Raw genomic sequence first — 57,671 nt, 5'->3', positions numbered from 1 at the left:
TCAAGGGCTGCCCGGGACCGTCATCGTCGAGGGTGATGCCGTTCTTGAACCTCCCCTCCTCGATGAGCCAGCCCTTCTTGCCATCGGGGGACAGCCAGACCTCACGCAGGTGCGGCTTCTCCACACGCGACTTCGTCTTACTCGAATCGGCGTTGATCTCCTGGCTGAGGTAGGACACCCGGCTCTTGATGTAGACGTACTGGCCCGGCTTCGGCTCGGGAACCCGCTGCTTGGCGGCCGCTGTGGAGATCAGGTTCAGGGTGGTCGCCACCTTCCCCGTGCTGTCGTCGTCCAGCCGCACGACCGGTGCCTTGGCCTTGTCGGATCCGCTCCCGTCATCGGTGATCGCGCCCACCACGAGTGCGGTGGTCACGGCGAGCGCGGTGACGGGAACGCCGATGAACAGCGCGCGCCGCACCGGTCGTACCGGCTTGGGCTCGGGGGTCTGCTGGATCTCACGCATCAGATGCTCCTCAAGGAGTCGGCGACGGTCGCGTGAAAGATCCGGATCACCGGGCGCGGGCAGCAGCCCGGCCAGTTCCGCATGGTCGAGCGGTTCCTGCGTCCGCCGCCAGAGGGTGCGGGTCATCGGTTCTTCTCCTCATTCGACCGGGCCGCGTCCGTGCGGCCACCCCGTACTTGTCCGTAGCCGGGGGTGGGTTCCAAAGAACGCCGCGATTCCCTTGGTTCCTGACGTCCTTGCCGTTCCCGCGCGGGGGATTCGCGCAGCTCCTGTTCGGCAAGAGCGCGCAGGCGCGTGCGGGCTCGGGAGAGACGGGAGCGGACCGTGCCCACGGGCACGCCGAGGGCCTCGGCGGCCTCCGCGTACTCCAGCCCGGACCAGACGCAGAGCGTGAAGACCTCTCTGTCGCCCCGGCGCAGCTTCTTCAGCGCTCGCTGCGCGGCCGCCAGCTGGGCGGCATCGGTGAGCCGTCCGACAAGTTCGTCCGCGAAGTCGGGCACGGTGTCCCGGACCACCAGCCGGCCCAGCGCCGCACGGTGTCGGCGGGCGGTACGCGTGGTGTTGCGCAGGACGTTGACGGTGATTCCCATCAACCACGGCCGGGGGCTCTCCCCCTCGTCTCTGAGCTTGTGCCGCAGCCGCCACGCTTCCAGGAACGTGAGGGAGACAACGTCCTCGGCGAGCGCCCAGTCACCGGTCGTCCGTACGGCATGGCGGTACACCAAGGGCGCATGGGCGTCGAACAACTCCCTGAACGCCTCCGGGTCACCGTCGCGTATCCGGCCGTGCATCGCGTAGTCCACGTCATCAGTTGTCCGCTCGGCACCCGGAGTTCCGGTGATTCAGCTCACACGAGCGCTGTCCCGGCATCCGCCGCCACGAGCCCGGCCCTGGCAGGGCACACCGTTCACGATCCCATACAGGCCGTTCAGTGGACGATGCTGTAACTCCGCCAGGGGGGCGCGTCCGGAGCGACCACATCGGACGTCCCGGTCGCCACATAGATCGACATGGAACCGGAGCAGTCGGTGGTGGGGTACATGATGATGTCGACCAGCGTCCCGTTGGTGACCGAGACGGCGCCTGTGGATGTGAGCCGATGGCAACCCGTGACCACGGGGCTCTTCACCACCACATGCCCGGCCCCCTTGGTGTCGTAGGAGACGGGCCCCACAGCCGTACGTCCCAGACCGGAGCACCCGGCGAGTGAGGCGGTCAGGAACGCTGCCCCTGCGGCGCCTGCGAGCCGCCGGTATCGGGTCACGGCCATGGCCAGTCCTTGTCTGCGCGAAGGTCCGGGGGAGATCATCGCGCGGGAAGGTGTCCGGGTGGGAGGATCCTGCTCAAGGCCACCCTGCCGCCTCCCTCGGGGAACGGCATCCCGCGCTGGGCTGCCCGGGTACATCGCCCACGGTGCAGCCGGCCGTGCCCGTCGTGATCGGGCCACCCCGCGTGCCCGGCGCGATCCCGCATCCGGGCTGCGCGCCGCACCGGCCGGCATCCCGGGGGCCGGAATCGGGCCCGCAGTTCGACGGGCGGTCGGCACAGTGCCGGGGCATCGACGCCAGGAGGCTCTCTGAAACATGCGTTTCCGCAGTTCAGAGAGCCTCTCACGATGTGGAGCCTAGGGGAGTCGAACCCCTGACATCTGCCATGCAAAGACAGCGCTCTACCAACTGAGCTAAGGCCCCGAGTGGATGGGTGTGGTCCGGTGGACGCGCTTGGCGCCCACCGCCCGCACCAGAATACCGGGTGCGCCCGGTGATCCTGCAAAAGGATAGGACTCCCGATGAACGACCACTCTCCGTAAGATGCACGACGTGGTTCGCAGCAGCGAAGCCCGCCTTGGGGAAGCGATGGGGAGACGCACATGGACGCCGCTCAGCAGGAGACGACCGCCAGAGCCAGGGAGCTGCAGCGCAGCTGGTACGGGGAGCCGCTGGGGGCGCTCTTCCGCAGGCTCATAGATGACCTCGGGCTGAACCAGGCCCGTCTCGCGGCCGTGCTCGGGCTGTCGGCTCCGATGCTGTCGCAGCTGATGAGCGGACAGCGGGCCAAGATCGGGAACCCCGCCGTGGTTCAGCGAGTGCAGGCACTCCAGGAGTTGGCGAGCCAGGTCGCGGACGGCAGCGTCAGCGCTGTCGAGGCCACCGGGCGCATGGAGGAGATCAAGAAGTCCCAGGGGGGATCCGTACTGACCGGCACCAGCCAGACCACCAGCAGCTCGGGCGCCCCGACGGTGCGCCGGGTCGTGCGCGAGATCCAGTCACTGCTGCGTTCCGTGGCCGCGGCCGGGGACATCATCGACGCGGCGGACTCCCTCGCCTCCACCCACCCGGAGCTGGCAGAGTTCCTCCGGGTGTACGGAGCGGGGCGAACCGCGGACGCCGTCGCGCACTACGAGTCGCACCAGAGCTGAAACCGCGACAACAGGGCCGGACAGGGCCGACCGCCGGGCAGCGAGGCGGAACCACCGCCTCACGAGGGAACGGGGAGCGGACGCAGCGCCATGGGTGAGGTCTTCGCGGCTCGGTACGAGCTGATCGACCCGATCGGGCGCGGTGGTGCCGGTGCCGTCTGGCGCGCCTGGGACCACCGCCGCCGCCGCTATGTAGCGGCCAAGGTGCTCCAGCAGAGCGACGCGCACACGCTGCTGCGCTTCGTCCGCGAACAGGCCCTGCGGATCGATCACCCCCATGTCCTCGCCCCGGCCAGTTGGGCCGCGGACGACGACAAGGTGCTGTTCACCATGGATCTGGTGGGCGGCGGGTCGCTGGCGCATGTGATCGGCGACTACGGCCCGCTGCCGCCGCGCTATGTGTGCACCCTGCTCGATCAGTTGCTGTCCGGACTCGCCGCGGTGCACGCGGAAGGCGTGGTCCACCGCGACATCAAACCGGCGAACATCCTGCTGGAAGCCACCGGGACCGGACGGCCGCACCTGCGGCTGTCCGACTTCGGCATCGCCATGCGCAAGGGCGAGCCGCGGCTGACCGAGACCAACTATGTGGTGGGCACGCCCGGTTACTTCGCGCCCGAGCAGATGACGGGCTCGGAGCCGGACTTTCCGGCCGATCTCTTCGCTGTCGGCCTGGTCGGGCTCTACCTGCTCCAGGGCCAGAAGCCGGACGCGGTGGCCCTGGTCGAGCACTTCACCGGCCACGGCACCCCGGGAGCCCCTCTGGGCATCCCTGAGCCCCTGTGGCAGGTCCTCGCCGGTCTGCTCCAGCCCGACCCCGAAGACCGCTTCCGCACCGCCGCAGGGGCCCGCAAGGCCCTGCTGACGGCCGTCGAGGCGCTCCCGGAGAACGCCGCCGACGACGAACCGGTCGAGATCTTCGATCAACTGGAGCCGCTGCCATCCGGCTTCGGCCCGGCGGGCCCCGAGGGGCCTCCCGCGCCCGGCACCCAGGCCGCACGGGCGGCCGCGGCGTCCGGCACCGGACAGACGGCCGCGCAGTCCCCCGTGCACCCCGTGCTCCCTGCGCTCGTGCCGGGGACGGGGACGGGTGGCGTCCTGGTGCCCCCACCGCCGCAGCAGCCGCCCACACCGCCACCGCATCCGGTCCAGCCGGCCACTCCTCCCCCCACGTCCGCTCCTGTGCCCGCGGCACCGGAACGGACGCCACCACCGGCTGCGGCGCCCGCCCCCGATCCCGTACCCGCGCACAGCGCCCACCCCCTTTACGCCCAGGCGCCCGAGCAGCACCTCTCGCAGCCGCAGGCGGCTCCCACGGCCCCGCTGCCGTACGAACCCCCTCCTACTCGTGCATACACCGCCCGGACCCCCCAGGTTCCGCTCTCCCGCGCTGAGATCCGCCGGGCCGCCCGCAGAAAGCGGCGCAGGATCCCCACGCCGAAGGTCGTGATCCCGGTGCTGCTTCTCGCGCTGATCTGCTTCGGCGTGGGTTTCTGGGCGCTGTCCCAGTCCTGAGCCGCTTCCCATCACGACGTGAGCCGCGGGAAGCACCCCCAGCCCCCGGAGCTTTTGCTTAAGCAACCAGAATATTCACTCAAGTAAACAATCGGGCGGCGGGCAGCAGTAAGCCCCGGCCGCATTGCGCGACCAGGGCTTCAGTCCAGAATTCTGCTGCGTCTCACACACCCGAACCTGCGGGCACGGAGTCGGTCGCCTCCGTCCACAGATCCTGCTCGGCGCGATCCGCCTGGATCTGGCGGTACACGAGGAGCCCGCCGATGGCGGCCAGTGCGACCAGGAGAAGCTTCTTCACCGCGCGACCTCGTCTTTCCTTGACGTATGAGGACTTCTGGCGCCCGACTATACACACCGACCGATACCGATCGGTGACCTGCGTACCTCTTGCCCTTGCTCCAACTACTGTTCCGGACGACCCGTTCGCCCCGCATAAAGGCCTTCCGTACGGGATGAAGGGCGCCAAATCGGACCACGGCGAGTGAACTCCTGGCCTGGCCTGCCCCGGGCCCGCTCCACCGGTGACCTCGGCCCCGGCCAGGGGATCCCCACCGAGCGCCGCAGGAGACGGGCGGGGCCGACGGGCCAGAGCGCAGGGCCGCGGCGTTTCGGCCCGGCGGCGGGGCAGAGGTGATCTCACGCACCGGCCGGACGGTCCCCGGCACACCGCCGGCCGCGTTGCCCCGGGGCGGCAGGTGGCACGCCCGTCATGGGCATGATCGGCCGCACCGCGGCCCGTGTCTGTGAAAGGCGCTTGACTCTCCATCTGCTGGAGGGAGGAGAGTTGCCCTCGTGAGCGACCACACCGGGATGCTGACCATCGGAGAGCTCGCCCGGCGCACCGGGCTTTCGGTGCGCACGATCCGTTTCTGGTCCGACAGCGGCGTCGTTGCGCCGACCTGCCGTACGGCGGGCGGCTTCCGGCTCTACGACGCCGATGCCGCCGCCCGCGTCGACCTGGTCTGCACCCTGCGCGAGCTGGGACTGGACCTGCAAACGGTACGCCGGGTGCTGAACCGGCAGGCGACGGTGCCCGACGTGGCCCGGACGCACGTGCGGGCGCTGGATGCGGAGATCCGCACGCTGCGGGTGCGGCGCGCGGTGCTGGACCGGGTCGCTCGACGCGGCGGTACGGCGGAGGAGATGAGAGTGATGCATGAGCTGGCCCGGATGTCCGCCCACCAGAGGCAGCGGATCATCGACGACTTCGTCCGCGAGACCTTCGACGGTGTCGACCCCGAAGCGCCCGGCGCCCACCTCGCCCGGGCCATGCGCACCATGCCGGCGCACCAGGTCGCCGGCCCGACTCCTGAGCAGGTGGATGCCTGGGTGGAGCTGGCCGAGTTGGTCGGCGACGGGTCGTTCCGCACAAGGGTCCGCGAGATGGCCCTGGCCGGGGCCCGGGGAGAGCAGCAGCCGGAGGGGTCCGACCCGGCGAAGGTCGCGGAGTACGCCGGCCGGGCGGTGCGAGAACACATCGCCCCCGAATCGGCCGCCGGCAAGGAGATCCTTCACCGGATCATGGACCCCGGCCTACCCGCGGCAAAACGAGCCCGGCTCGCCGCATGGCTGGCCACCTTCACCGACAGCAGGGTCGAACGGTACTGGCAACTGCTCGGCGTACTCAACGGGTGGCCGCCCACCCCCTCACAGGTACCGGCGGTCGAATGGCTGATCACCGCGCTGCGAGCAGACGTCCGGTGACACGGCTCTGAACCCCCCGGTTGCGAGCCCACACCCAGTCGGCCCGCATCGCACGGCCATCACCCGAACCCGCGGGGGCGCCCCGCCCTGCCGATGCGGGCACGGCCGGTCACCCCTCCGACGGGCCCGCCTCGCCGGACCGGTTGTCACACGGGGGCGCCGTCGTTCCGGCGGGAAGCCTCACGGCAGACCCACCGGGCTTGTCGAGGGGCAAGGGCGTCAGACGGGTGGTCGAGTTCACGCCCGCCTCCCCGCCGATCACTCCCCCCCAGCGACCGTGCATCTACAGCCTGTGGACGGTGATACAGAAAGGCCGCACGACGTTTTCGGGTTGGCGTGCAAGTTACGGACTAGTACCGGACTCTCAAGATCAACCCATGCAACCCATGCAGAAGCCCTGTAGATCCAATAGACCTACAGGGCTTCTGACCTGCTGTTTGCTTCTGTGGGGCTAACAGGATTTGAACCTGTGGCCTCATCCTTATCAGGGATGCGCTCTAACCAACTGAGCTATAGCCCCGCCGCGCTGCGCGCTGACCACTGAAGATTAGCGCACGTCCGGCGTAGCTCCCAAATCCGTTAACGGAAGCCCCCGGCCGGCCGGCCCCGGCCCCCGTGACCAGGGCCGACCGGGTCCGGGCAGACGGCTACTCGTCCTCGGCCAGCGTCAGCTCCACGCCGCCCACGAACCCGGCGGAGAGGTTGTAGATGAACGCTCCCAGCGTCGCCAGCGCCGTCGCCAGCACCACGTCGATCACCGCGATCACCGAGGTGAAGATGAGCACTCGCGGCAGCGACAGAAACGCCTGGAGATCAAAGCCGTTGCTCTCGTTCGAGCCGGTGGCCTCGCTGATCGTCCCGCCGACCGTGGAGAAGACACCCATCGCGTCCATGACCATCCACAGCACCGCCGACGCGACGACGGTGCAGATGCCCAGGGCGATCGAGAGCAGGAAGCTGACCTTCATCACCGACCACGGATCGGCCTTGGCCACCCGCAGCCGCGCCTTGCGCGTACGAGGTGTCGTACGGGCCCCGGTGCGCGGAAGACGCACCCCGCCGCCCTGGGTCCCTTCGCCGCCCTGAGGCGACGGATACGCCTGCGGCGGGTGGTACGGCCCCGCCGCCTGCTGCGGCGCGGGCTGCTCGCCGCCGAACATCTCGAAGGGGGACTGGCCCCCGCGGGTCTCTGTCACGGCAACCCCCTGGGAGTCCGCGGCGGAGCCACGGGCACCGTTCCCTCCACCAGCAGCTCCGGCAGCGGCCGGACCGGCGCCCGTGGCTCCACTCACGCTTTACTCCTCGTGCTCCCCGGCCGAAGGCGCGGTGCCCTCGGCTGCCGCCTCGGCCGTACCACCGCCGGCCTCACCGGTCATCCCTACGACCTCTTCAGAGGTCTCGGCGACCTCTTCGGTTCCGTCACCGTCGACTTCGGTCCCGTCGACTTCCTCGGCCTCACGACCGGCCTCGGCATTGCGAGCGATACCCACCACGGCATCGCGCTTGCCCAGGTTGATCAGTTGGACACCCATGGTGTCACGGCCCGTCTCCCTGACCTCATTGACTCGCGTACGAATCACACCACCGCCGAGGGTGATGGCCAGAATCTCGTCGGACTCCTCGACCACCAGAGCGCCCACGAGCGAGCCGCGGTCCTCCACGATCTTGGCGGCCTTGATGCCGAGGCCGCCGCGCCCCTGGACGCGGTACTCGTCGACGCCGGTCCGCTTCGCGTATCCGCCGTCGGTAGCGGTGAAGACGAACGTACCGGGCCGGACCACATTCATCGACAGCAGTTCGTCTCCTTCGCGGAAACTCATCCCCTTGACACCCGAGGTGGCACGCCCCATCGGGCGAAGCGCCTCGTCCGTCGCGGTGAACCGGATCGACTGGGCCTTCTTGCTGATGAGCAGCAGATCGTCCTCGGCCGACACCAGTTCGGCGCCGATCAGCTCGTCGGCGATGCCGTCGCCCTCGGCGTCGGTCTCCCGGAGGTTGATCGCGATGACACCACCCGATCGGGGCGAGTCGTAATCCTTCAGCGATGTCTTCTTGACCAGGCCGCCCTTGGTGGCGAGCACCAGATACGGCGCGGCCTCGTAGTCGCGGATCGCGAGAATCTCGGCGATCTGCTCGTCCGGCTGGAAGGCGAGAAGATTGGCGACATGCTGACCACGGGCGTCCCGGCCCGCGTCCGGCAGCTCGTACGCCTTGGCGCGGTACACCCGGCCCTTGTTGGTGAAGAACAGCAGCCAGTGGTGGGTCGTGGAGACGAAGAAGTGGTCGACGATGTCGTCTTCCTTGAGCTTCGTGCCCCGCACACCCTTGCCGCCGCGCTTCTGCGAGCGGTAGTCGTCCGTCTTTGTACGCTTCACATAGCCGCCACGCGTGATGGTGACGACGATGTCCTCCTCGGCGATCAGGTCCTCCATGGACATGTCGCCGTCGAAGGGCACCAGCATGGAGCGCCGGTCGTCGCCGAACTTCTCGACGATCACGGCCAGCTCTTCGCTGACGATCTGGCGCTGCTTCTCGGGGGAGCCGAGGATCGCGTTGTACTCGTTGATCTTCGACTGGAGCTCGTCGTGCTCCGCGACGATCTTCTGGCGCTCCAGGGCGGCCAGCCGGCGCAGCTGCATCTCCAGGATGGCGTTCGCCTGGATCTCGTCGATCTCCAGGAGGTCCATCAGGCCGCCGCGCGCGATCTCGACGGTGTCGCTGCGCCGGATCAGTGCGATGACCTCGTCGATGGCGTCCAGCGCCTTGAGCAGACCGCGCAGGATGTGGGCCCGCTCCTCCGCCTTGCGGAGCCGGAACTTCGTCCGCCGGACGATGACCTCGATCTGGTGGTGCACCCAGTGGCGGATAAAGGCGTCCAGCGACAGCGTGCGCGGCACCCCATCGACCAGCGCCAGCATGTTCGCGCCGAAGTTCGTCTGGAGGTCGGTGTGCTTGTACAGATTGTTCAGTACGACCTTGGCGACGGCGTCGCGCTTGAGCACGATGACCAGCCGCTGGCCGGTCCGGGACGAGGTCTCGTCGCGGACGTCGGCGATCCCGCCGATCTTGCCGTCCTTCACCAGGTCGGCGATCTTCTGCGCGAGATTGTCCGGGTTGACCTGGTACGGAAGCTCCGTGACCACCAGGCACTGGCGGTTCTGGATCTCCTCGACCTCGACGACCGCGCGCATCGTGATGGAGCCGCGGCCGGTGCGGTACGCCTCCTCGATACCCTTGCGGCCCACCACCAGGGCACCGGTCGGGAAGTCGGGGCCCTTGATCCGCTCGATCAGCGCGTCGAGCAGTTCCTCGTGCGTGGCCTCAGGGTGCTCCAGGGCCCACTGGGCGCCGGCCGCGACCTCGCGCAGATTGTGCGGCGGAATGTTGGTCGCCATTCCGACCGCGATCCCCGCCGAGCCGTTGACCAGCAGGTTCGGGAAGCGCGCCGGGAGGACCGTCGGCTCCTGGTTGCGGCCGTCGTAGTTGTCCTGGAAGTCGACGGTCTCCTCGTCGATGTCCCGGAGCATCTCCATGGACAGCGGCGCCATCTTGCACTCGGTGTAGCGCATGGCGGCGGCCGGGTCATTGCCCGGGGAGCCGAAGTTTCCGTTGGAGTCGACCAGCGGCATCCGCATCGACCAGGGCTGGGCCAGCCGCACCAGGGCGTCGTAGATCGAGGTGTCGCCGTGCGGGTGGTAGGTGCCCATGACGTCGCCGACGACGCGGGCGCACTTGTAGAAGCCCTTCTCGGGGCGGTAGCCGCCGTCGTACATCGCGTAGAGCACGCGCCGGTGGACGGGCTTGAGGCCGTCCCGCACATCGGGCAGCGCACGCGACACGATGACGGACATCGCGTAGTCGAGGTAGGAGCGCTGCATCTCCGTTTCGAGCCCGACGGGCTCGATCCGCATCGTGGGCTCTTCTTCGGTCGTGGCGGGGTTGGGTGTCTCGTCGGCCATTGCTGGTCTTCGTTCCTTTCGTACGGTCAGCTGAGACCGACTCAGATGTCGAGGAAGCGGACGTCCTTGGCGTTGCGCTGGATGAAGGAGCGCCGGGCTTCGACGTCCTCACCCATCAGCACCGAGAAGAGGTCGTCCGCCTGCGCGGCGTCGTCCAGCGTGACCTGGCCGAGCACGCGGTGCTCCTGGTCCATGGTGGTGACCCGCAGCTCCTCGGCATTCATCTCGCCCAGACCCTTGAAGCGCTGGATCGAGTCCTCGCGGATCCGCTTGCCCTGCTGCTTGCCCAGCTCGACGAGCGCGTCACGCTCACGGTCCGAGTACGCGTACTCGAAGTCGTCCCGGCCCCACTTGATCTTGTACAGCGGCGGGCGCGACAGAAACACATGCCCGGCCTCGACCAGCGGCCGCATGAAGCGGAAGAGGAAGGTCAGCAGCAGCGTGTTGATGTGCTGTCCGTCGACATCGGCGTCCGCCATCAGAATGATCTTGTGATAGCGGAGCTTCTCGATGTCGAAGTCCTCGTGGACTCCGGTGCCGAAGGCCGAGATCAGCGCCTGGACCTCGGTGTTCTGCAGGATCTTGTCGATCCGCGCCTTCTCGACGTTCAGGATCTTGCCGCGGATGGGCAGGATCGCCTGGTACATCGGGTTGCGTCCGGACTTCGCCGAGCCGCCGGCGGAGTCACCCTCGACGATGAAGATCTCGCACTTGGTGGGGTCGTTCGACTGGCAGTCGCTCAGCTTGCCCGGCAGCGAGGCGGACTCCAGCAGTCCCTTGCGGCGGGTCAGATCACGGGCCTTGCGGGCGGCGACACGGGCCGTCTGCGCCTGGATCGACTTCCGGACGATGTCCGCGGCCTCGTTGGGATTGCGGTCGAACCAGTCGGTCAGGTGCTCGTGCGCGACCTTCTGGACGAAGGTCTTCGCCTCGGTGTTGCCCAGCTTGGTCTTGGTCTGTCCCTCGAACTGCGGCTCGCCCAGCTTGATCGAGATGATCGCCGTCAGGCCCTCGCGGATATCCTCGCCCGAGAGATTGTCGTCCTTCTCGCGCAGCAGCTTCTTGTCGCGGGCGTACCGGTTGACCAGGCCCGTGAGCGCGGCGCGGAATCCCTCCTCATGCGTACCCCCCTCATGCGTGTGGATGGTGTTCGCAAAGGAGTAAACGCCCTCGCTGTACTGAGAGTTCCACTGCATCGCGATCTCGACCGAGAGCATCCGCTCCTTGTCCTCGGCCTCGACGTCGATCACGGTGGGGTGGATCAGCTCACCCTTGCGGGAGTTCAGGTACTTGACGAAGTCGACGATGCCGCCCTCGTAGTAGTACGTGACCGTGCGGACCTGGTCCTCGCCCGGCTCCTCGGCGGTGTCGGCGCCCGCCGTGGCCTTCGCGGACTCGCGCTCGTCGGTCAGGGTCAGGGTCAGGCCCTTGTTGAGGAAGGCCATCTCCTGGAAGCGGCGCGAGAGCGTCTCGAACGAGTACTCGGTCGTCTCGAAGATGTCGCCGTCGGACCAGAAGGTCACCGAGGTGCCGCTCTCCTGCGTCTCCTCGTTGCGCGAGAGCGGGGCGGTGGGGACGCCGAGCTTGTAGTCCTGGGTCCAGCGGTAGCCGTCGCGCTTGACCTCGACGGCGACCTTGGAGGAGAGCGCGTTGACGACGGACACACCCACGCCGTGCAGACCGCCGGACACCGCGTAGCCACCGCCGCCGAACTTGCCGCCCGCGTGCAGGACCGTGAGCACGACCTCGACGGCGGGCTTGTTCTCCGACGGGACGATGTCCACGGGGATACCGCGGCCGTTGTCGATGACGCGCACTCCGCCGTCGGCGAGGATCGTCACATCGATCGTGTCCGCGTGCCCGGCCAGCGCCTCGTCGACGGAGTTGTCGACGACTTCGTACACCAGGTGGTGAAGACCACGCTCACCGGTCGAGCCGATGTACATGCCGGGTCGCTTGCGGACCGCGTCCAGACCCTCGAGGACGGTGATCGCGCTGGCGGTGTACGAGGCGGTGACCTCGCCGCTCCCACCGGCGGGGGTGGACGGGTTGTTCTCGTTGGGGTTGCCGGAATCGGCCACGAAGCGCCCTTTCTGGCACAGCACAAGCCGTTCTCCGGGCAAGCGGGAGCGGCTGCGTCGTTCGACATGTTCCGCAAGGTGGCGGGATTGTCCACCAGTCTACCGGTACCGCCGACATGAATGGGGGTTTGGCGGTAGCTGAGTCCGCATGTGCCGCCCTGAACACCGCCTGTCCGACTCCCCATATTCGGGAAGGGGCTCCAGGAGCCCCACACGGGCGTTGAGCGCTTCCGGCCTGTCAACCGTCGGCTACGGTGAGAAAGGCCCCGGGCAAGGGCCGCGCGCGGGTGCCCGCGGCGGTGGCCGGCGGCTCCCCGCACCCGCCGCGGCCGGTTCCATACCCTTACCGCGGCTGGATTCCGACCCGTGGTGGCACCGCTCCGTGGTGGCCTCCCGGCCCGGCGGGCGCCCCTGCCCGGCGACGGGTGGAGGCGCCCTGGCACGGTCCACGTCACGGGTGCTCCCGCGGACGATCTCGTACGGGACGGTCCGCACCAGGTCGCCACCCGCTGTCCGCGGCGGCGGGGTGCCAGGCGATCACAGGCGGCCGGCGATCACCGGAGGCGGGCAGCGGCCCACGACCGGCCTGCCCTCGGCGGGCGGCCCGCCCGCCGGGTGATGCCCGCCGTACATACGTCCGAAGAATCCGGCGCACGGCGGAGTGTCCCGGGTCCGCGCGCGTCATCGGGGAGCCGAAGGCCCGCGTACCCGGCCGTCGCTCCTCGCCACCCGCCCGGAGAACCGTTCGCCGGAACCGGAGCCGCCGCTACCCGTAGGTGTCCCCGGGCCCCACGCTCCCGGGTGCCCGCAGGGGACCGAAGCCCTTCCGGGGTGCGCTCGGGCCCTGGACCCTGAGGAGGCGGACCGTGCCCTGGCCCAGGTCCTCGTTCAGGCGGGCCACCAGCCGGGGGGCCAGCAGCCTCAGCTGGGTCGCCCAGGCCGTGGAGTCGCACTGAACCGTCAGCACCCGCTCGTCCTCGTCGTACCTCTCCGGCACGCAGTGATTCGCCAGCCCCTCGCCCACGATCTGCGGCCAGCGGCCCATCACCCCGCCGACCGCGGCCGGGGTCTCCCAGCCGCGCTCGGTGATCAGCCGGTTGATCGCCGCACCCAGCGGCAGCGGATCACGGCCGTCGGCACGGGCTCCGGAACGCAGACCTCCGCCTCGGCGCGCCTGCCGCTTCTCCTGCGCGGCCGCGCCCCGCGCCCGCGCCTGCTCCTTGGCCGCGCGCAGCGCCACCCGCGCCAGGTCGACCCCGGACGCCTCGGGCACCACCGGGGGCACGGGCACCACCGGGGGCACGGGTGCCACCGGAGGGACGGGTGCCACCGGAGGGACGGGCAGGTTCCGGTTCTCGGGCGCCGGGATGTTCTCGCTCATACCCGTACCACCTCACCGTCGGCCACCGTGTACCTCGCCCCCGCCAGCGCCCCCGGCACATCGTCGTCGACGGCCGCGGTCACCAGGACCTGCTCACCCGGAGCCACCAAGTCCGCCAGCCGTTCCCGCCGCCGGGCGTCCAGCTCCGCGAAAACGTCGTCCAGGACGAGGACGGGTTCATTGCCCTCCGCCCTCAGCAGATCGTACGAAGCCAAACGCAGCGCCAGCGCATACGACCAGGACTCGCCATGGCTCGCGTAGCCCTTCGCGGGCAGCTGCCCCAGCTTGAGCACCAGCTCGTCCCGGTGCGGCCCGACCAGGGTCACGCCCCGCTCGATCTCCTGCTTGCGCGCCTCGCTCAGCGCGGTGACCAGCTGCCCGTACAGCTCCTCCCGGCCGTGCGGCAGACCGTGCGCCTCGCCCGCCGGACCGGCGGAGGAACGGTACTCCAGCGCGATCGGGCCACCGCCCGGCGCCAGTGCCTCGTACGCTTTGTCGGCCAGCGGCTGCAGCGCACCGATCAGCTCGACGCGCTGCGCCAGCAGCTCCGCCCCGGCCCGCGCCAGATGCTGGTCCCACACATCCAGTGTGGACAGATCCGCGCCCGAGGTCGCCGATGATTTTCCGTGCCGCCGTGCCATCGCCGCCGACTTCAGCAGGGTGTTGCGCTGCTTGAGGACGCGCTCGTAGTCCGAGCGCACGCCCGCCATACGCGGCGCGCGCGCCGTGATCAGCTCGTCGAGGAAGCGCCGCCGGTCGCCCGGGTCGCCCTTCACCAGGGCCAGATCCTCCGGCGCGAAGAGGACCGTACGGATGATCCCCAGCACATCCCTCGGTCTGACCTGCGACGACCTGTTGATACGGGCCCGGTTCGCCTTCCCCGGGTTCAGCTCCAGCTCGATGAGCTGGGAGCGCTCGCCCTGGGTGACGGCCGCGCGGATCACCGCCCGGTCCGCTCCGGCCCGTACGAGCGGCGCGTCCGACGAGACCCGGTGGCTGGCGAGCGTCGCCAGATAGCCGATGGCCTCGACCAGATTGGTCTTGCCCTGGCCGTTCGGTCCCACGAACGAGGTGACGCCCGGATCGAGAGGGACCTCGACCCGGGCGTACGAGCGGAAGTCGGCCAACGACAGATGCGTGACATGCATGGATCTGGGCCGACCTCCCCCGGCTCGGAGCCGTTACTTCTTGTTCTCCACCGCGTGCCCGCCGAACTGGTTGCGGAGCGCGGCGATCATCTTCATCTGCGGCGATTCGTCCTGCCGGGAGGCGAACCGGGCGAACAGCGACGCGGTGATCGCGGGCAGCGGTACGGCGTTGTCGATGGCGGCTTCCACAGTCCAGCGGCCCTCGCCGCTGTCCTGCGCGTAACCCCGCAGCTTCTCCAGGTGCTCGTCCGCGTCCAGGGCGTTGACCGCCAGGTCGAGCAGCCAGGAACGGATGACCGTGCCTTCCTGCCAGGAACGGAAGACCTCGCGTACGTCGGTGACGGAGTTGACCTTCTCCAGTAGCTCCCAGCCCTCGGCGTACGCCTGCATCATCGCGTACTCGATGCCGTTGTGGACCATCTTGGCGAAGTGGCCGGCGCCGACCTTGCCCGCGTGGACGGAGCCGAACTCGCCCTCGGGCTTGAGCGCGTCGAAGACGGGCTGCACCTTGGCGACGTTCTCGGCATCGCCGCCGTACATCAGCGCGTAGCCGTTCTCCAGGCCCCAGACACCTCCGGAGACGCCGCAGTCGACAAAGCCGATGCCCTTGATGCCCAGCTCGACGGCGTGCTTCTCGTCGTCCGTCCAGCGCGAGTTGCCGCCGTCCACGACGACGTCGCCGGGGGAGAGCAGTTCGGCCAGCTCGTCGATGGTGGACTGGGTCGCGGCACCGGCGGGGACCATCACCCATACGACCCGCGGTCCGTGGAGACTGTCCACAAGCTCCCTCAGGCTGTGGACGTCGGCGAGGTCCGGGTTGCGGTCGTAGCCGATGACGGTGTGGCCCGCGCGGCGGATGCGCTCGCGCATGTTGCCGCCCATTTTGCCGAGGCCGACGAGGCCGAGCTGCATCTCAGTGTCCTTAAGCGTTGTCTGCCGAATTCGTACCCGCGTCCGAGCCTACGCCGGAGGGCCCGGTACGGCCCGGCGGGCCCGCTCGGGTGGGAGCGGGCCCGCCGGGATCGTGGACTGCCGGGTCCCGGACGGCCTCAGCCGGAGAGCCGCACGGGCATGATCAGGTACTTGTACGCCTCGTCCGCCTCGGCGTCCACGGCCGGCTTGCCGCTCAGCAGCGCCGGCTTGGTGGAGGTGGTGAAGGACAGCTGGGCGACCGGGGAGTCGATCGCGCTCAGTCCGTCGAGCAGGAACGTGGGGTTGAAGGCGATCGAGATGTCGTCGCCCTCCAGCTGCGCGTCGACGCGCTCCACAGCCTGTGCGTCGTCGCTGGAGCCGGCCTCCAGGATCAGAACGCCCTGCTCGAAGCTGAGCCGGACCGGAGTGTTCCGCTCGGCGACGAGGGCCACGCGCTTGACGGCCTCGACGAACGGCGCGGTCTCGATCACCGCCACCGAGTTGAACTCGGTCGGGAACAGCGTCCGGTACTTCGGCAGATCGCCTTCGAGCAGCCGGGTCGTGGTCCGCCGTCCGGCACCCTCGAAACCGATGAGGCCCTCACCGGCGCCGGAGCCGGAGAGCGCCAGCGTGACCGTGTCTCCGCTGGTCAGAGCCTTGGCCGTGTCCAGCAGGGTCTTAGCGGGCACCAGGGCGACGGCGGACGCATCCGGGTTCTCCGGCTTCCACAGGAACTCACGGACCGCGAAGCGGTACCGGTCGGTGGAGGCCAGGGTGACGGTGTCGCCCTCGATCTCGATGCGCACGCCGGTGAGGACGGGAAGGGTGTCGTCGCGGCCCGCGGCGATGGCGACCTGGGCGGCGGCGGACGCGAAGATCTCCCCGGGCACTGTGCCGGTCGCGACCGGCATCTGCGGCAGCGCGGGGTACTCCTCCACAGGCAGGGTGTGGAGGGTGAACCGCGAGGAACCGCAGACCACGGTCGCCCGTACACCGTCTGTGGAAATCTCCACCGGCCGGTTGGGGAGAGCGCGGCAGATGTCGGCGAGAAGACGGCCGGAGACGAGCACGGTGCCGTCCTCGTCGACCTCCGCCTCCACCGAGACCTTCGCCGAGACCTCGTAGTCGAAGCTGGAGAAGCTGAGGGCGCCGTCCTCGGCCTTCAGCAGCAGACCGGCGAGCACGGGCGCCGGGGGACGTGCTGGAAGGCTCCTGGCCACCCAGGCCACCGCCTCCGCGAGTACATCGCGCTCCACCCGGATCTTCACCGGAACCGCCTCCTGCTGTCGCTGGCTCGCCCTGCTGGCCTGTGTCGTCGGCTGTGTCGCCGGGGACCAGTCTGACGTACGGCACCGACAGTAGGTGCGGCTCGGGGTCAAGTCGTGACAACCGGCGTGGCGGGCTCCGGGAGCGAGTTGTGCACAGGGCCCCCTTCGAAACCAATTCCCCGGTAACTCTGAGTGGGAGTAGTAGTAGGGCCTGTGGAAACCGTGGATAACGTCGTCCACGCAGGTCAGACCCACTTTTTTGTCCACCGTGCCTGTGGGCGGAACCAGTGGACAACCGGGTGTTTCTGTGGACACCGGAAAGTTCTGCACAACCGATGCACAGCCGGGGGGCAGTTCTCCCCAGCCCTGTCCCCAGCTTTACCCAGGTTCCCCACAGGCCAATCCGCCTCGTTGGTGTGACCGCTTTCACTCGACCCGGTGAGAGCCGGTGTTTTGTTGCCGAACAGTGGACAGCGGTGTGGAGAAGCTGTGGGCAACCGGGCCCTGCCTGTGGGTCACCGGTGGACAACGCAGGTCAGGCCCTGTGGACGAGTTCTGTGTCCACAGCCTGTGGATGACGGTTGGCCACAAATCCCCAGCCGGTTGACCTGCTGTGATCATGTACCGGCGGCCCGGCCTGTGGATGCGATCTGGACAACTTTGCGGTCCCCAGGCTGTGGACGGGAGATTCTCCCCGGATCTGTGGAGAACCGCGCCACCGGGGCCCGTATTCGAACACCGCGGCCCGGGACCAGGCGGCGACAGCACGTGGAAACGCCCCGGGGCACAGGGCTCCCGGGGCGTTCGGGCGGGTCGGCCGGGCCCGTGGAGGGCCCGGCGGCGGGGCGGAGTAGGCGGGATCCGGGGGGGCGGATGGACGGAGAAGGGTCCGAGGGTGCGGGCGGAGGGCCTCGCTAGCCGTTCTTGATGCGGTTGGTGAGCTCGGTGACCTGGTTGTAGATCGAGCGCCGCTCGGCCATCAGCGCACGGATCTTCCGGTCGGCGTGCATCACGGTCGTGTGATCGCGCCCGCCGAACTGCGCACCGATCTTCGGCAGCGAGAGGTCTGTCAGCTCCCGGCACAGATACATGGCGATCTGCCGGGCCGTGACGAGCACCCGGCTGCGGGACGAGCCGCACAGATCCTCCACCGTCAGCCCGAAGTAGTCGGCAGTCGCCGCCATGATCGCGCCCGCCGTGATCTCGGGTGCCGAGTCCTCGCCGCCGGGGATCAGATCCTTCAGCACGATCTCGGTGAGCCCGAGATCCACCGGCTGCCGGTTCAGCGACGCGAACGCCGTCACCCGGATCAGCGCGCCCTCCAGCTCACGGATGTTGCGCGAGATCCGGGACGCGATGAACTCCAGCACCTCCGGCGGAGCATTCAGCTGCTCCTGTACCGCTTTTTTGCGGAGGATCGCGATCCGGGTCTCCAGCTCGGGCGGCTGGACATCCGTGGTCAGACCCCACTCGAACCGGTTCCGCAGCCGGTCCTCCAGCGTCACCAGCTGCTTGGGCGGCCGGTCCGAGGAGAGCACGATCTGCTTGTTGGCGTTGTGGAGCGTATTGAAGGTGTGGAAGAACTCCTCCTGCGTCGACTCCTTGCTCGCCAGGAACTGGATGTCGTCGACCAGGAGGATGTCCACGTCGCGGTAGCGCTTGCGGAAGGTGTCGCCCTTGCCGTCGCGGATCGAGTTGATGAACTCGTTGGTGAACTCCTCGGAGCTCACGTACCGCACCCGGGTCCCCGGGTAGAGACTGCGCGCGTAGTGCCCGATCGCGTGCAGCAGGTGTGTCTTGCCGAGCCCCGACTCCCCGTAGATGAAGAGCGGGTTGTACGCCTTGGCCGGCGCCTCGGCGACCGCCACGGCGGCCGCGTGCGCGAAGCGGTTGGAGGCGCCGATGACAAAGGTGTCGAAGAGGTACTTCGGATTCAGCCGGGCATGCGGCTCCCCGGGGCCCGGAGCGGGCGAGGGCTGGGCCCCCAGGGATCCCGGCGCGCCCGTGGGGCCTCCCCGGTGCGGAGGCTGGGAGTCGGGGCGCTCGTGCCGCTCCGGGCGCTGCGGCTCGTAGCCCTGGCGGTCGGGCGGCTGTGGCGAGCGGTAGTCGCGGTGGGGCTGGTGCGGCCGGGTGGCCGCGTACGGATCACGGTCCTGGAAGCCGCCGAGCCGCGGCTGCTGCCAGGACAGGTCCTCCTGGGTGCGCGGCCAGGCGCCGGGCTCGGGCCGCTGCTGCTGATACTCCGGGTACGCGGGACGGATCTCCGGCAGCCCGTCGTCGGCCGGCCGGTGTCCGTATCCGCTGTAGGGGTCGTTCTGCTGGTAGTGGTCCGCCCCCGGATCGTCGTGTCCCCCGCGCCCCTGATGTCCCTGGTGGTCCTGATGTCCTTGATGGCCCTGATAACGGGGAGGCCCCGGCTGCGGGGACGGGGACTGCTGGGGCGCCGGGGGCTCGCCGGCCGAATCGTCGACCGTGATCGCGATGCGGATCAGCCGTCCGCATTCCCGGCTGAGAGTCTCGCTGATCAGCGGGGCGAGCCGGCCTTCGAGGACGCGTTTTCCGTATTCATTGGGGACGGCCAGCAGCGCGGTGTCCGACACCAGCGCGAGCGGCTGGCAGCGCTCGACCCACTGTTTGTCCTTGGATTCGATTCCTTGCTGGCCGTCGGCGAGGAGCTGTTTCAGCACTCGTGGCCACACTGCGGCAAGATCGGCAGGTACGTCAGCCACAAGGCACGCTCTCTCGCAGGTCCCACGAATGTGTGGTTCTCGGGACGGTATGGGAAGGACAGTCAAGGACAGAAAGGAAAAGATTCGGAGTTCAGCCACGGTAGTCAGGGCGACCCGCGCGGTTCAAGTTGTTGTCCACAGCCTGTGCACAGTGGCCGGTGCAAGGGGCTTGGTTTGACCGGATGGCGCAGCCGCGCGTACCGTAACGAGGTCGAGTTGTCGATGGCTGCTGCCGCCTGCCTCCGATGGGCAAAGATCACGATCCGTGGTCGTGAAGCGGTGCACTCGGGCGAAACGCGAGCTACTCGTGGGCGCACGGTGACAGCCAGGCGATGTCCCGCCACCTACGAATCTCTTTCTGGAGCCCCCGAGTGAGCAAGCGCACCTTCCAGCCGAACAACCGTCGTCGTGCGAAGACCCACGGTTTCCGTCTGCGTATGCGTACCCGCGCCGGCCGCGCGATTCTCGCGACGCGCCGGAGCAAGGGTCGCGCTCGCCTGTCCGCCTGATCGCGTACAGGTCATGACGTGCTGCCTACCGAGAATCGGCTGAGGCGGCGCGAGGACTTCGCGACCGCGGTACGACGAGGGCGCCGGGCCGGACGCCCGTCCCTCGTCGTCCATCTGCACAGCGGTTCACCGGACCCGCACGCGTCTGGGGAGAGCGCTCCCCCGACGTGTGCGGGTTTCGTCGTGAGCAAGGCCGTGGGTGGTGCGGTCGTACGCAACCAGGTCAAGCGCAGGCTGCGGCACCTCATACGCGATCGGCTCGCCGAGCTGCCCCCCGGTAGCCTGGTTGTCGTACGGGCGCTGCCCGGCGCGGGCGACGCCGATCATGCACAGCTGGCCCGAGACCTGGATGCCGCCCTCCAGCGGCTTCTGGGAGGGGGCGCGCGATGAAGTACCCGCTGCTGGCTCTGATCAAGCTGTATCAGTGGACGATCAGCCCTCTGCTGGGGCCCGTCTGCCGGTACTACCCGTCGTGTTCCCACTATGGATACACGGCCATCGACCGGCACGGTGCGGTGAAAGGCACAGTGCTCACCGCCTGGCGGATTCTGCGGTGCAATCCGTGGTCCCCGGGCGGAGTGGACCATGTGCCGCCCCGCAAGCGTCCGCGGTGGCACGAGATGCTGCGTGACGCCGTGCGTGGCAAGAAGGGCGGGCACTGCGCAGATGTGCCTTCCCGGGGGTCGGCCTCCGAGCCCCCGAGTCCGGCCGCAGAGACCTCGCCCAATGCTCAAGGAGCCTGATTAGTGGACACGATTGCCAGTCTCTTCAGTTTTATCACCACGCCTGTTTCGTGGATCATCGTCCAGTTCCACAAGCTCTACGGGGCGATGTTCGGCCCCGACACGGGCTGGGCCTGGGGACTGTCCATCGTGTCGCTGGTGGTCCTCATCCGTATCTGTCTGATCCCGCTTTTTGTGAAGCAGATCAAGTCGATGCGGAACATGCAGGCGCTCCAGCCGAAGATGAAGGCGATCCAGGAGCGTTACAAGAGCGACAAGCAGCGTCAGTCCGAAGAGATGATGAAGCTGTACAAGGAGACGGGCACCAACCCGCTCTCCTCGTGTCTGCCGATTCTGGCGCAGTCGCCGTTCTTCTTCGCGCTCTACTACGTGCTCTCCAACATCGCCTCGGGCAACACGGTCGGCGTCATCAACGAGTCGCTGCTCGCCAGCGCCCGGCAGGCCCATATCTTCGGGGCACCGCTGGCGTCGAAGTTCATGGACAGCGGGAGCAAGGTCTCCGCCCTCGACGCCTCGCTGACCGATGTGCGCATCGTCACCGCGGTCATGATCATCCTGATGTCGGCGTCGCAGTTCTACACCCAGCGCCAGCTGATGCAGAAGAACGTCGACCTGACGGTGAAGACGCCGTACATGCAGCAGCAGAAGATGCTGATGTACATCTTCCCGGTCATCTTCGCCGTGATGGGTATCAACTTCCCCGTTGGTGTCCTCGTCTACTGGCTGACCACCAACCTGTGGACCATGGGCCAGCAGATGTACGTGATCAACCAGAACCCGACCCCCGGCAGCAAGGCGCAGGACCAGTACCTGAACCGGCTGCTGAAGAGCGCCACCGCCCACGGTGAGGTCCGCTCGCGGCGGAAGCGCAAGATCGTCCAGACCATCGTGGCCAAGGGCCCGGACCGCAACGACAACGAGCGCCGTTTCATCACCGGACTGTCGAAGGCCGGGTACGCCGCCCAGGCGGACGGCACCGTCGCCAAGAGCGACACGGCGGTCCTGGAGGCCGAGGGCGGCACCACGCAGCGGCGCCAGCAGCCCAAGCGGCAGACCAAGGCGAAGCGGCAGTCCGGCACGGCCCAGCAGGGCGGGACCAAGGCAGGCGACTCGGACGACTCCGAGTCCAAGCCCTCCCTCCAGAAGAAGGCCCCCGAGGACGCCAAGCCCAAGCAGGCCGGAAGGGCGTCCTCGGGATCCGCGCGACAGCAGCCCAAGTCCGGACAGCGCAAGGGCCAGCAGCGCCCCAAGCACCCGTCGTCCAAGAAGTAAGCAAGAAGGAGTCCATCCGTGACGGAAGGCACCATCCCCGCCGCCGCCGAGGGAAGCGACACCCTGACCCGCCTTGAGCAGGAGGGGGAGATCGCCGCCGACTACCTCGAAGGTCTGCTCGACATCGCCGATCTCGACGGCGACATCGACATGGACGTCGAGGCCGACCGGGCCGCGGTTTCGATCATCAGCGACGCGAACAGCCGGGATCTCCAGAAGCTCGTCGGACGCGACGGTGAGGTTCTGGAGGCCCTGCAGGAGCTGACCCGGCTGGCCGTCCACCGGGAGACCGGTGACCGCAGCCGGCTGATGCTGGACATCGCGGGCTTCCGGGCCAGGAAGCGCACCGAGCTCGCCGAGCTGGGAGCCAAGGCCGCCGACGAGGTGAAGAACAGCGGCGAGCCCGTGAAGCTCAAGCCGATGACGCCCTTCGAGCGCAAGGTCGTGCACGACGCGGTCGCCGCGGCGGGGCTGCGCAGCGAGTCCGAGGGCGAGGAGCCGCAGCGCTTCGTCGTCGTGCTCCCCGCCTGACCCTCATCGTTTACTCGGCCCCGTCTGTTTCGCAGGCGGGGCCGATCTTTGTCAGCCTGATAGTCAGCCACCACAGTCCGCAGTGCGACAGTGCGGTACGGAAGGACGGTCCCCGTGACGGAGGCAGCGGAGCTTCCCCAGGCTCCCGAAGCGGCGCAGAGGGTTTTCGGAGAGTTCTTCCCGGAGGCCGTGCGCTACGGGGAACTGCTCGCCGATGCCGGAGTCAAGCGCGGACTGATCGGCCCGCGCGAGGTGCCGCGCTTGTGGGAACGCCATCTGCTGAACTGCGCCGTGCTCTCCGAAGTCGTACCCGAGGGGGTCACGGTCTGCGATGTGGGCTCGGGCGCCGGTCTGCCCGGTATTCCGCTGGCGCTCGTACGTCCGGATCTGAAGATCACGCTTCTGGAGCCGCTGCTGCGGAGGACGAACTTCCTTCAGGAAGTGGTCGAGCTCCTCGGCCTGGACCATGTGACCGTCGTCCGCGGCCGTGCCGAGGAGGTCCTCGGCACTCTGCCTCCCGTCCATGTGGTGACGGCGCGGGCCGTGGCGCCGCTGGACCGGCTGGCGGGCTGGGGCGTGCCCCTGCTGCGGCCGTACGGGGAGATGCTGGCGCTCAAGGGCGACACCGCCGAGGAGGAGCTCCGGGGCGCCCGGGCGGCCCTGAGCAAGCTCGGTGTGGTGGAGACGTCCGTCCTGCACGTCGGTGAAGGACTGGTCGATCCGCTCTCCACGGTGGTGCGGGTCGAGGTCGGGGAGAGCCCCGGTGGGGTGCGCTTCGCGGCGAAGCGTGCCAAGGCCGCCCGGACGAGCCGCACCCGCCGACGTCGTTGAGTCAGTGCTGGTGCGCGTTGTGTCCCTGAGCCAGGCCCGCTTGAGTCGGATGCCGCTGAGTCGGGCGAGCTTGAGCCGGGCGCCCCTGAGTCGGGCACGCTTGAGGCCGCCGGACTGGGGCGCATGTCCCTGAGGCCGGGTGTTGCAGGGGTGGATGACACAGGGTCAGGCGATTCCGGGGGTCAGGGAGATACTCCGGAACCACGCGGGACATCCCGGGGGAAAGTCCTCTGCTGGATTCGATACGTACGCATTTCGGAGTGTCGTCCGGATCTCGTTCTGGTGCCCAGGCATCGTGTTTCACGTGAAACGTCGCTCACTGCTGCAAGGAATCATCAGCCGCGGGCGTGCTGCCGCCCCGATTCGGACCCGGAAGCCCCTCCCAGGGGTGACGAAGTTGTTCACAGAGGTGGATTCGTCCACAGAAGCACGGGCCTCGCTGGTTCATGACCCCGAAAGCATGGCAGGCTCTGTTCATCGCGAGCCTGAAGTCGAGGAGAGTGAATCCTTGCGGTCCGACGCCAACATCGCGGGACCGATGACCGATCCGGTCCCCGGTCCCCGTACCGAATCGGCGGGAGAGGATGTTTCACGTGAAACACCGCCCCCGATGGACGACACCCCCATCGGCCGAGCTGCCCAGCTCGCCGTGGAGGCGCTGGGGCGTGCCGGTGAGGGTCTTCCCCGACCTGAGCAGACACGCGTCATGGTCATCGCCAACCAGAAGGGCGGTGTAGGGAAGACCACCACCACGGTCAACCTCGCCGCCTCGCTCGCACTGCACGGTGCGCGTGTTCTGGTCGTGGATCTTGATCCACAGGGCAATGCATCCACGGCACTGGGGATCGACCACCACGCCGAAGTCCCCTCGATCTATGACGTCCTAGTGGAGAGCAAGCCGCTCTCCGAAGTGGTCCAGCCGGTCCCGGACGTCGAAGGACTCTTCTGCGCCCCCGCCACCATCGATCTCGCCGGTGCGGAGATCGAGCTGGTGTCGCTGGTGGCGCGGGAGAGCAGACTTCAGCGGGCGATCCAGGCCTATGAGCAGCCCCTGGACTACATCCTGATCGACTGCCCGCCCTCGCTCGGTCTGCTGACCGTCAATGCGCTCGTCGCCGGCGCGGAGGTGCTCATCCCTATTCAGTGTGAGTACTACGCGCTGGAGGGCCTGGGCCAGTTGCTGAGGAATGTGGACCTGGTGAGGGGGCATCTCAACCCGACCCTGCATGTGTCCACGATCCTCCTCACGATGTACGACGGCCGTACCCGGCTTGCCTCCCAGGTCGCCGACGAGGTCCGCAGTCACTTCGGTGAAGAGGTCCTGCGAACCAGCATTCCCCGGTCGGTGCGTATCTCGGAGGCTCCGAGCTATGGGCAGACGGTGCTGACCTACGATCCCGGCTCCAGCGGGTCCCTGTCGTACCTTGAGGCGGCTCGTGAGATCGCGATGCGCGGGGTCGGCGTTCGCTATGACCCGCAGCACGTCCATCTGGGCGCCCAGAACAACCAGCAGAACATCTCGGAGGGGATCCAGTGAGTGAGCGACGTAGAGGGTTGGGGCGGGGACTCGGTGCCCTGATCCCTGCCGCTCCCCAGGAGAAGCAGGCACCGCCCAGCGGCGCCGTCGGCTCTTCGGGGGTGTCCCCGGTACTGACGGCAGAGCGCGGTGTGGCGGCCGCCAAGGTGGCGACCCTGCCCTCGGCGGCCGTGGCTCCCGATGTGACGATGTCATCGTCGGAGCCGGGTGGCGTACCGCAGTTGACGGAGCCAGCCGGAGCGCACTTCGCCGAAGTGCCGGTGGACGCGATCAAGCCGAACCCACGGCAGCCCCGTGAGGTCTTCGACGAGGACGCTCTGGCCGAGCTGGTCACCTCCATCAAGGAAGTCGGGCTTCTCCAGCCGGTGGTCGTCCGGCAGTCGGGGCCGGACCGCTATGAGCTCATCATGGGTGAGCGCCGCTGGAGGGCCTGCCGTGAAGCCGGCCTGGACCGGATCCCTGCGATCGTCCGGCACACGGAGGACGAGAAGCTTCTGCTGGACGCGCTGTTGGAGAACCTCCACCGCGCTCAGCTGAACCCGCTGGAAGAGGCTGCCGCCTACGACCAGTTGCTCCGGGACTTCAACTGCACGCATGACCAGCTGGCCGACCGTATCGGGCGCTCGCGCCCACAGGTCTCCAATACGCTGCGGCTGCTCCGGCTGTCCCCTCCCGTTCAGCGCAGGGTGGCTGCCGGCGTGCTCTCGGCGGGCCATGCCCGGGCACTGCTCTCGGTGGAGGACTCCGAGGAGCAGGACCGCCTGGCGCACAGGATCGTTGCCGAGGGGCTCTCGGTGCGTGCGGTCGAGGAGATCGTCACGCTGATCAACTCCAGTCAGAAGAGCACGGCCAAGCCCAAGGGGCCCCGGGCCGGTGCCCGGCTTTCACCCGCACTCTCCGATCTGGCCACTCGTCTGTCGGACCGCTTTGAGACACGGGTGAAGGTCGACCTGGGCCAGAAGAAGGGCAAGATCGTCGTCGAGTTCGCCTCGATAGAGGATCTGGAGCGCATCCTCGGCACACTCGCCCCGGGCGAGGGCCGGGTCTTGGAGCATGGGCTCACCGATGACGCCGAGCAGGACGACGAAGGCTGAAGACTCTTTTGCCGTGTCCACAGGGCGGGCCGTGTCGTGGTGACTCACCGGGACACGGCCCGCCCTGTGTGCTGTGGCGGTACCCGCGTCGGGAGCGGGTCGATACGATGCGATCCGGTATGGACGCATCCACCGTGATCACCTCGGAGGAAGGCGAGAGCCATGCGAACGGTCAGCCGCAGTCAGCTGGTGACGGCGGGATTGGGCCTGGGGGCACTGGGCGGCTTCATCAGCAGCCTGCTCCATGAACGGAGCGTCCTGGCAGCCGCTCGTAGTGCGGCCGGGAAAGGAAGCGAGGAACAGCCTTCATGGGGCGTCGGCTTGCACCCCTCACGCTGGACAACCTTTCGGACCTTCCCAAGCGCTGCCGTGCGTGCGTCTTCTGGGAACTTGATCCGGTCAGCGGGGAAGCGGCGGTAAGAGCGGGAAGGCCGGAGCTGGAGAAGGAGGCATGGATCTCCGCGGTACTGCTGGAGTGGGGTTCATGCGGGCGGATCGTCTATGTCGACGATGTACCGGCCGGCTTCGTCCTCTACGCGCCTCCGGCGTATGTGCCGCGCTCGCTGGCCTTCCCGACGAGCCCAGTCTCGGCGGATGCCGTACAGCTGATGACCGCCTGGATCAATCCGGGCTATCAGGGGCAGGGACTCGGCAGAGTCATGGTGCAGACCGTGGCGAAAGATGTGCTGCGCCGGGGCTTCCGGGCCATTGAGGCATTCGGCGACGGCCGTTGGAAAGCGCCCGCCTGTGTGCTGCCTGCCGAGCATCTGACGGCGGTGGGCTTCAAGACCGTGCGCCCGCACCCGACCTATCCACGGCTGCGACTGGAACTGCGGACAACGCTCTCCTGGAAGGAAGATGTGGAGCTGGCGCTGGACCGGCTCCTGGGGGCAGTGCAGAAGGAACCGGCCCTGCGTCCGCTCTGATGCCTCTCGACATGGATGTGGGCTCATCCCCAGGGGATGAGCCCACATCCATGTTTCACGTGAAACAGTGCCGCTACTCGCTGATGAAGCTCTCCAGGTCGCGCACGATGGCGGCCTTGGGCTTGGCTCCGACGATCGTCTTGGCGACCTCGCCGTTCTGGTAGACGTTCAGCGTGGGGATCGACATGACGCCGTACTTGGCAGCGGTGGCGGGGTTCTCGTCGATGTTGAGCTTGACGACCTCGATCTTGTCACCGTGCTCGGCCGCAATGGCTTCCAGGGACGGCGCGATCTGACGGCACGGGCCGCACCAGGCGGCCCAGAAGTCCACCAGCACGGGCTTGTCGCTCTTGAGGACATCCTCTTCGAAGGTGTCGTCGGTAACATTCTTCAGCGCGCCGGCCACGGCGGCCTCCTTACTCTTCAGGGGTGACGGGGAGACGGTGCGGGATTCAGACCGCGGGCGCCGGCTCCGCCGGCTGGGCCGCGTTCTCGCCGTCCTGGAGGGCGGCGAGGTGACGTTCGGCGTCGAGGGCGGCCGAGCAGCCGGTTCCGGCGGCCGTAATGGCCTGGCGGTAGGTGTGGTCGACGACATCCCCAGCGGCGAAGACCCCGGTGAGGTTGGTACGGGTGGAGGGGGCGGCCACCTGGAGGTAGCCCTCGTCGTCCAGGTCGAGCTGGCCCTTGAACAGCTCGGTCCGGGGGTCGTGGCCCACGGCGATGAACAGACCCGTGACCGCGAGATGAGAGGTCTCACCGGTCTTGGTGTTGCGCAGGGTCAGACCGGAGAGCTTCTGCTCACCGTGGATCTCGGCGACCTCGCTGTCCCAGGCGAAGGAGATCTTCGGATCGGCGAAAGCACGATCCTGCATGGCCTTGGAGGCACGCAGGGTGTCACGGCGGTGGACGATCGTCACCGAGCGTGCGAACCGGGAGAGGAAGGTCGCCTCCTCCATAGCCGTGTCGCCGCCACCGACCACGGCGATGTCCTGGTCCTTGAAGAAGAAGCCGTCACAGGTCGCGCACCAGGAGACTCCGCGCCCGGACAGGGCGTCCTCGTTCGGCAGGCCCAGCTTGCGGTGCTGGGAGCCGGTGGTCACGATCACCGTCTTGGCCCGGTGCACCGTACCCGCCGTGTCCGTGACGGTCTTGATGTCGCCGCTCAGATCGACGGCCACCACATCGTCCGGAACCAGTTCCGCACCGAAGCGCTCCGCCTGCGCCCTCATGTTGTCCATCAGATCCGGGCCCATGATCCCGTCCCGGAAGCCGGGGAAGTTCTCCACATCGGTGGTGTTCATCAGCGCGCCACCGGCGGTCACAGCACCCTCGAACACCAGCGGCTTCAGGGCGGCACGCGCCGTGTACAGCGCCGCCGTGTAGCCGGCCGGCCCGGAGCCGATGATGATCACGTTACGGACGTCGCTCACGGGTTTCTTCCTCGTCTCTGCAGACTGCCTGCTGACTGCCGGGCCAGGTCAATGACTCTCACCCCACCCAACGGATACTAAGGGGCGCGCATTCCCGAGCCCGCCGCGCAGCGCAGCCGGATTCGTCAGCCGAGCGGGAAGGTGTCGGCCAGCAGAACCTTCCCTGCGGACGTGGGCGCCTCGCTCACGCAGGCAGCATCGATGACAAAGGCATGGACGCGCTGGAGATCCGCAGGGTCGGGGAGAACGAGGAGATAGGCGTCGATGTTCTGGTACACGCCCTGCTCCACCGCGATCGGTGCGTCGGTGCGGTCCGTACCCAGTTGCACACAGGGCGGTACCGAAAGCCTGGCTGTTTTCGGGGTCGCAGGCGCGAAGGAAGGTGACCTCTCCCGGGGCGTCCTTCCTCTGTCGCTCTTGATCTCCGCTTGGGGCGGAGTGGTGGAGACCAGAGCCTTGACCCTGCTCCTGAGGGTGGACGCGGAGAAGTCGCCGTCGTTGCCCGCCGAGGATGCGGTGGCGACATCCTGGGACGTCCGGTCGTCTTCGCCGGACTGGGACTGGAGAACCAGCACACTCATTCCGACCGCCGCCACACCGATGATCGCCCCCAGCACAGTGGTGCGGCGCCGTCGCCCCTGGCGGCTGCGACCGGGGCCCGTCGTACCACGGGAATGTCCAGCGGGCCGGTCGCCGGGCTTGGTCTCGCCCTGCTGAGCGGTGGGCGTTGTTTCACGTGAAACATGAGTGCTTCGGTCGGACGCGGTGGAGCCCGGAAGAGCCTCGGCGGCCAAGGCGGCATCGATACGGCCCACGACATCCTCGGGCATCTCCGGGACACCGGGGAGCGTGCCGAGCAGCCCACGGATCTCTTCGAGGGATGCACGGACATCGGCGCACAGCTCACAGTCGTCCAGATGCTGCGCCACTTCGGCGCTCTGGTCGGGGGAGAGAAGCCCTTCCGTGAGAGCGGAGATCTCCGAGACGTCCGGGTGCTGAGTCATGTCGGCCGTGGGTGTCACGTGCGTCCACCTCCGCCCTTCACAGCAGCAGGATCATGCGGCCCTGCGTCCTCTTGCCTCGACCCCGGTGGGACGGATGTCCCCGGCGTCCGGTTCCTTCGTGTGCCAAGTCCGCTGTCATCCCCGGCGTCACCACGCAGATGAGTGAGCAGGGGCAGCAGCCGGGCTCTCCCCCGGGCGCAACGGCTCTTGACCGTCCCGGTCGGCACATCGAGCACACTGGCGGCCTCGGCGACCGAGTAGCCCTGCATATCCACCAGGACCAGAGCCGCCCGCTGATCGACGGGGAGTTTGGCCAGTGCTGCCAGCAGCTCCCGGTGCAGATCCCGGCGCTCGGCCGGGGCGTCGGCGGACTCATGGGGTTCGAGGAGCTGCTCCAGCCGCTCGGTGTTGTCCACGGGGGAGGTCTTGCGCGATGCGGCCTTGCGGGCGCGATCGAGGCACGCGTTCACCGTGATGCGGTGGAGCCAGGTGGTGACGGCGGACTGGCCACGGAAGGTGTGGGCGGCTCGGAAGGCGGAGACCAGCGCATCCTGGACCGCGTCAGCGGCCTCCTCGCGGTCCCCCAGAGTGCGCAGGGCGACGGCCCAGAGCCGGTCACGGTGCCGGCGTACGAGCTCGCCGAAGGCATCGGGTTCCCCCGCCACATGGCGGGCCAGAAGTTCCGCGTCACTGGGTGTGTTGGACGCCCCCGTCGTCACGGCCTCCACCCTCTGTTCTGTCCCACCCCGCCCGTGCCCTGCTTGTCTGCCGCCGGATCTGTCCTGTCGGCGGCACAGTGCGGGGCTTCCGAGCGAATCCTGTCGTCCGGTCGATTCGGCTGCGGCTCGGTCTGTCTATCACGATTCATGCCGACGGGGGCATAGGGATGAAGAATCCCGTGAACGGCTGGGCGGCGACGGAGGCATCGCCGCCCAGGGTGTGCTGAAGGCCGGTGGGGAGTGCCCCACCGTCACCTTCTCAGCGGCCGAGGATCTGAATCTCCGAGATGCCGCCCCGGTAGGTTTTCGAGGACGATCCTTCCGGCGGCAGCTCGGTGATCCGGATCAGTACGTACCTGGTCCGGGTGGGTTCCTCGAAGGTCGCGTTCAAGGTCTTCCCCACGGTCTTCAGGCCGGTGAGGCGCTGGGAGAAGTCCGAGAGCGAGGTCGGTTCGGAGGCGTCCTCGGCGGCGGCGAGTACCTCGGTCTTCTGACCGCTGCGGTGCATGTCGATCTCGACGCCGGAGACATCGCGCACCTTGCCGAGATCCACGATGATCCCGCTGCCCTGCTTGCGATTGTCCAGATTGCCGAAGTTCGGGTAGCCCCGGTACTGCGGGGTGATCCAGGAAGTATGCGATGTGCCGTCGACGGCATTCGGCACCTCGTCCTCCTGTATCCCGGACCCGCTGGGGGCGAACTCCGTAGCGTGCTCGATCGACAGCGGCTTGTCGGGTGCCTTCACCTTCTCGTCGTCGTCACCCTCCTTGGGGGTGGTCTGCGTCGGTGTCGAGTCCTTGTCCCGGGACAGCAGCTCGTCGGCGATCTGCCAGCTGCCGAGGCCCAGTGCGGCGATCAGCAGAGCCGCAACCCCCCACTTGAGGACCTTGCCCGTGCGGCTTTCGAGAGGCGCCAGGGGGACGGCCATCGTGCGGCCGACCGCCGGTCCGGGCCGGGTGGCGGGGCGGCCGTAGGTCCCCTGCTGGTAGGTGGTCCGCTGGTACTCCGGCGGGCTGGTGAAAGTGGGTTCGGGACGGCGGATGCGGGCCATTGCCCCGACGGCCTTGGCCAGCTCGTCCGGGGTGGTGCAGGGGGGCTCCTGCCGGGAGGCAGTGGCGCCGTCGTTGACCAGCGCGCGCATGGCCAGTTCGGAGAGACCCCGGTGGACCCCTGCCCGCACCTGGTCGGGAGGGAGCAGCCCGACGCCCTTCGGCAGCCCGGAGAGCCCGTACGCGTCGTTCTCGTACGGCCAGCGCTGGGTGAGGGCGGCGTACAGCAGGGCACCGATCGCCTCGGTGTCGGTGCGCTGCGGCCGGTCGGCGGTGATTCCGCGCAGTGCGGCGTTCACTGCGAGCCCGCGGATGCGGTACTGCCCGCTGGAGGTCCGCAGCACGGCGCTCGGGGTGAGCTTCAGATGCGCGAGCCCCTCACGGTGGGCGGCGGTCATGGCCTGGGAGAGCTGGTCCACGAGCTGGTAGGCATCGTGGGGCTCCATAGGGGCCACGGCGAGCAGTGCGGTCAGCTCGGTGGCGTCCGGGAGCCACTCGTGGACGACATAGACGAGGTCGTTCTCCTCGACGGCGTCCAGGACCATGACAAAGCGGGGGTCCCCGAGCAGCGCCGCGGAGCGTGCCGCCGCGAGCACCGAACGGGCCCGGGGGTGGTCGGCCGGGAGTAGATGCACCCCGACGGCCCGGCGCAGCTTCTCGTCGACAGCCCGCCAGCTGCTGAAACCGTCCAGACGGGTGATGCACTCTTCGAGGCGGTAGCGTCTGGCGAGCTTGTGGCCGCTGTGCAGTTCGGGTGCGGCGGTGGCGGGCTCGTCGCCCTTCGGCTCGCTGTTCGTGTCCGGCGAGGTCTTCTCCGCCGTGTCCTGGGATTCAGCCGCCCCGTCGGTCGTGGCCTTGTCCGCCTGCGCGGTCAGCGGGTCGTCTCCGCTGTTGTCGGCCACGTCGACGGCAGCCGTGCTACGTTCCGCCACCGTCGTTCCTGCCTCCCCATTCCGTTGCGCATAACCAACAGCCATGCCAATTGTGCCCACAGTCCGCCGCTATGCACGACACACGGCAGTCAGCGATGGTTGTGCGGGATCGTGCCGTCCCAGGATCTCAGCCCCTGGCGGTGGCGCGACCCCTGGGCCCGTCTTCCGGATCTTGCCGGGTCGGGGCGTCCGGCACCTGCGCTTTCTCCGGGCGCGGGCCTCTCGGCGATCGCGTTTGGTCAGGGGTCTAGCGGCCGAGGCGGCCGCGGACCATGCCGACCATGGAGTTCAGCTCCTCGATGCGCATCCGCTTCGCGGCGAGGAAGAAGACGCCCAGCAGCACGATCCCGCCGCCGAGGAGCGCTGCGAGCGAACCGGCGGCACCGCCGCCGAGGGCCTTGGTGATACCGAAGGCGGCCAGGCCACCGATCACCGCCGCGGGCAGGGAGGCCATGCACAGACGGGCGTAGGTACGCATGATGTGCGAGCCGTCCAGATCGCCGCCGAGCCGCTTCTTCAGCCTGCGCCAGGCCACACCCACGCCGATCATGTAGGCGAGACCGTAGGACGCGGCCATCCCGACGACCGCCCAGCGGGCGGGCAGCACCACAAAGCTGACCGCGGCGGCCGTCGCGTTGACGAGGGCGACGATCACCGTGTTGTAGAAGGGGGTGCGGGTGTCCTCGTACGCGTAGAAGCCCCGAAGGACGACGTACTGAACGGAGTACGGAATCAGTCCCAGGCCGAAGGCCATTAGAGTGAATCCGATGTTGCGGGCACCCTCGGGGCCCGACCCGGCGTACAGCAGGCCGGCCATCGGCACACCCAGGGCGAGAAACGCGAAGGCCGAGGGCACGATCGCCACGGCGGAGGTGCGCAGCCCGTACGAGATGTCGTCGCGCACGGCAGCGGGGTCCCCGTCATGGGCGGAACGGGAGATTCTCGGGAGTACGGCCGTCATCACGGAGACGGTGATGATGGCCTGCGGCAGTTGCCACAGCAGCAGCGCGAAGTTGTACGCCGTGATGCCGGTGCCGGTGAAGCCGTCCTTCTCGGCCGCCGCGCCCGCCGCCGTGGCGAGCTGGGTGACGACGATCATGCCGAGCTGATTGGCGAGGACGAAGAAGAACGTCCATTTGGCGAGCCCCGCGGCCTTGCCCAGTCCGTGGCCCCTCCAGTCGAAGCGCAGCTTCATCCTGAAGCCCGCCTCCCGCAGGTACGGGAGCATCGCGAGCGCTTGGACGGTGAGCCCGAGCAGGGTGCCGATGCCGAGGAGCCGGACGCCTTCGGGGGTGATGGTCGCGGTGCTGACGCCGGACTCGGTGAAGCTGCCGAACGCCCAGATGAAGGCACCGAAGGTCGCGATGATCACGATGTTGTTCAGGACGGGGGTCCACATCATCGCGCCGAATCGCCCGCGTGCGTTCAGAATCTGGCCGAGCACCACGTGCACGCCCATGAAGAACAGGGTGGGCAGGCAGAAGCGGGCGAACGCGACGGCCACATCCATCTTCTGCGGGTCGGAGGCGATGGTCGGCGACATCATGCGGATGAGCAGTGGCGCCGCCAGCACACACACCGTGGTGACACCCGCGAGCAGGACGATCACGAGGGTCAGCAGGCGGTTGGCGTATGCCTCGCCGCCGTCCTTGTCGTTTTTCATGGCCCGGACGAGTTGGGGGATGAAGACCGCGTTCAGGGCGCCGCCGCCGACCAGGACGTAGATCATCGTCGGCAGGACATTGGCGACCTGGTAGGTGTCGCTGAGGACGCCTACGCCGATGGCCGCGGCCATCACGAGGTTCCGCAGGAAGCCGGTGAGGCGGGAGACGATCGTGCCCGCCGCCATCACGGCGCTGGACTTCGCCAGGCTCGACACCCGCCCGCCCGAGCTCTTGGGGGCCGGCGGGGGCGGAAGCGGTTCCTGCGCGGGCGCCGGGACCGTCTTGGCGGTGCCCTGCTGGTCACGGAAGAGATGGGCGAAGGCGTCGGGCTCCGGATCCTGCTCCCCCGCCCGTGTCACGAGATCGTCGACGCCCGTGTACTGGGTGGTCCTGGCGTCGTCGCCGTAGGGCAGATGACGGGACGGGCCCGAGGGCTCGGGGGGAGGGGTCTGCGCCCAGATCCGGGGGTCGGGCGCGTACGGGGGAGACGGCGGCTGCTGGTACAGCGGCTCGGGCTCCTGGTAGGTGCCCGGAGGCGGCGGGGGGTGGGCGGCGCGGTCGTAGAGGGCCTCGGTCACCGGGTCCTGGGCGGACAGATCCTGCGCCCGATAGGGGTCCTGGTCGTAGGCGTGCTGGAGATACGGATCCTGTGCGGGGTCGGCGGCAGGCTGCTGCGGTACCTGGCCCGCCGGATCCACGCCAGCGCCCTGACCGCGGTCACCGTCGTACGGCGCGTTCATTGCTACCCCACCTCATCGTCCCCGGCCGGCCGGCCACGACATCGCTCAACGGTCCACTTTCTCACCCGTGCCCGAAGGGTTGCCGCTTTCCGGACGGGTGTCCGGTGCCGGGTCACTCGGCTGCCCGGGATCCGGGCCGTCGATGTCACCTGCGGGCCCTTCCGGTTCCCCCGGCGAGCCCTCCTCGGCCGCCGGGGACGAGGCATCTCCGGCGCCCGCGGGGGCCGGTTCTCCGGCGGCCTCCCCGGAGTCGCCGTCGGGATCTTCCGCGGCCTGGTCCTGCTCGGCCGTCCCCTCCTGTTCAGCCGCCCCGTCGTGGGCGGAGGCCCGCTTGCGCTGGGTGTACATCCGCACCCCGGCGAGAACGAGCAGCAGGACACCGCCCGCGATGACCAGCATCACGGTGGGAGTGAACTCGGAGACTTTGACCGTGAACTGCATCTTCGCGCCGTACGGCTTGCCGTCCTCGGTGTACAGCTGGGCCGTCATCTGTACCTGACCGTTGACGTTCGACTGGGCGTTGAACTTCACGGACTGGCTGTGACCGCCCTTGACCTTGATCGGCCGCTCGTCGACGCCTTTGTCCCCGTCGAGGCTGAGGCGGGCCGCGTTGTCCGAGCTGAGCCGCAGTACGAGGTGGTCGACCCCCTGCACCAGCCTGTTCTGCACGGTGACGGGGATGGTCGCGCTCCGCCCCGACAGGGTGATCTGCGACTTCTCGATCAGCTGTACTTCCTCGGAGAGGCCCTGGAGGTTGGTGCGGACCTCGACGCGGTACTGCCGGGCCGCCTCGGTCTGGCCTCGCCAGGAGGTGGACATCTCCCGGTCGATGGCCCGGCTGAAGGGCGTCTCGACCCGGTCCATCGCCGTCAGGATGACCTTGAAGTCGTTGAGCGCGATCTGGGTGGCCCGGATGTCCTGGAACGCCTGGGCCGGGAGCTCCTGCTCGCGCAGATGGCCGGGATAGCGCGAGGACGGGGGCACCTTGGTCACGGCATTGGCGTCGGGTTTGGCCTCCGACGCCGCGACCAGGTCGAGCGGCTGTGTCCAGCGCTGGTCGAGGGCCTCCAGCGCCCGGGCCATGGACTGCGCCTGCGAAACGGTCGGCGTCCGCTGGGGTCCGACGACGATGCTCCGCTGATGGTCCGGATCCTGCAGGCTCACCGCGAGGGTCTGGGCGAGGAACCGCTGGACCGCCAGGGTCGAGGCGCTGCTGTTCAGCATGTCGCCCTCGAACGCCTTGGACAGCCGGGCGTCGGCGACCACGGCTGTCGTCCCACCGCCGATCGGGCGCGCCGCGGTGGGCGTGTACGAGAGGTCGTCACGCAGGCTGTCGCTGCGCGCGATGACATTGTGCGCACCGGCCGAGGTCGCGACATCCACGATGGAGGAATCGATCGCCCCTTCCACGGGCCAGGCGAAATCCACGGACGGCTTCTGGTGGATGATCGTCTCCACGGTCCGCTCCGCGACCTCCGTGGCCTGCTGGAGGTGGCTCAGCGACCCGGAGACGTTCTTTCCGCGGTGTGCCAGGGAGGCCAGGTCGGGGTCGGCGAACGGCAGCGCGATCACCTTGTCGCCCTGGACCGCACGCTGCACCGAACTCAGCCACTGCTTGGCGACGGCCTGGTTTCTGCCCGGGACGGTGTCGCTTCCGTTCTTGACCTCGTAGTTCCTCGTCATGGCGTCGACGGTGGCGAGGAGATCGGGATCGATGACCCAGGTGACGGGCAACTCGCTTCCCAGGGCGACGAGTTGTCCGAGCCGGCCGTCCGGGGCGATCTCCCTGGCGAGGGACTCGTCCTCGAAGACCGGAGTCTGCTGGGCGTCCGACCCCGTCTCGGAGGTGAGATGGGTCGAGGAGATCAGCGGCCAGAGATAGGTGAGATGGGTCTTCTTCTCCGGCGCCTCGGGCTGCCAGGGCAGGAAGGTCCGCTCGATACCCAGCACCTGCTCGAAGGGCTCGTCGGGTGTTTGTCCCGACAGGCTGACGCCGAGCTGGTAGACGCCTTCATCACCGAGATCGAGCTCCTCGACCGGCACCGACAGCGAGAATTCCCGACTGACACCGGACACCAGCTCCGGCAGCTTCACCGTGTGCTTGTCGCCGACGGCACCGCCGTCGACGTTCCGGTCGAATCCCGTCCGCTGGGCGGCGCGGTCGATGGCGGATCTTCCGGTCAGCTTCGCACCCAGCCGCAGATCCACCTCGGCACCGGTGATGGTCTGCTTGCCCTCATTGAGGACCGTGCCCGAGATGGTGAGCGTGTCGTCCTTACCTGGAGCACTCGGTGTCAGTGTGTTGAGAGACACATCCACCATGCGCGAACCCGAGGCGGTGTCGGAGGCGTGTGCGGCCGGTGCGACGGGCCCCCCGAGCAGCCCTCCGACAAGGGGAGCACAGAGCATCACGGTGACTGCGCGGCGCAGCCACCGGCGGGCAGGAGAGGGATTCATCCTCTGGAAGTCTGCCGCCTCGGCCACGCGTCCGTCCGTCCCTCGTCGTCTGATGCCGTTGGTCGTTGTCGCTCATTGCGTCCACGCATGGTAACGAGATGCGCTGTGCCGAAGTGCCGCGGACCGCCCCACAAGATCGCAAGGGCCTTTCGGGCACACCTCACCCGCGGGTGGCACGACCTGGGTACGCCCGGGCAGCTGCGGGTCCGCCCGCGGGAGCGCCCGGGAGAGGCGGCCGTAAAAGAGGGGACCTCGGGGCCGCCGGGGCACGTACCCTTTTCTGTTGTGCCGAACGCCAATGATGACAACCCCACCGAACTGAGTCAGGTGCAACGCCGCGCGGTGACGGAACTACTGCGCGTAGCACCCGTCGCCGACGATCTTGCCCGCCGTTTCCAGGACTCCGGGTTCAGCCTCGCCCTGGTCGGCGGTTCGGTCCGGGACGCGCTGCTCGGCCGGCTCGGCAATGATCTGGACTTCACGACGGACGCCCGCCCCGAGGATGTACTGAAGATCATCCGGCCCTGGGCGGACTCGGTGTGGGACGTGGGGATCGCCTTCGGCACGGTCGGAGCACAGAAGAGCGGCTATCAGATCGAGGTCACGACCTACCGCTCCGAGGCGTACGACAGGACCTCCCGCAAGCCCGAGGTGTCCTACGGCGACTCGATCGGGGAGGATCTCGTCCGCCGCGACTTCACGGTGAACGCGATGGCCGTCGCGCTGCCGGAGAAGGAGTTCATCGATCCGCACCACGGGCTGGAGGACCTCGCCGCCCGTGTACTGCGGACGCCCGGCACGCCCGAGGCGTCCTTCTCCGACGACCCGCTCCGCATGCTGCGGGCCGCTCGTTTTGCGGCCCAGCTGGACTTCGAGGTGGCACCCGAGGTGGTCGAGGCCATGGAGGAGATGGCCGCGCGGATCGACATCGTCTCCGCCGAGCGAGTGCGCGAGGAGCTGAACAAGCTGATCCTCTCGGCGCATCCCCGCCAGGGGCTCGCCCTCCTCGTGGGCTCGGGCCTGGCCGATCATGTGCTGCCGGAGCTGCCCGCGCTGCGACTGGAGAGCGATGAGCACCACCGGCACAAGGACGTGTACGAGCACTCGCTGACCGTTCTGGAGCAGGCTATCGATCTGGAGGACGAGGGTCCCGACCTCGTTCTCCGGCTGGCCGCGCTGCTCCATGACATCGGCAAGCCGCGGACGCGTCGTTTTGAGAAGGACGGCAGAGTCTCCTTCCACCACCACGAGGTGGTGGGCGCGAAGATGACCAAGAAGCGGATGGCCGCTCTCAAGTACTCCAATGACCTGGTCAAGGACGTCTCACGCCTGGTGGAGCTGCATCTGCGGTTCCATGGCTACGGTGAAGGCGAGTGGACCGACTCGGCTGTGCGGCGCTATGTGCGTGACGCCGGACCCCTGCTGACGCGGCTCCACAAACTGACGCGCTCCGACTGCACCACCCGCAACAAGCGCAAGGCGGCCGCCCTCTCCCGTACCTATGACGGTCTTGAGGATCGGATCGCCCAGCTGAAGGAGCAGGAGGAGCTTGAGGCCATCAGGCCCGACCTGAATGGGAACCAGATCCAGGAGATCCTCGGTGTGGGTCCCGGTCCGGTGATCGGCAAGGCGTATGCGTTCCTGCTGGAGCTGCGGCTGGAGAACGGCCCCATGGGCCATGACGCAGCGGTCTCGGCGCTCAAGGAGTGGTGGGCGGCCCAGGGCTGAGCGGGAAACGGTGCCATGTTTCACGTGAAACATGGCACCCGGCCAACCCGGTACGCAGGACGGAGGGGCGATGTTTCACGTGAAACATCGCCCCTCCGCTCTGGCCGGCTACGGCATTACTACGTGATCTGGTCCAGGCAGAGCACAAAGTCCCTGCTGGAGCCGCCGCTCCCGTGCTGCTCCCAGTAGCCGAGGTCGGACTTGGACTCGCAGGCCGCGGCATCCGAGGTGTCCTTGATGACATCAACGACCTTGTACTCGGCTGTGGTGCGGTTGCAGTCCACAATCTTGAGCTCGGGCTTGCTCTGTGTTCCCTCATTGAGCATGCAGTCCCCGATCTTCGCGCGGTCGGGCTCGTCCTTGCTCGCCGCGACGGCCACGATTCCGACCACGATCAGCCCGATGGCAAGGGTGCCGATCAGAAGGATCTTCTTGAGGGGCGACTTGCGGGGCCCCGGAGGAGGGGGCGCGCCCCACTGCTGCTGAGGGGGGTGGGGCTGCTGCGGGTACCCTCCGAACCTCGGCTGAGGCTGCTGCGGATAGCCGGACTGGGGTACGGGGTGTGTGGGCGGCTGCTGGCCGTACGGGCCCTGGTTCCCATAGGGATTCCCGCCCTGCGGCGGCGGATTCTGGCCCTGTGGCGGCGGAAAGGTCATGCGAGGGTCCCCCGTAGTAAGTGAATGCTGTATGCGCGCGCATGCTAACCGGAGCGACTGACACGGCTCCACCTGCTTATGCCCGCGGTGATCGCCGCGTAGATCAGAGCGACGAGAACGACAAGCTCGACCGACCGTCCGTCAGGGGGCAGTATCAGGGCGGCGACAGCCGCGGCTCCCACGAACGAGACGTTGAACAGGACGTCATAGAGAGAGAAGACCCTGCCACGGTAGGCGTCGTCAACAGTTGTCTGCACCACGGTGTCGGTGGTGATCTTCGTGCCCTGGGTCACGAGCCCAAGGACAAAGGCGGCGACCAGTATCGGCGCCGGCTCGAACGGCAGCCCCAGAGCCGGTTCGAGGATGGCCGCTGTTCCCGCGCAGGCGATCATCCAGCCGTACCGGCCGAGGCGCTCGATGGCCCAGGGAGTCATCACGGCCGCGACGAAGAAGCCCGCCCCCGAAACGGCCACGGCCACGCCGAGCAGCGCCAGGCCGTCCTGCTCGTTCTCGTACCAGGCATAGCGGCACAGCATCAGGACCATCACCAGCAGTGCTCCGTAGCAGAAGCGCATCAGCGTCATCGCGATCAGCACCCGGGTGGCTGACGGGCGCTCGGACAGATGACGGAGCCCTCCGACCAGACCGCGGGCCGTGGAGGCGATCACCGCGGCCAGCCGCGGCTGCTCCTGTCCCTGCTCAGGGCCGAGCAGTTCACGGCTCATCCGCAGGGAGGCGAGGGCCGAGCAAAGATACAGGCCGGCGCCGAGGAGGACGACCGCTGCATCGGAGTCGTCGGCCACCAGCCGGACGGCAAAGGCGAGTCCGCCACCCGCGGTCGCGGCCAGGGTGCCGGCCGTCGGCGAGAGGGCGTTGGCCACGACGAGCCGGTCCTCGTCGACCACCCGGGGCAGCGCGGCCGAGAGCCCGGCGAGGACAAAGCGGTTGACCGCCGTCACGGAGAGGGCGGAGGCATAGAAGAGCCAGTCGGGCACGGAGGCCAGGATGAGGATCGCGGTACCGCACGCCAGGACGGCCCGCAGCAGATTCCCGTACAGAAAGACCTGCCGTCGCTGCCATCGGTCCAGGAGCACACCGGCGAAGGGGCCGATCAGAGAGTACGGCAGGAGCAGCACGGCCATGGCGGAGGCGATGGCCGCCGGTGAGGTCTGCTTCTCCGGCGAGAACACCACATAGGTGGCGAGTGCGACCTGATAGACGCCGTCGGCGGACTGGGAGAGCAGCCGCACCGCGAGCAGCCGGCGGAAGTTGGTCAGGCGCAGGAGTACGCGCAGATCACGTACGGCAGACATGTGATCAAGCGTCACACACCCGGGCTCCGCAGACGCGGAGGGTCCCCGGGTGGATTACCCGGGGACCCTCCGCGGTCGTTCGGCTCGGCTGGGACGACCGGCCGGCCGTCCCGGAGGAGCTGTCCTCAATGGCGTGGCAGCCTCCGAAGACTCAGCGCTCGATCTCGCCGCTGATGAACTTCTCGACGCTCTCGCGGGCCTCGTCGTCGAAGTACTGCACGGGCGGGGACTTCATGAAGTACGAGGAAGCGGAGAGGATCGGTCCTCCGATGCCCCGGTCCTTGGCGATCTTCGCGGCGCGCACGGCGTCGATGATGACACCCGCGGAGTTCGGGGAGTCCCAGACCTCCAGCTTGTACTCCAGGTTCAGCGGGACGTCACCGAAAGCACGGCCCTCAAGACGGACATACGCCCACTTGCGGTCGTCCAGCCAGGCCACGTAGTCGGAGGGGCCGATGTGGACGTTCTTCTCGCCCAGCTCCCGGTCGGGGATCTGGGAGGTGACGGCCTGCGTCTTGGAGATCTTCTTGGACTCCAGACGGTCACGCTCCAGCATGTTCTTGAAGTCCATGTTGCCGCCGACGTTCAGCTGCATCGTGCGGTCCAGGATGACGCCCCGGTCCTCGAAGAGCTTCGCCATCACACGGTGCGTGATGGTGGCGCCGACCTGCGACTTGATGTCGTCACCAACGATCGGGACGCCCGCCTCGGTGAACTTGTCCGCCCACTCCTTGGTCCCGGCGATGAAGACCGGGAGAGCGTTGACGAAGGCGACCTTGGCGTCGATGGCGCACTGCGCGTAGTACTTCGCGGCGTCCTCGGAGCCCACGGGCAGGTAGCAGACCAGAACGTCGACCTGCTTGTCCTTGAGGACCTGGACGATGTCCGCCGGAGCCTCGGGCGACTCCTCGATCGTTTCGCGGTAGTACTTGCCGAGACCGTCGAGGGTGTGGCCGCGCTGCACCGTGACACCGGTGCTGGGCACGTCGCAGATCTTGATGGTGTTGTTCTCGCTGGCGCCGATGGCGTCCGAGAGGTCGAGGCCGACCTTCTTGGCGTCCACGTCGAAGGCAGCCACGAACTCGACGTCACGGACGTGGTAGTCGCCGAACTGGACGTGCATCAGACCCGGCACCTTGCCGGCCGGGTCGGCGTCCTTGTAGTACTCGACGCCCTGCACCAGCGAGGCGGCGCAGTTGCCCACGCCGACGATGGCTACGCGAACCGAACCCATTCCGGTTGCTCCCTGTTGTTCTCGTTGTTCCGGATGAGACCCTGCGAACCGCGGGGTCTCAGTTGACGGTGTCGTCGGACGGATCCGGCGGGGTGGAGGGCCCGGGGGAGCTTGCCCCCGGAGACTCGGCACCCCGGTGCCGGGGCAGGCCGCCCGTCGACCCAGATGTGTGGTGCTGCTGAGCCGCGCCGTCGGGGGAGGAGCTTCGCTGATCCCGCCCCGCCCGCTCGCTCTCGATGAGCTCGTTCAGCCAGCGCACTTCGCGCTCCACGGACTCCATGCCGTGCCGCTGAAGCTCAAGGGTGTAGTCGTCGAGTCGCTCACGGGTACGGGCCAGGGAGGCGCGCATCTTCTCCAGACGCTCCTCCAGCCGGCTCCGGCGGCCTTCCAGCACCCGCATCCGCACCTCGCGCTCCGTCTGCCCGAAGAAGGCGAAGCGAGCCGCGAAGTGCTCGTCCTCCCAGCTGTCGGGCCCGGTATGCGAGAGCAGCTCCTCGAAGTGTTCTTTTCCTTCCGCCGTCAACCGGTAGACGATCTTGGCGCGGCGCCCCGCGAGTGAAGCGGCGAGGGCGTCCTCGGGAGCACTGCCCGGTTCCTCGATCAACCAGCCGTTGGCGACCAGCGTCTTGAGGCAGGGGTAGAGGGTCCCGTAACTAAAAGCCCGGAAGATTCCCAGCGAGGTATTGAGCCGTTTACGCAGCTCGTACCCGTGCATCGGGGCCTCACGGAGCAGACCGAGCACGGCGAACTCGAGGATCCCGGAGCGTCTGCTCACCCTCGCCTCCTTCGCCGTCCTCGGTACTTATCTCGTGCTGATGTATCGAACCGATACATCAGCACGATATGACGGCATGCTCCCTGCGACAAGGGGGGTCAAGGTGAACGGCGTCACATCGTCAATTCGTCACACTCAACTTGCCTGATTTGGGGTGAACTTCAGGTTCGGGAGGGGTTTGGTCGTGCGTAGTCTGTGCGGATGCAGACCACCGGGAACCATGTGGCGCCCGCGGACGTCATCGCCGTGGATGCACAGCGGATGAGCCCTTTGCGCGGCTGGTCCGTATCCATTTCGGGGGGACCGGAACTCCACTGCCGCTTCCAGGCGACTCGCCTGCCCGAGGAGTAATCGTTCGATGAGCGAGCACCGTCGCAAACCGCCGCAGCCGCAAGGTGGCGGGCGTGCGGCTGCCAGGCGCGCCGCCCAGCAGCCATCCGGCCGACGCGCAGCCCCGTCCCGGGGCACCAGTACAGCCTCCGCCTCCGTGTCCCACGGCGAGGAGCGCCCCCACGGCGGGCGGGCGGAGGCCCGCCGCGCCGCCCAGCACGGCGGTGGCCGCCGCCGTATGGACGGTGATACGGGCTCCGGCCGGGGTGGCCGGGGCGGTGGCCGCAGAGGAGGCGGCGCAGCCTCTCAGGACCCGGGCCATGGCGGGCGGCGGCCCGGTAAGAAGCGGCTGATCGACTACCCGCGCCGCAACAAGGACGGCTGGCGCCGCTGGGTGCCGTCGTGGAAGCTCGTCACCGGGCTGTCACTCGCCTTCCTCGGCAGTCTGATGGGGGCCGCGACGATCGCGTACGCGATGGTGGGGATCCCCGACCCCAACAAGACGGCCAAGGCGCAGAACAACGTCTACTACTGGGACGACGGCACCCAGATGGCCGCCACCGGTGGTGAGATCAACCGGCAGAACATCGGGATCGAGAAGATCCCGCAGGACATGCAGAACGCCGTCAAGTCGGCCGAGAACAAGAGCTTCGAGACCGACTCCGGCATCGACCCCATGGGAATCAGCCGGGCCCTGCTGAACATGGCCAAGGGCGGGCAGACCCAGGGCGGCTCCACGATCACCCAGCAGTATGTGAAGAACGCGGTGCTCGGTGACCAGTCGCAGACCCCGAGCCGCAAGCTCAAAGAGCTGTTCATCTCCATAAAGGTCGGCACCAATGTCGACAAGTCGGAGATCATGGCCGGCTATCTGAACACGTCGTACTACGGGCGCGGCGCGTACGGGATCCAGGCCGCGGCCCGTACGTACTTCGGCAAGGACGCCAAGGACCTCGACGTCAGCCAGTGCGCCTTCCTCACCACGCTGCTCAAGGGCGCGACGTACTACGACCCGGCGGGCTCGGTCGCCATCGACCCGGCGGCGACGCCGGAGGCCAATGTGGAGCGGGTGACCAAACGCTGGACCTGGGTGCTCAACGAGATGGTCAAGGACGGGCACCTCGACGAGGCGGAGCGGGCCCGGTTCACCGAGCTCCCCAAGACCAAGCCGGTCGTCAAGGGCGCCAAGCTCGGCGGTCAGATCGGCTATCTGGTGGACCTCGCGAAGTCCAGCATCCTCAGCACCGGGCGGGTCACGTCGGACGATCTGGCGCTCGGCGGCTACGAGATCCACACGACCTTCAACAAGAAGAAGGTCGAGAAGCTCGAAGCCTCGATCAAGAAGATCTACGACAAGCACATCGACCCCGAGAAGCGCCCGAAGACGGACACCCATGTCCAGTTCGGCGGTGCCTCGGTCGAGCCGGCGACGGGGAAGATCGTCGCCGTCTACGGCGGTACGGACGCCACCAAGCACTTCACCAACAACGCGAACAACACGGGTGCCCAGGTCGGATCGACCTTCAAGCCCTTCGTGCTCGCCGCCGCGATGACCCACGGGGTGCGCGACCCCAAGGGCAGCGAGCAGCAGGGGGACGACGAGCGCACCAAGGTCGACCCCGACAAGAGCATCTACAACGGCAAGAACAAGCTCAAGATCAAGAACTATGACGGCTCGGTGTGGCGGGACGAGAACGACCAGGAGTGGCTGCAGGTCAACGACGACGACCGGTCGTACGACAACATGAATCTGCGCGAGGCCATGATCCGCTCGGCGAACTCCCCCTTCGTGCAGTTGGGCATGGACATCGGCATCCCCGAGGTGCGGAACACGGCCATCGAGGCGGGGCTGCTGAAGGAGTCGCTCGACAAGTCGAACGTTCCGTCGTTCTCGATCGGTATCTCCACCCCCAGCGCCATCCGGATGGCCGGCTCGTACGGGACCTTCGCGGCCGAGGGCCAGCAGAACGATCCGTACTCGGTCCGGCGGGTCGACAAGGAGGGCCGCAAGGTCTACGAGCACCAGCCCGACCCCGTGGCGGTCTTCACGCCGGCCGTGGCGAACAATGTGACCGACGTGCTGAAGGACGTCGTCGAGCACCCCGACGGCACCGGCAACAACGCGCAGATCCGCGGCCGGGACGTCGCCGGCAAGACCGGTACGACCGACGGAAACAAGTCGGCCTGGTTCGTGGGCTACACACCGCAGCTCTCGACCGCGATCGACATGTACCGCCTCGACGACAACGAGAAGAACACCAACCGCACCTTCCTGGAGATGTTCGGAACGGGTAACCAGCCGAAGATCCACGGCTCGTCGTTCCCGTCCGAGATCTGGCAGACGTACATGTCGGAGGCGCTCAAGGGCATGCCGGTGAAGAGGTTCCCGAAGCCGGAGCCGATCGGTGAGGCCGTCTGGGGCGGTGGCGCCTCCAGCCCGCCCCCGCCCCCGCAGGAGAAGCCCACGCCGGAGGCGCCGGAGGATCCCCCAAAGAAGACGTCCACACCTCCCCCGAGCACCAAATCGCCCGACGCGAGCGAGTCCTGCGATCCCTGGATCGACTGGAACTGCGGCACCGACGGCGGCAACGGCAGCAACGGCAGTCCGGGCGGCAGCAACGGGGGCCCGAGCGGCAGCAACGGCAGTCCGGGCGGCAGCAACGGCAGTCCGGGCGGCAGCAACGGCAGTCCGGGCGGCAGCAACGGGGGCCCGAGCGGCAGCAACGGCAGTCCGGGCGGCAACAACGGGGGAAGCCCCAGCCGCGGAGGCCTCTTCGGTGGGTCAGGGGGCTGACGCCCCCGCCCAGGACTCGACCCACACGGGGGCCGGCGCATCCGGCGCGTACAGCCTGTGCACAAAGCACAGCGGGGTACGCGGATGCGTCGGCCCCCGCGGCGCACCCCGTCCGGTACGGCAGGATGAGCACCATGCCCAGCGCAGAAGAGATGAGCGTGTACCAGGACGACCGGCCTGATGTACGGCCCACCCGGCGGGACTCCGTCGCTGCGTCCGGCAGCGAGCTGATCGGTGGTCCGGCCGGACGCTGGGCCCTGCGGACGGGCGGCGGCTATCTCACGCCGGTACGCGTTGTCGCACTGGTGGCGATCGGCATGTTTGCGCTGGGCATGGTGCAGAAGATGCCCTGTTACAACTGGGCCTGGTTCCGGGGCGCCACCTCGCAGTACACCCACGCCTGCTACTCCGACATCCCGCATCTCTTTCTGGGGCGGGGCTTCTCGGAAGGCCGGATTCCCTACTTCGACCGGCTGTCCGGTGACATGGAGTATCTGGAGTACCCGGTGCTGACGGGCCTGTTCATGCAGGTCGCCTCATGGCTGAACGTGGCCGACGGCTCCCTCCAGAACCAGGAGCAGGTCTACTGGATGATCAACGCGGGCATGCTGATGATCTGCGCCGTGATCATCGCCGTCTGTGTCGCGCGCACCCACCGCCGCCGCCCCTGGGACGCGCTGCTGGTGGCGCTGGCACCCGCCTTCGTCCTGACGGCCACGATCAACTGGGACCTGCTGGCCGTGGCGCTCACCGCCGCCGCGATGCTGATGTGGTCCCGCGGCCGGGCGGGGGCCTTCGGTGTCCTCATCGGACTGGCGACGGCCGCCAAGCTCTACCCCGTCCTGCTGCTCGGCCCGCTCCTCCTGCTGTGCTGGCGGGCGGGGAAGTGGCGGGAGTTCGCCACCGCGGCGCTGGCGGCCGCGGGAGCCTGGCTCGTGGTGAATCTCCCGGTGATGGTGATGGCGCCCGAGGGGTGGAAGAAGTTCTACACCTTCAGCCAGGAGCGGCAGATCGACTTCGGTTCCTTCTGGCTGATCATCACCCAGCGCACCGGCGAGCAGATCGACGTCGGCCGGGTGAACACCTATGCCACCCTGCTGATGCTTCTGGCCTGCGCGGGGATCGCGGCGCTGGCGCTGGGGGCGCCCCGCAGGCCCCGCTTCGCCCAGCTCGCCTTCCTGGTGGTCGCCGCGTTCATCCTCACCAACAAGGTCTACTCACCGCAGTACGTACTGTGGCTCGTTCCGCTGGCCGCGCTGGCCCGGCCGCGGTGGCGCGACTTCCTGATCTGGCAGGCGTGCGAGGTCGTCTACTTCCTCGGGATCTGGATGTATCTCGCGTACACCATGAGTCCCAAGCACCAGGGGCTGCCGCCCGAGGGCTACCAGGTGGCGATCGCGGTGCATCTGCTGGGGACGCTGTATCTGTGCGCGGTGGTGGTACGCGACATCCTGATGCCCGAGCGGGACGGCGTACGGCAGGACGGCTCGGACGACCCCTCGGGCGGGGTGCTCGACCGGGCCGAGGACGTCTTCGCCGTGGGTCCGTACGCCCGCCCGCAGCGGTATGCGGCGCCCGGGACGGAGGGGCCGAGGGTGGACTGGGGCCGGGCGCCCTGAGCCGGGCGGCGGCCCTCCGCCGGGCCGGACCCTGCCCGGCCACGGATGCCCCGCCCGGTGCCGGGCGGTCCGAGTGCCCCGGCCCCCGGCGCCCCGCCCGGTGCGGGGCTTCCTACCGCCACCGAATCGCTGACTCAGGTCACTAGCGGTCCACCAGCCGGTCGAACTGGGTCGTGGTGTGACGGAGATGCGCCACCAGTTCGTCGCCGACCTTGGGCTCCTGCGCGTCCGAGGGCACGAACAGGATGGAGACCTGCATGTGCGGGGGTTCGGCGAACCAGCGCTGCTTGCCCGCCCAGACGAACGGCGAGAGGTTGCGGTTGACCGTCGCCAGCCCGGCGCGGGCGACGCCCTTGGCGCGGGGCATCACTCCGTGAAGTGCCTTCGGGGCCTCCAGCCCGACGCCGTGGGACGTCCCGCCGGCGACGACGACCAGCCAGCCGTCGGACGCGGCCTTCTGCTGGCGGTAGCCGAAGCGGTCGCCCTTGGAGACCCGGGTGACATCGAGGACCGAGCCGCGGTACTCGGTCGAGTCGTGGTCGCCGAGCCACAGCCGGGTGCCGATCCGGGCGCGGAAGCGGGTCTGCGGGAACTGCTGGCGCAGCCGGGCCAGGTCCCGGGCGGGCAGATGGCTGACGAACATGGTGTGCAGCGGCAGCCGGGCGGCCCGCAGCCGGTCCATCCAGCCGATGACCTCCTCGACCGCGTCGGAGCCGTCGGTACGGTCGAGGGGCAGATGAAGGGCGAAGCCCTCCAGCCGTACATCCTCTATGGCCGAGGCGAGCTGGCCCAGGTCCTGCTCGGACACCCCGTGGCGCTTCATGGAGCTCATGCACTCGATGACGACACGGGCGCCCACCAGGGCGTGCACGCCGTCGACCGAGGAGACCGAACGGATGACCCGGTCGGGCAGCGGGACGGGCTCCTCCCCCCGGCGGAAGGGGGTGAGGACGAGCAGATCGCCGCTGAACCAGTCCTTGATCCGGGCCGCTTCGTACGTGGTGCCGACGGCCAGCGTGTCGGAGCCGAAGCGGGACGCCTCCTCCGCGAGCCGCTCATGACCGAAGCCGTAGCCGTTTCCCTTGCAGACCGGCACCAGGCCGGGGAACTGGTCGATCACGGACTTCTGGTGCGCCCGCCAGCGAGTGGTGTCGACGTACAGGGAGAGCGCCATGGCCGGCCCGGAACCTTTCTGGTGGCTGCGGTGTATCAGAGGTATGAACGAGATCTACGAGGTTACGGCGTGGGCGTCGGCAGCGTCAGCGGCGCGTCGGCCATCGGCGGCACGGCTCGCGTCAGCGGCGCGACATATAGATGTCGAGCGCCTTGTGCAGCAGTTTGTTGAGCGGGAAGTCCCATTCGCCGACGTACTCGACGGCCTCGCCGCCCGTCCCGACCTTGAACTGGATGAGGCCGAAGAGATGGTCGGTCTCGTCGAGGGAGTCACTGATTCCCCGCAGGTCGTAGACGGTCGCGCCCATGGCGTACGCATCGCGGAGCATCCGCCACTGCATCGCGTTCGAGGGCCGGACCTCGCGTCCGATGTTGTCGGAGGCGCCGTAGGAGTACCAGACGTGCCCGCCGACGACGAGCATCGTCGCCGCGGAGAGGTTCACCCCGTTGTGCCGGGCGAAATACAGCCTCATCCGGTTGCTGTCCTCGGCGTTCAGCACCTGCCACATCCGCTCGAAGTACGAGAGCGGGCGTGGCCGGAAATGGTCGCGCACGGCGGTGATCTCGTAGAGCCGCTGCCATTCCTGGAGATCCTGGAAGCCGCCCTGGACGACCTCGACGCCCGCTTTCTCGGCCTTCTTGATGTTGCGGCGCCACAGCTGGTTGAAGCCCTTGAGGACATCGTCGAGCGAGCGGTTCGCCAGCGGCACCTGGTACACGTACCGCGGCTGGACGTCGCCGAAGCCGGCCCCGCCGTCCTCGCCCTGCTGCCACCCCATCTTCCGCAGCCGGTCCGCCACTTCGAAGGCGCGCGGTTCGATGTGCGTGGCCTCGACGTCCCGCAGCCTCTTGACGTCCGGGTCCTGGATGCCGGCCTTGATGGCGGGCGCGTCCCAGCGGCGGATGACAACCGGCGGGCCCATCTTCACGGAGAAGGCGCCCTGCTGCTTGAGGTGGTTCAGCATCGGCTGGAGCCAGTCGTCCAGGTTCGGCGCGTACCAGTTGATGACCGGGCCCTCGGGCAGATACGCGAGATACCGCTTGATCTTGGGCAGCTGGCGGTACAGCACCAGGCCCACGCCGACGAGTTCGCCGTGCTTGTCGAACCAGCCCAGATTCTCCGAGCGCCATTCGGTCTTCACATCAGCCCATGCCGGGACCTGGCAGTGACTTGCCGACGGCAGGGACCGGATGTACGCCAGATGCTGCTCTCGGCTGATGGTCCTCAGGGTCAGGCTCATGCGGGGCGCTCCTCGGCAGGTGTGTCCCCATGGTCAGGGGCTCCGGCTCTCGCGCCGAAGCCTACTGCGCTGGGGGAGCGCCCCGAATGGTCGCCTTCGAACCGCCTTGACTGGCCGCGTTCGAATCCGGGTCAGCCGATGAGCCCGCCGAAGAGACCTCCGTAGGCCATGCCGAGGAAGAATCCCGCGGAGGACAGGCCGAGCCCCAGGATCAGCAGAAACCGCTCACGGGTCGTCGCGGAGATGAATTGTCCGTAGGCCCCCGTGAGGATTCCCACGAGCCCCGACCACGAGCTGAGCAGATGCAGGTTGTGGAACAACGCCGACGCGAAGGAGAGGACACCGAGCACCAGGGTCACCGCTACCAGCGTGTCCTGGAGAGGGTGGGGCTTGCCGTCGGTGGCGAAGAGGGATACCTGACGTCGCGCTGCCTGTGCCATGCGGCACCTCCTGGCGTAGCCGGAGCGCGGCGCATAGTAGTGCCGCGCGCACCCGATGTGTACAGATTGTGCCCGTCCGCCGCCGGATTTCAACCGGACGCACGTCTGCGGGTACTCTGTACGGTCTGCACCGGTGTCTGCCCAGGCCAGAAGCCGATCCCCCGCGATTGTCAGTGGGGCCTGATTTACTCGGACACAGTTGCAGCAACGCATCACGACCCTCCTGCCACGGAACGACCGTGGCCGCTGAGTCCAAAGGAGGTGGGTTCCACATGCGTCACTACGAGGTGATGGTCATCCTCGACCCCGATCTCGAGGAGCGCGCTGTCTCCCCGCTGATCGAGAACTTCCTCTCCGTCGTCCGTGAGGGCAACGGAAAGGTGGAGAAGGTCGACACCTGGGGCCGTCGTCGTCTCGCTTACGAGATCAAGAAGAAGCCCGAGGGCATCTACTCGGTCATCGACCTGCAGGCCGAGCCTGCGGTCGTCAAGGAGCTCGACCGGCAGATGAACCTGAACGAGTCGGTCCTCCGGACCAAGGTCCTCCGTCCCGAGACCCACTGAGCGTCCAGCTCAGAGTCATCGGGTCCGAGTAGCAATAAAGCAGCCAGAAGCAATCCCCGCCGAGAGGTTCACCCATGGCAGGCGAGACCGTCATCACGGTCGTCGGCAATCTCGTCGACGACCCCGAGCTGCGCTTCACCCCGTCCGGTGCGGCGGTCGCGAAGTTCCGCGTCGCGTCCACTCCCCGCACCTTCGACCGTCAGACCAATGAGTGGAAGGACGGCGAGAGCCTCTTCCTGACCTGCTCGGTCTGGCGTCAGGCGGCGGAGAATGTCGCCGAGTCCCTCCAGCGCGGCATGCGTGTCGTCGTGCAGGGGCGTCTGAAGCAGCGGTCCTACGAGGACCGCGAGGGCGTCAAGCGCACGGTCTACGAGCTGGATGTCGAGGAAGTCGGCCCCAGCCTCAAGAACGCCACGGCCAAGGTCACCAAGACCACCGGCCGCGGTGGCCAGGGCGGCTACGGCGGTGGCCAGCAGCAGGGCGGCGGAGGCGGCTGGGGCGGCGGTCCCAGCGGTGGCCAGCAGCAGGGCGGCGGCGGTGCACCCGCCGACGACCCGTGGGCCACCAGCGCGCCTTCCGGCGGTCAGCAGCAGGGCAGCGGCGGAGGCGGCTGGGGTGGAAACTCCGGCGGTTCCGGCGGCGGCTACTCGGACGAGCCCCCCTTCTAGGGAGCCTTCACAGGGGTCTCCCCGGGGCGTTCGTACCCCCACTTCTTGATCACACAGGAGAATCACATGGCGAAGCCGCCTGTGCGCAAGCCGAAGAAGAAGGTCTGCGCATTCTGCAAGGACAAGACCGTTTACGTGGACTACAAGGACACGAACATGCTGCGGAAGTTCATTTCCGACCGCGGCAAGATCCGTGCCCGCCGCGTGACCGGCAACTGCACGCAGCACCAGCGTGACGTCGCCACGGCCGTCAAGAACAGCCGTGAGATGGCGCTGCTGCCCTACACGTCCACCGCGCGCTAAGGGAAGGGTGACCGAATCATGAAGATCATCCTCACCCAGGAGGTCACTGGCCTCGGTGCCGCCGGCGATGTCGTCGACGTCAAGGACGGTTACGCCCGCAACTACCTGGTCCCGCGCGGTTTTGCGATCCGCTGGACCAAGGGCGGCGAGAAGGACGTGGCGCAGATCCGCCGCGCCCGCAAGATCCACGAGATCGCGACCATCGAGCAGGCCAATGAGGTCAAGGCCAAGCTTGAGGCCGTGAAGGTGCGTCTGGCTGTACGCTCCGGCGACGCCGGCCGTCTCTTCGGCTCCGTCACCCCGGCCGACATCGCCTCGGCGATCAAGACCGCGGGTGGCCCGGACGTCGACAAGCGTCGTGTCGAGCTCGGTTCGCCGATCAAGACCCTGGGCTCGCACCAGGTGTCCGTGCGGCTGCACCCCGAGGTTGCCGCGAAGCTCGGCGTCGAGGTCGTCGCGGCCTGAGTGCTGCGCACGGCTGAGCTGGGTACGACTGAATTGCAGAAGGGCTGCATCCTGATGGGTGCGGCCCTTCTGTGGTGTCCGGGTGACATCCTGTATGCCGATGTTTCACGTGAAACATCGGCATACGAATGGCGGCTCCCCGGTCAGCGTGTCGCCCCGGTGACGATCCAGCGGCCGGAGCCGGTCCGCAGCCATAGCGTCGCCAAGCGGATGGTCATCATCAGGGCCATGGCCCACCACAGGGCGGTCAGACCGCCGCCGAGAGTGGGGACAAGCAGGGCGACGGGGGCGAAGACCGCCAGGGTCACCAGCATCGCCCTGGCGAGATAGGGGCCGTCCCCCGCCCCCATGAGGACTCCGTCGAGCACAAAGACCACTCCGGCGACGGGCTGGGTCAGCGCGACCACCAGCAGCGCGGGAAGCAGGGTGTCATGCACTGTCGGGTCACTGCTGAACAGGGGAACGAAGAGCGGGCGGGAGATCACCAGCAGCAGGCCGAGGGCGACTCCCGAGGCGATACCCCACTGCACCATGCGCCGGCAGGCCTGCCGTGCCCCCTCGGCGTCCCCGGCCCCCAGATAGCGGCCGATGATTGCCTGGCCCGCGATGGCTATGGCGTCGAGCGCGAAGGCCATCAGATTCCAGAGGGAGAGAACGATCTGATGCGCGGCGATCTCGGCGTCCCCGAGGCGCGCGGCGACGGCGGTCGCGATCAGCAGTATGGCCCGGATTGACAGTGTGCGGATCAGGAGGGGAACGCCGGCCTGGGCGCTGGCCCGTATCCCGGCGGCATCGGGCCGCAGTGATGCCTTGTGGCGACGGGCTCCCCGGATCACCACGACGAGATAGGCGGCGGCCATGCCGAACTGCGCGATGACGGTGCCCCAGGCGGATCCGGCGATGCCGAATCCGGCGCCGTAGACGAGGCCCGCATTCAGGACGGCGTTGGCGGTGAAACCGCCGAGGGCGACATACAACGGGGTGCGGGTGTCCTGGAGGCCGCGCAGGACACCGGTGGCGGCGAACACGATGAGCATCGCGGGTATGCCGAGGCTGGAGATCCGGAGGTAGGTGACGGCGTACGGGGTGGCCGTGTCGGAGGCCCCGAAGACATCGACGACCCAGGGTGCGCCCGGGAGAGTGACGGCGACGACCGCCGTGCCGAGGATCAGGGCCAGCCAGATACCGTCCATGCCCTGGCGGATGGCTCCGGAGAGATCGCCCGCGCCGACGCGGCGTGCCACGGCGGCCGTGGTGGCGTAGGCGAGGAACACGAAGACACTCACGGCGGTCAACAGAAGGGCCGCCGCGACGCCGAGCCCGGCGAGTTGCGGGGTGCCGAGATGGCCGACGATCGCGCTGTCGACGATCACAAAAAGAGGCTCGGCGACGAGGGCGCCGAAGGCGGGGACGGCGAGGGCGACGATCTCCCGGTCATGGCGTCGCCGCAGTGCCTTCGGCGTCACGGGGGCCTGGGTCATCGCCTCAATGTAATCTTCCACAGGTAATAGATGCAAGTGTCATTGGATCCTTACGAGCGTCCAGGTTGAAGGCTTCGGGGTGGGCCGTTTGTTCTGATCTTGGTCCGGTTGGGAAACTTTTTCTCCCCCACAGCCAGTGGATGGAAAAGGGCCAGGTCAAAGGGGGTGAGGCGCGCAGATCGCGACTTTGTCCACAGTGCTGTCCCCCGGTCCGTACACAGGTTCCGAGGGGTTCTCCACAGCATCTGATCGCTCATCCACATGGCCTGTGGATAACCAGATTGGCTGACGGTGGAGAGCGGCCTACCGTGGACCGTCGCCCGACGCGCCGGAAGCGGAGCCGGGCCAGTCGATTTGTCAGTGCTGTGCCGTAGAAAGAGGGGGCACGGCGAGGTCCGCTGCGCGGACGGGAGGAGGTGGCCCGGGTGAGCATTTCCGAGCCCTTGGACGACCCGTGGGCGGCCGACAGCGGTCCCGGCGACCGTCTGCCCGTCTCCCGACCGCGCCGTAACGACACCCGCGGCGGCCGTGAGGACCAGCACGAGCGCGGCAGGGACACCGGCGGTTGGGACGGCAGCTCCCCAGGGTTCGAGCGGGTCCCGCCCCAGGACCTGGACGCGGAGCAGTCGGTCCTCGGCGGCATGCTGCTCTCCAAGGACGCGATCGCCGACGTCGTGGAGATCATCAAGGGCCATGACTTCTACCGGCCCGCGCACGAGACCGTGTACACCGCGATCCTCGACCTCTACGCCAAGGGGGAGCCCGCCGACCCCATCACCGTCGCGGCGGAGCTGGTCAAGCGCGGCGAGATCACCCGTGTCGGCGGCGCGCCGTATCTCCACACCCTGGTCCAGTCGGTGCCGACCGCGGCCAACGCCTCGTACTACGCGGAGATCGTCCACGAGCGGGCCGTGCTCCGGCGACTGGTGGAAGCCGGCACCAAGATCACACAGATGGGATACGCGGCCGACGGCGATGTCGACGAGATCGTGAACTCCGCCCAGGCCGAGATCTACGCCGTCACCGAGCAGCGCACCAGCGAGGACTATCTGCCCCTCGGTGAGATCATGGAGGGCGCGCTCGACGAGATCGAGGCGATCGGCTCCCGCAGCGGTGAGATGACGGGCGTCCCCACCGGTTTCACGGACTTCGACTCGCTGACGAACGGCCTGCATCCCGGCCAGATGATCGTCATCGCCGCCCGTCCCGCGATGGGCAAGTCCACCCTGGCGCTGGACTTCGCCCGCGCGTGCTCGATCAAGAACAATCTGCCGAGCGTGATCTTCTCCCTCGAAATGGGGCGCAACGAGATCGCGATGCGCCTGCTGTCCGCGGAGGCCCGGGTGGCGCTGCACCATATGCGCTCCGGCACGATGACGGACGACGACTGGACCCGGCTGGCCCGCCGGATGCCCGACGTCTCCCAGGCCCCGCTCTACATCGACGACTCCCCGAACCTCTCGATGATGGAGATCCGGGCGAAGTGCCGGCGCCTGAAGCAGCGCAACAATCTGAAGCTCGTCGTCATCGACTATCTCCAGCTGATGCAGTCCGGCGGCTCCAAGCGCGCCGAGAGCCGCCAGCAGGAGGTCTCGGACATGTCCCGGAACCTCAAGCTGCTGGCGAAGGAGCTGGAGGTCCCGGTGATCGCGCTCTCCCAGCTGAACCGTGGCCCCGAGCAGCGTACCGACAAGAAGCCCATGGTCTCCGACCTGCGTGAATCGGGCTCCATCGAGCAGGACGCGGACATGGTGATCCTCCTGCACCGGGAGGACGCGTACGAGAAGGAGTCCCCACGCGCGGGCGAGGCCGACCTGATCGTCGCCAAGCACCGTAACGGCCCGACGGCGACGATCACGGTGGCGTTCCAGGGCCACTACTCCCGCTTCGTGGACATGGCGCAGACCTGACCCCGGGGCGATTGGGTCTCAGATTTCCTGGCGCAGTCTTCTAGCTGACTGCACGTCAGTAACACGTGTGCAGCGGCCCTGAGGCTTGCTGTTCAGTGCACTCACTCTTTCTGGTCGGGGGGCCTGGAGATCGTCCTGGGCGGGATCGAAGCCCAGCTGCCGGAACAGCCGCTCCGCCGGTGCCTGATCGGGTAACCGCCTGTCCTGCCGATCCCGGTCGTTAGGGTGCGGCCCATGCCATCCCTCATCGCCGCCGTTCGCGAGCACCACGACGCCGCCCGCTATCTCGCCTGGCCGGGGGACTTCGAACTGGAACGCGGCGACCACGGCGAGGACGTCCACCTCGCCTCGGGCGCGGCGCTGGAAGGCTTCGCGGGCGACGGAGCCGGAGGCACGTACTTCTTCTGTGGCGACGGCGGTGAGGAACGCCCCGTCCTGTACGCGGACTCCGAAGGCGGCGCGGCCCTGGTCGCCATCGGCCTGCCCGAGCTTCTGCGGCTCCTGCTGGTGGTCCCGTGGTGGCGCGACTGTCAGGCGTTCACCGCGGAGGAGAGCCGCGAGCTCGCTGCCGAGTACCTGGAGGACATGTCCGACCTGGTGGCCCGGCGGGACCGCGCGGCGGCCGCTCTCGGTCTCGACCTTCCGGCCGAGGCCGATGCCCTGGTCCGCCTGCGCGAGGTCGCCACCGGCGCGGGCAAGGACTTCATCCTCGTCTTCACACCGGAGAACGAGCCCTACGATCCGCTGATCACGGGCTGACCGGCCCCGGACGCCGGGGGGCCGCCGACGGCTGATCTCCCACGTCCCGCGCCGTCGCCGTTCCCGCCGGGTCTCCCGACTCCTGTCCGGGCCTCCCGGCGACGGGTTCGACCCCCGTGTGCACCGTCTCCGGACGCCGGATCGGTCCCGGCGGGGGCGGGCAAAAACGAGTAGCAGTCGAATGTATGGCCCACATAACTTGGGTGCTTGTGACCGATGACCCGACGCGCTCTCCGAGTGGTTCGACCGCGCCGTCCGGAGAGCCGGCCGGGGCCGGCACCGAAGCGGGGACGGCGGCTGATCGTACGCCGGGGCGGCGCGGGCCCACCGAGGGACTGTTCTCGCGGAAGTACGCGGCCGCCACCTCCATTTTTGCCGTGGTGATGTTCCTGACCGGGCTTGCCGCGCTCGCCGTGGTGCCAACCCTTCCGACCGCCGCGCGGGCGCTCGACGGGGTGTCGCTCTACCCGCTCGTCGCGGGCTGCTTCGTGGCCGCGAGTCTGCTCGGCGGAGTACTGGGAGGTCACTGGGCGGACCGGGCCGGCGCACACCGTCCGCTGGCGGCGGGCATGGTGCTGGCGGTGGTGACCCTGCTGGTCTCGGGGGCCAGTACCTCGGTCTGGCAGCTGGCGGCCGGGCGCTTCCTGGACGGGCTGGCGGCCGGGATGGTCGCGGTGGCGATCAACACCGCCATCGGCCAGACCTACCCCGGCCATGTGCGTCCCCGTGCCCTGGCGCTGATGAGCACCTGCTGGATCGTTCCGTCACTGGTCGGACCGCCCCTGGCGGGGCTGGTGGCCGAGTGGTGGACCTGGCGCGCGGTGTTCTACGGCCTGGCCGCGCTGACCCTGCTGCCGGCGCTGGTGGTCGTGGCTCTGCTGCGGAGCAGGTCCTGGTCCGCCACGCCCGCGCCGTCCGGGGAAACGGCCTCGCGCCCCGCGCTTCTGGTCGCGACGGCGGTGAGCCTGGGCGCGGCCCTCGGGCAGTACGGCGTTTCGGGCTGGGACCCCCGCCATCTGTTGTTCACGGCCGGAGGGCTCTCCCTGCTGGTGGTGTTCGCGCCCCGGCTGCTGCCGCCGGGCACCTGGCGTGCGGTGCGCGGCCTGCCCGCCACGGTGCTGCTGTGCGGTCTGGGGTCCGGAGTGTTCTTCACACTGGAGGCATACGTACCCCTGCTGCTGGTCACCGAGCGGGATGTACCC

49 protein-coding genes and 2 tRNA genes (2 of these 51 running past the window's edge) are annotated in these 57,671 nt (G+C 68.3%); 22 read left to right on the top strand and 29 right to left on the bottom strand.

All coding sequences use genetic code 11. The features are described 5' to 3' along the window. The 4 genes from ACFYT4_RS06950 to ACFYT4_RS06935 all read right to left on the bottom strand — a co-directional run. A protein-coding gene (locus ACFYT4_RS06950; RefSeq protein WP_389266032.1) for a CU044_5270 family protein crosses the window boundary here: on the bottom strand, positions 1–589 show its 5' portion. 452 nt of this gene lie to the left of the window's left edge; only the first 589 of its 1,041 coding nucleotides appear in the window; the start codon lies at positions 587–589; its stop codon lies off the left edge, out of view. After that, the gene (locus ACFYT4_RS06945) at positions 586–1,266 is read right to left on the bottom strand and encodes an RNA polymerase sigma factor (RefSeq protein WP_389266030.1); all 681 of its coding nucleotides are present in this window, start codon (positions 1,264–1,266) and stop codon (positions 586–588) included. Before ACFYT4_RS06945 ends, ACFYT4_RS06950 begins: the two co-directional genes overlap by 4 nt. Positions 1,267–1,391: 125 nt before the next feature. Beyond that, positions 1,392–1,733: a hypothetical protein gene (locus ACFYT4_RS06940; RefSeq protein ID WP_389266027.1), complete on the bottom strand. Its 342-nt coding sequence runs from the start codon at positions 1,731–1,733 to the stop codon at positions 1,392–1,394. Between the two features lie 348 nt (positions 1,734–2,081). Beyond that, a tRNA-Ala gene (locus tag ACFYT4_RS06935) sits at positions 2,082–2,154 on the bottom strand. 179 nt (positions 2,155–2,333) lie between these two features. Between ACFYT4_RS06935 and ACFYT4_RS06930 the strand changes: the two genes are divergently transcribed. Then, positions 2,334–2,882 carry a helix-turn-helix domain-containing protein gene (locus ACFYT4_RS06930; protein WP_389266024.1) on the top strand — a complete coding sequence of 183 codons (549 nt, stop codon included), beginning with the start codon at positions 2,334–2,336 and terminating at the stop codon, positions 2,880–2,882. Positions 2,883–2,972: 90 nt separating this feature from the next. After that, complete coding sequence (locus tag ACFYT4_RS06925) at positions 2,973–4,397, top strand: serine/threonine-protein kinase (protein WP_389266023.1); 1,425 nt, start codon at positions 2,973–2,975, stop codon at positions 4,395–4,397. A gap of 163 nt (positions 4,398–4,560) precedes the next feature. Here ACFYT4_RS06925 and ACFYT4_RS06920 read toward each other — a convergent pair whose 3' ends face one another. After that, on the bottom strand, positions 4,561–4,695 hold the full coding sequence (locus ACFYT4_RS06920; RefSeq protein ID WP_003958712.1) for a DLW-39 family protein: 135 nt from the start codon (positions 4,693–4,695) through the stop codon (positions 4,561–4,563). Between the two features lie 494 nt (positions 4,696–5,189). On the opposite strand from ACFYT4_RS06920, the gene ACFYT4_RS06915 reads away from it, so the two are divergent. After that, positions 5,190–6,101 carry a MerR family transcriptional regulator gene (locus tag ACFYT4_RS06915; protein WP_389266021.1) on the top strand — a complete coding sequence of 304 codons (912 nt, stop codon included), beginning with the start codon at positions 5,190–5,192 and terminating at the stop codon, positions 6,099–6,101. 446 nt (positions 6,102–6,547) lie between these two features. Here ACFYT4_RS06915 and ACFYT4_RS06910 read toward each other — a convergent pair. The 9 genes from ACFYT4_RS06910 to dnaA form a co-directional block, all read right to left on the bottom strand. Next, positions 6,548–6,621: transfer RNA gene (locus tag ACFYT4_RS06910), tRNA-Ile, on the bottom strand. A 127-nt stretch (positions 6,622–6,748) separates the two neighbouring features. Continuing rightward, entirely contained in the window at positions 6,749–7,393 is a 645-nt protein-coding gene (locus ACFYT4_RS06905) for a DUF3566 domain-containing protein (RefSeq protein WP_389266019.1), read from the bottom strand. A 3-nt stretch (positions 7,394–7,396) separates the two neighbouring features. After that, positions 7,397–10,060, bottom strand: a complete 2,664-nt coding sequence (gene gyrA, locus ACFYT4_RS06900) for a DNA gyrase subunit A (RefSeq protein WP_389266017.1) — start codon at positions 10,058–10,060, stop codon at positions 7,397–7,399. A gap of 41 nt (positions 10,061–10,101) precedes the next feature. Continuing rightward, on the bottom strand, positions 10,102–12,165 hold the full coding sequence (gene gyrB, locus ACFYT4_RS06895; protein WP_389266016.1) for a DNA topoisomerase (ATP-hydrolyzing) subunit B: 2,064 nt from the start codon (positions 12,163–12,165) through the stop codon (positions 10,102–10,104). 742 nt (positions 12,166–12,907) lie between these two features. Further along, entirely contained in the window at positions 12,908–13,522 is a 615-nt protein-coding gene (locus ACFYT4_RS06890; protein ID WP_389266014.1) for a DUF721 domain-containing protein, read from the bottom strand. Next, positions 13,519–14,670, bottom strand: a complete 1,152-nt coding sequence (recF, locus tag ACFYT4_RS06885) for a DNA replication/repair protein RecF (RefSeq protein WP_389266012.1) — start codon at positions 14,668–14,670, stop codon at positions 13,519–13,521. Before recF ends, ACFYT4_RS06890 begins: the two co-directional genes overlap by 4 nt. 33 nt (positions 14,671–14,703) lie before the next feature. After that, positions 14,704–15,582 carry a phosphogluconate dehydrogenase (NAD(+)-dependent, decarboxylating) gene (gene gnd / locus ACFYT4_RS06880; RefSeq protein ID WP_389266010.1) on the bottom strand — a complete coding sequence of 293 codons (879 nt, stop codon included), beginning with the start codon at positions 15,580–15,582 and terminating at the stop codon, positions 14,704–14,706. A gap of 137 nt (positions 15,583–15,719) precedes the next feature. Beyond that, positions 15,720–16,850: a DNA polymerase III subunit beta gene (gene dnaN / locus ACFYT4_RS06875; RefSeq protein ID WP_389266009.1), complete on the bottom strand. Its 1,131-nt coding sequence runs from the start codon at positions 16,848–16,850 to the stop codon at positions 15,720–15,722. Between the two features lie 914 nt (positions 16,851–17,764). Beyond that, positions 17,765–19,579, bottom strand: coding sequence for a chromosomal replication initiator protein DnaA (dnaA, locus tag ACFYT4_RS06870; RefSeq protein WP_389266007.1), 1,815 nt, complete (start codon positions 19,577–19,579; stop codon positions 17,765–17,767). Positions 19,580–19,950: 371 nt separating this feature from the next. Between dnaA and rpmH the strand changes: the two genes are divergently transcribed. From rpmH to ACFYT4_RS06825, 9 genes are all read left to right on the top strand, one after another. Continuing rightward, positions 19,951–20,088: a 50S ribosomal protein L34 gene (rpmH, locus tag ACFYT4_RS06865; protein ID WP_003975051.1), complete on the top strand. Its 138-nt coding sequence runs from the start codon at positions 19,951–19,953 to the stop codon at positions 20,086–20,088. 18 nt (positions 20,089–20,106) lie between these two features. Then, complete coding sequence (gene rnpA, locus ACFYT4_RS06860; protein ID WP_389266005.1) at positions 20,107–20,478, top strand: ribonuclease P protein component; 372 nt, start codon at positions 20,107–20,109, stop codon at positions 20,476–20,478. Then, positions 20,475–20,831, top strand: coding sequence for a membrane protein insertion efficiency factor YidD (yidD, locus tag ACFYT4_RS06855; RefSeq protein WP_389266003.1), 357 nt, complete (start codon positions 20,475–20,477; stop codon positions 20,829–20,831). The genes rnpA and yidD overlap by 4 nt, the downstream gene beginning before the upstream one ends. Before the next feature lie 3 nt (positions 20,832–20,834). Further along, positions 20,835–22,103, top strand: coding sequence for a membrane protein insertase YidC (gene yidC / locus ACFYT4_RS06850; protein WP_389266001.1), 1,269 nt, complete (start codon positions 20,835–20,837; stop codon positions 22,101–22,103). Between the two features lie 18 nt (positions 22,104–22,121). Continuing rightward, positions 22,122–22,634 carry a protein jag gene (locus ACFYT4_RS06845; RefSeq protein ID WP_389265999.1) on the top strand — a complete coding sequence of 171 codons (513 nt, stop codon included), beginning with the start codon at positions 22,122–22,124 and terminating at the stop codon, positions 22,632–22,634. Between the two features lie 114 nt (positions 22,635–22,748). Continuing rightward, positions 22,749–23,465, top strand: a complete 717-nt coding sequence (gene rsmG / locus ACFYT4_RS06840) for a 16S rRNA (guanine(527)-N(7))-methyltransferase RsmG (protein WP_389265998.1) — start codon at positions 22,749–22,751, stop codon at positions 23,463–23,465. A 460-nt stretch (positions 23,466–23,925) separates the two neighbouring features. Next, positions 23,926–25,002, top strand: coding sequence for a ParA family protein (locus tag ACFYT4_RS06835; RefSeq protein WP_389265996.1), 1,077 nt, complete (start codon positions 23,926–23,928; stop codon positions 25,000–25,002). Beyond that, complete coding sequence (locus ACFYT4_RS06830) at positions 24,999–26,096, top strand: ParB/RepB/Spo0J family partition protein (protein ID WP_389265994.1); 1,098 nt, start codon at positions 24,999–25,001, stop codon at positions 26,094–26,096. Before ACFYT4_RS06835 ends, ACFYT4_RS06830 begins: the two co-directional genes overlap by 4 nt. Positions 26,097–26,404: 308 nt before the next feature. Beyond that, on the top strand, positions 26,405–27,022 hold the full coding sequence (locus ACFYT4_RS06825) for a GNAT family N-acetyltransferase (protein ID WP_389265992.1): 618 nt from the start codon (positions 26,405–26,407) through the stop codon (positions 27,020–27,022). 73 nt (positions 27,023–27,095) lie between these two features. On the opposite strand, the gene trxA is transcribed toward ACFYT4_RS06825, so the two are convergent. The 7 genes from trxA to ACFYT4_RS06790 all read right to left on the bottom strand — a co-directional run bounded on the left by trxA (position 27,096) and on the right by ACFYT4_RS06790 (position 37,044). Then, the gene (gene trxA, locus ACFYT4_RS06820) at positions 27,096–27,428 is read right to left on the bottom strand and encodes a thioredoxin (protein ID WP_389265990.1); all 333 of its coding nucleotides are present in this window, start codon (positions 27,426–27,428) and stop codon (positions 27,096–27,098) included. Positions 27,429–27,474: 46 nt separating this feature from the next. Beyond that, positions 27,475–28,452: a thioredoxin-disulfide reductase gene (gene trxB / locus ACFYT4_RS06815; protein WP_389265988.1), complete on the bottom strand. Its 978-nt coding sequence runs from the start codon at positions 28,450–28,452 to the stop codon at positions 27,475–27,477. Positions 28,453–28,577: 125 nt separating this feature from the next. Next, complete coding sequence (locus tag ACFYT4_RS06810) at positions 28,578–29,456, bottom strand: anti-sigma factor family protein (RefSeq protein WP_389265986.1); 879 nt, start codon at positions 29,454–29,456, stop codon at positions 28,578–28,580. A 14-nt stretch (positions 29,457–29,470) separates the two neighbouring features. After that, positions 29,471–30,184, bottom strand: coding sequence for an RNA polymerase sigma factor SigM (gene sigM / locus ACFYT4_RS06805; protein ID WP_389265984.1), 714 nt, complete (start codon positions 30,182–30,184; stop codon positions 29,471–29,473). A 250-nt stretch (positions 30,185–30,434) separates the two neighbouring features. Beyond that, a complete protein-coding gene (locus ACFYT4_RS06800) occupies positions 30,435–32,156 on the bottom strand; it encodes a protein kinase family protein (protein ID WP_389265983.1) in 1,722 nt (573 codons plus the stop codon). A 247-nt stretch (positions 32,157–32,403) separates the two neighbouring features. Beyond that, positions 32,404–34,560 (bottom strand): murein biosynthesis integral membrane protein MurJ, encoded by a 2,157-nt coding sequence (gene murJ, locus ACFYT4_RS06795; protein WP_389265981.1) that lies wholly within the window; start codon positions 34,558–34,560, stop codon positions 32,404–32,406. Positions 34,561–34,605: 45 nt separating this feature from the next. After that, entirely contained in the window at positions 34,606–37,044 is a 2,439-nt protein-coding gene (locus tag ACFYT4_RS06790; RefSeq protein ID WP_389265980.1) for a DUF6049 family protein, read from the bottom strand. 258 nt (positions 37,045–37,302) lie between these two features. Here ACFYT4_RS06790 and ACFYT4_RS06785 point away from each other — a divergent pair, with 258 nt between their 5' ends. Then, positions 37,303–38,745: a CCA tRNA nucleotidyltransferase gene (locus ACFYT4_RS06785; RefSeq protein ID WP_389265978.1), complete on the top strand. Its 1,443-nt coding sequence runs from the start codon at positions 37,303–37,305 to the stop codon at positions 38,743–38,745. A 119-nt stretch (positions 38,746–38,864) separates the two neighbouring features. Here the strand turns inward: ACFYT4_RS06785 and ACFYT4_RS06780 are convergent, their stop codons facing one another. From ACFYT4_RS06780 to ACFYT4_RS06765, 4 genes are all read right to left on the bottom strand, one after another. Further along, positions 38,865–39,401: a hypothetical protein gene (locus ACFYT4_RS06780; RefSeq protein ID WP_389265976.1), complete on the bottom strand. Its 537-nt coding sequence runs from the start codon at positions 39,399–39,401 to the stop codon at positions 38,865–38,867. A 44-nt stretch (positions 39,402–39,445) separates the two neighbouring features. Continuing rightward, positions 39,446–40,714, bottom strand: a complete 1,269-nt coding sequence (locus ACFYT4_RS06775; RefSeq protein ID WP_389265975.1) for an MFS transporter — start codon at positions 40,712–40,714, stop codon at positions 39,446–39,448. Between the two features lie 151 nt (positions 40,715–40,865). Continuing rightward, positions 40,866–41,948, bottom strand: coding sequence for an inositol-3-phosphate synthase (locus ACFYT4_RS06770; protein WP_389265973.1), 1,083 nt, complete (start codon positions 41,946–41,948; stop codon positions 40,866–40,868). Between the two features lie 58 nt (positions 41,949–42,006). After that, positions 42,007–42,723 carry a helix-turn-helix transcriptional regulator gene (locus tag ACFYT4_RS06765; protein ID WP_389265971.1) on the bottom strand — a complete coding sequence of 239 codons (717 nt, stop codon included), beginning with the start codon at positions 42,721–42,723 and terminating at the stop codon, positions 42,007–42,009. A gap of 358 nt (positions 42,724–43,081) precedes the next feature. Here ACFYT4_RS06765 and ACFYT4_RS06760 point away from each other — a divergent pair, with 358 nt between their 5' ends. Both ACFYT4_RS06760 and ACFYT4_RS06755 read left to right on the top strand, forming a co-directional pair. Then, positions 43,082–45,847, top strand: a complete 2,766-nt coding sequence (locus ACFYT4_RS06760; protein ID WP_389265970.1) for a transglycosylase domain-containing protein — start codon at positions 43,082–43,084, stop codon at positions 45,845–45,847. A 134-nt stretch (positions 45,848–45,981) separates the two neighbouring features. Next, on the top strand, positions 45,982–47,466 hold the full coding sequence (locus ACFYT4_RS06755; protein WP_389265968.1) for a glycosyltransferase family 87 protein: 1,485 nt from the start codon (positions 45,982–45,984) through the stop codon (positions 47,464–47,466). Positions 47,467–47,608: 142 nt separating this feature from the next. On the opposite strand, the gene ACFYT4_RS06750 is transcribed toward ACFYT4_RS06755, so the two are convergent. From ACFYT4_RS06750 to ACFYT4_RS06740, 3 genes are all read right to left on the bottom strand, one after another. Beyond that, positions 47,609–48,640, bottom strand: coding sequence for an alanine racemase (locus ACFYT4_RS06750; RefSeq protein ID WP_389265967.1), 1,032 nt, complete (start codon positions 48,638–48,640; stop codon positions 47,609–47,611). A 121-nt stretch (positions 48,641–48,761) separates the two neighbouring features. Continuing rightward, positions 48,762–49,880: a lipid II:glycine glycyltransferase FemX gene (locus tag ACFYT4_RS06745; protein WP_389265966.1), complete on the bottom strand. Its 1,119-nt coding sequence runs from the start codon at positions 49,878–49,880 to the stop codon at positions 48,762–48,764. 131 nt (positions 49,881–50,011) lie between these two features. Beyond that, entirely contained in the window at positions 50,012–50,320 is a 309-nt protein-coding gene (locus ACFYT4_RS06740; RefSeq protein ID WP_389265965.1) for a hypothetical protein, read from the bottom strand. A gap of 272 nt (positions 50,321–50,592) precedes the next feature. Between ACFYT4_RS06740 and rpsF the strand changes: the two genes are divergently transcribed. From rpsF to rplI, 4 genes are all read left to right on the top strand, one after another. After that, a complete protein-coding gene (gene rpsF / locus ACFYT4_RS06735; RefSeq protein WP_004950685.1) occupies positions 50,593–50,883 on the top strand; it encodes a 30S ribosomal protein S6 in 291 nt (96 codons plus the stop codon). A gap of 74 nt (positions 50,884–50,957) precedes the next feature. Further along, a complete protein-coding gene (locus tag ACFYT4_RS06730; RefSeq protein ID WP_389265963.1) occupies positions 50,958–51,551 on the top strand; it encodes a single-stranded DNA-binding protein in 594 nt (197 codons plus the stop codon). A 66-nt stretch (positions 51,552–51,617) separates the two neighbouring features. Continuing rightward, a complete protein-coding gene (gene rpsR / locus ACFYT4_RS06725; protein WP_003956534.1) occupies positions 51,618–51,854 on the top strand; it encodes a 30S ribosomal protein S18 in 237 nt (78 codons plus the stop codon). Between the two features lie 18 nt (positions 51,855–51,872). Further along, on the top strand, positions 51,873–52,319 hold the full coding sequence (gene rplI, locus ACFYT4_RS06720; protein ID WP_389265961.1) for a 50S ribosomal protein L9: 447 nt from the start codon (positions 51,873–51,875) through the stop codon (positions 52,317–52,319). 143 nt (positions 52,320–52,462) lie between these two features. On the opposite strand, the gene ACFYT4_RS06715 is transcribed toward rplI, so the two are convergent. After that, positions 52,463–53,800, bottom strand: a complete 1,338-nt coding sequence (locus tag ACFYT4_RS06715) for an MATE family efflux transporter (RefSeq protein ID WP_389265960.1) — start codon at positions 53,798–53,800, stop codon at positions 52,463–52,465. A gap of 443 nt (positions 53,801–54,243) precedes the next feature. On the opposite strand from ACFYT4_RS06715, the gene dnaB reads away from it, so the two are divergent. The 3 genes from dnaB to ACFYT4_RS06700 form a co-directional block, all read left to right on the top strand. Then, complete coding sequence (gene dnaB / locus ACFYT4_RS06710; protein ID WP_389266266.1) at positions 54,244–55,710, top strand: replicative DNA helicase; 1,467 nt, start codon at positions 54,244–54,246, stop codon at positions 55,708–55,710. Positions 55,711–55,944: 234 nt separating this feature from the next. Beyond that, the gene (locus tag ACFYT4_RS06705) at positions 55,945–56,469 is read left to right on the top strand and encodes a hypothetical protein (protein ID WP_389265958.1); all 525 of its coding nucleotides are present in this window, start codon (positions 55,945–55,947) and stop codon (positions 56,467–56,469) included. 383 nt (positions 56,470–56,852) lie between these two features. Beyond that, positions 56,853–57,671: the 5' portion of an MFS transporter gene (locus ACFYT4_RS06700; RefSeq protein ID WP_389266264.1), read on the top strand. It continues 477 nt past the right edge of the window; only the first 819 of its 1,296 coding nucleotides appear in the window; the start codon lies at positions 56,853–56,855; its stop codon lies off the right edge, out of view.

The sequence above is a fragment of the Streptomyces sp. NPDC004609 genome (genome assembly GCF_042873655.1).
Taxonomy (GTDB): Bacteria; Actinomycetota; Actinomycetes; order Streptomycetales; family Streptomycetaceae; genus Streptomyces.
Note: the sequence above shows the minus strand (reverse complement) of the source record. Positions and strands in the feature narration are given on the sequence as shown.

Coding starts and splice junctions, on each gene's coding strand:
- ACFYT4_RS06940 (WP_389266027.1), bottom strand. CDS start 1,733: ATGGCCGTGACCCGATACCGGCGGCTCGCAGGCGCCGCAGGGGCAGCG.
- ACFYT4_RS06930 (WP_389266024.1), top strand. CDS start 2,334: ATGGACGCCGCTCAGCAGGAGACGACCGCCAGAGCCAGGGAGCTGCAG.
- ACFYT4_RS06925 (WP_389266023.1), top strand. CDS start 2,973: ATGGGTGAGGTCTTCGCGGCTCGGTACGAGCTGATCGACCCGATCGGG.
- gyrA (WP_389266017.1), bottom strand. CDS start 10,060: ATGGCCGACGAGACACCCAACCCCGCCACGACCGAAGAAGAGCCCACG.
- ACFYT4_RS06890 (WP_389266014.1), bottom strand. CDS start 13,522: ATGAGCGAGAACATCCCGGCGCCCGAGAACCGGAACCTGCCCGTCCCT.
- recF (WP_389266012.1), bottom strand. CDS start 14,670: ATGCATGTCACGCATCTGTCGTTGGCCGACTTCCGCTCGTACGCCCGG.
- gnd (WP_389266010.1), bottom strand. CDS start 15,582: ATGCAGCTCGGCCTCGTCGGCCTCGGCAAAATGGGCGGCAACATGCGC.
- yidD (WP_389266003.1), top strand. CDS start 20,475: ATGAAGTACCCGCTGCTGGCTCTGATCAAGCTGTATCAGTGGACGATC.
- ACFYT4_RS06835 (WP_389265996.1), top strand. CDS start 23,926: ATGGCAGGCTCTGTTCATCGCGAGCCTGAAGTCGAGGAGAGTGAATCC.
- ACFYT4_RS06825 (WP_389265992.1), top strand. CDS start 26,405: ATGGGGCGTCGGCTTGCACCCCTCACGCTGGACAACCTTTCGGACCTT.
- ACFYT4_RS06810 (WP_389265986.1), bottom strand. CDS start 29,456: ATGACTCAGCACCCGGACGTCTCGGAGATCTCCGCTCTCACGGAAGGG.
- murJ (WP_389265981.1), bottom strand. CDS start 34,560: ATGAACGCGCCGTACGACGGTGACCGCGGTCAGGGCGCTGGCGTGGAT.
- ACFYT4_RS06780 (WP_389265976.1), bottom strand. CDS start 39,401: ATGACCTTTCCGCCGCCACAGGGCCAGAATCCGCCGCCGCAGGGCGGG.
- ACFYT4_RS06775 (WP_389265975.1), bottom strand. CDS start 40,714: ATGTCTGCCGTACGTGATCTGCGCGTACTCCTGCGCCTGACCAACTTC.
- ACFYT4_RS06770 (WP_389265973.1), bottom strand. CDS start 41,948: ATGGGTTCGGTTCGCGTAGCCATCGTCGGCGTGGGCAACTGCGCCGCC.
- ACFYT4_RS06760 (WP_389265970.1), top strand. CDS start 43,082: ATGAGCGAGCACCGTCGCAAACCGCCGCAGCCGCAAGGTGGCGGGCGT.
- ACFYT4_RS06755 (WP_389265968.1), top strand. CDS start 45,982: ATGCCCAGCGCAGAAGAGATGAGCGTGTACCAGGACGACCGGCCTGAT.
- ACFYT4_RS06750 (WP_389265967.1), bottom strand. CDS start 48,640: ATGGCGCTCTCCCTGTACGTCGACACCACTCGCTGGCGGGCGCACCAG.
- ACFYT4_RS06745 (WP_389265966.1), bottom strand. CDS start 49,880: ATGAGCCTGACCCTGAGGACCATCAGCCGAGAGCAGCATCTGGCGTAC.
- ACFYT4_RS06740 (WP_389265965.1), bottom strand. CDS start 50,320: ATGGCACAGGCAGCGCGACGTCAGGTATCCCTCTTCGCCACCGACGGC.
- rpsF (WP_004950685.1), top strand. CDS start 50,593: ATGCGTCACTACGAGGTGATGGTCATCCTCGACCCCGATCTCGAGGAG.
- ACFYT4_RS06730 (WP_389265963.1), top strand. CDS start 50,958: ATGGCAGGCGAGACCGTCATCACGGTCGTCGGCAATCTCGTCGACGAC.
- rpsR (WP_003956534.1), top strand. CDS start 51,618: ATGGCGAAGCCGCCTGTGCGCAAGCCGAAGAAGAAGGTCTGCGCATTC.
- rplI (WP_389265961.1), top strand. CDS start 51,873: ATGAAGATCATCCTCACCCAGGAGGTCACTGGCCTCGGTGCCGCCGGC.
- ACFYT4_RS06715 (WP_389265960.1), bottom strand. CDS start 53,800: ATGACCCAGGCCCCCGTGACGCCGAAGGCACTGCGGCGACGCCATGAC.
- ACFYT4_RS06705 (WP_389265958.1), top strand. CDS start 55,945: ATGCCATCCCTCATCGCCGCCGTTCGCGAGCACCACGACGCCGCCCGC.